This window comes from Sphingomonas sp. (assembly GCF_045810705.1).
Taxonomy (GTDB): Bacteria; Pseudomonadota; Alphaproteobacteria; order Sphingomonadales; family Sphingomonadaceae; genus Sphingomicrobium.
On the sequence record NZ_JBJMVI010000017.1, the window covers coordinates 1 to 53034 of the forward strand.

A 53034-nucleotide genomic window follows, 5' to 3' on the forward strand; every position below is an offset into this window, starting at 1 on the left:
AGAGCGCGCCGGTGGCGTCGAGGATGCGATCGGCCAGCGTCGACTTTCCGTGGTCGATGTGGGCGATGATGGAAAAATTGCGGATGCGGCTCTGAGTCATCTGGGTCGCTATAAACAAAGAGGGCGCCGCCGGCACCCTGCCGTTCAGCGCCCTCCTCGTTGTCGACGCCGCGCAAGGCGTCGAAGCCCAGACGTTGGCGAATGTTTATCAGTCGATTGAGCACGACCATGAGATCGTCCCGGTGATCAACAAGATCGACCTCCCCGCCGCGGACCCCGAGGGCGTCCGCCAGGAGATCGAGGAGATCATCGGCCTCGACGCCTCCGAAGCCGTCCTCGCCAGCGCCAAGACCGGCATCGGCATCACCGAAGTTTTGGACGCGATCGTCGCCAAAATCCCGCCGCCCAAGGGCGACGCCGCGGCTCCGCTCAAGGCGATGCTGGTCGACAGCTGGTACGACCCCTATCTCGGCGTCGTCATCCTCGTCCGGGTGATCGACGGCACCGTCCGCAAGGGCCAGCAGGTCAAGTTCATGAACACCGGCACGATCCATCTGATCGACCGGGTCGGCGCCTTCCGCCCCAAGATCGAGCAGCTCGATGCCTTGAGCGCCGGCGAGATCGGCTTCATCACCGCCCAGATCAAGGAGGTCGCCCAGGCCTCGGTCGGCGACACCATCACCGACGCCAAGCGCCCCGCGGCCGAGGCGCTCCCCGGCTTCAAGCTGGTCCAGCCGGTGGTCTTCTGCGGCCTGTTCCCGGTCGACGCCAACGACTTCGAGAAGCTCCGCGATTCGCTCTACAAGCTGCGCCTCAACGACGCGTCCTTCAGCTTCGAGATGGAGACCAGCGCGGCATTGGGCTTCGGCTTCCGCTGCGGCTTCTTGGGCCTCCTCCACCTCGAGATCATCCAGGAGCGCCTCACGAGGGAGTACGACCTCGACCTCATCACCACAGCGCCCAGCGTCATCTATGAGATCAAGCTCCGCGACGGCTCCATTCAGGCGATCCACAACCCCGCCGACTGGCCCGACCCGAGCATCATCGAGGCGGTCGAGGAGCCGTGGATCGATTGCACCATCTACGTCCCCGACTCCTATCTCGGCGCGGTGCTCAAGCTGTGCCAGGACCGCCGCGGCGTCCAGCGCGACCTGACCTACGTCGGCACCGGCAGCCATGCCCGCGCGATGCTCCGCTACGAGCTGCCGCTGAACGAGGTGGTGTTCGACTTTTACGACCGCCTGAAATCGATCAGCCGCGGCTACGCCAGCTTCGACTATCACCAGATCGGCCACCGCGACGGCGACCTCGTCAAGATGAGCATCCTCGTCAACAACGAGCCGGTCGACGCGCTCTCGATGATCGTCCACCGCGCCAATGCCGAGGCGCGCGGCCGCGGCATGTGCGAGCGCCTGAAGGACCTCATCCCCCGCCATCTGTTCAAGATCCCGATCCAGGCCGCGATCGGCGGCAAGATCATCGCGCGAGAGACCATCGCCGCGCTCAGGAAGGACGTCACCGCCAAATGCTACGGCGGCGACGCCACCCGCAAACGCAAGCTCCTCGAGAAGCAGAAGGAAGGCAAAAAACGCATGCGCGAATACGGCAGCGTCTCGATCCCGCAGGAAGCCTTCATCGCGGCGTTGAGAATGGGCGACGAAAGCTAGCGCTTCCGTCCGCCCATCTGTCCCCCCGCGCATGGGTTCCCACCAAAGTACTACTTTGATGGGGCCCAGATCGGGGCCCAATCTTTCTTCGTCATCCCGGACCTGATCCGGGAACCCGCTTCCTAACCCCTCATTCCCGCGCAACGCCCCCTTCCTCAACCCGCGGCGGTTACGCTACTAGCCGCGACCCGGAGATTTCACCCATGACCTACAACAGCTCGTTCCAGGACCGCGCCGGCCAGGCCGCCAAGGCCAAGCAGAAGGCGCTCGACCAGCTCCGCGCCAGGCCCCCGCTCGACGAGAAGCTCGCCGCCGAGCGCAAGGCCGCCGCGCAAGCGCGCGACGCCGCCAAGGCGGAAAAGGCCGCCGCGAAAAAGGCCGAACGGACCGCCGCCGCCCAAGCAACTGCGGCCGACGCCGCCGCTTTGGCCGCCGCCGCCGCCCCCAAGAGCGAAGCCGAGCTTAAGGCGGCGAGGGATGCGCGCTACGCGGCACGTAAGAAGCGGAGGTAAGGCCGTACCCCTGCGCAAGCAGGGGCCCAGTCCCTTTCGTCATTCCCGCGAAGGCGGGAATCCAGCTGCTTCCGGCCGGCCTGCGGTGTCGCGGACAGGATCGACGTCACGCCGGATTCATTCCGCGTGGGATCAATAGCCGATGACTAGGTTGATTTTATCCGGCGTCGATGATTTTCGGCAAACGAGATTGTGGAACTCCACCTCGTCTGCATCTGCCGGTGCGCCAACTTCGCTCAGGAAGTCGTCCCAATAATCCGAGCCTATCAGGACGCACTGCAATGAGTCGCCCCGATACGAGTTAATCGCTTCTGCGACCCAGGCCGTCACACTGTTCATGGCGCGTATCCCCTATGGGAACCGAGCGGGGAGAGCATAGCATATTACGAAGGACTGACCCTACAGCAAAGGCCGATTCAATTGGCTGTGTCCGGCTCGCTCCGCTCGCAGGTAGTCTTTCATGGGTTTGGTGAGATAGCTCTTCGTCTTGAGCTGCCCGTCGGACAAATTCCGCGTCTCAACCGCAACCCGTGCGGCAACGTCGACCAAATCAGACGCAAGCTTCGCCTGCTGGCTTCCAAACAGCCCGTCACCTCGCCACTCAATGACGAGCTGATCATTTGTTTTGTGTAAGGCTATTTCGTTCGAAAAACGCTTGTACCATCTTGAACCCAATTCAACACAGTAAGGCCCGTCTTTTTGCCTCAGATAGACGAAATCGGTCGCGCGATGGCCGATCTCCGAGACCGCTCGCCAGTCGGTCAGATACATTGCCTTGTGAAGCTTGAACAAAGAGCAAGAGCCGAATTCGCCTAGCAAGAAACGAACTACGTCCCAGCCAACCGAATTCGGTTTGCCGATATCGGGGATGGCCCGGCGCTTGCGCCCCAAACGTCGATAGGTTTCACCAACGAAGTAATAATCGGCAGTCTGTGCAGCGAAGTTCCGGTGGACCATCGCTCGCGCGCCGGGATGATAAAGTGGAATTATTAGTCGACCATTCCATGCGTGGGCTGAGCGCACGCTTCCCGACAACGTAAGCTCATGTGGATCGATCTGCCGAGTGGCCTCCAAGGCCGCGGCACCGAGCGTAACCACGATTGCCGGATCAATGGTTTCAATCTGCCTCTGCAAATTGCTCGAGCAATTTCGGATTGATCGCTTCGACGGCGGGGCATTGTTGCCCCGCTCATCGCGCGGATTGCAGAGGATTGCATTTGTTATGAAGAGGTCGCGTCGCGACAAACCCGCCAAGTCAATAAGATGCTCGAAGTTGTCGCCCGCTTTGTCGCCGTGGAAAGGAACGCTTGTACGATCAGCGCCAAGGCGGCCTGGCGCCTCTCCAATAAACATAATTTTCGCTTCTGCCGGTCCGTTTGCCCACGACAGGACTCGCGTGCAGCCGTCCATCTCCGAACAGAGGCGGCACGACTGAACATCGGCGACTAGCGCCTCAAAAGCCGTATAGGCCTGCAACTCCATTGGCATAATTGCGCAACTTCCCCTTCCCGCCTTGCGCAATCGGCACGAGCGAAATGACCGTGACTCGACCGACATTGCGGCCGGTTTCCTGTGCGACAAACCTAGCCAGCCGCTGGAGTCCGATCATGTTCCCCAGAGCCTTACTGAGATAATCGTGCGAGCGATAGAGTCCCGTGACCCCAATTTTGTCACCGTCGAACACGCGAAATTGGACGTACTGCAAACACGGGGCACCGCGTGTCCTGAGGGTGTCGCTCGGAATGTCGCTATGCGCGTACAAGGCTGAGGCAACATTCTGATTCCACGAATTTATTTTCGTGATGATGCTGAGAAGCCGATTCTCTTTGAACTTCTCGTACTCACCCGCCTTCGGCGCTCGATGGCCTGTCAGTCGTTCGAAGTAGGTATCCTTCCAGCCCGAGTAGTGAATGTCTTGCTGACGCCCGCGGCCGAGGAACTCCCATCCTCGCGTAATCTTTGCCAAGGTATTTCCCGGAGCCGTAATCATGGGTGCCGGACAAAGAACATTCGCAACTGAACTTGGGCGCTCGGTCTGGACGGCCTTCGCCTGGTCATCCAACGCGCGAAGACGTTGCGGGGTCTCTATCCATTCGTTGGACGCGACGACGGCAATATGATCATTTGCAAACCCAGGCGCCGAAAAGGCTCGCGCGGCTCGGACCCACGCATCGATAATATTCAGTCCTTCGATTGCGAGCCCAATCATTTGCTGGCGCGATACGCCATTCGTCTCTTGGCGAGGTCACAGATGACTGTTCCGCCGCCGTTCTTCACAAGGTTATCAAATGTCCGAAACCCCATGGAGATGGCGTCTCGCCAATCTGAGATACTGCGTGAACTTACTTCGACGCCCCGCGTAACAGTCTTGAGCGCCTGAAGAATCGTGAACGGGATGTTGGCTCGATCAGTGAAAAGCGAAACACCTTCTGCTGTTTGCTCCGACTGATTGAACACAATCGCCGAGATCCCTTCCTCCAGGAAAACGGCGCGGGCACCGTCCTCAACTCGGTCGATATTGGCGTTCGACTTTCGCTTGCGCTTCAACATCCTTCGCATCGACGGGGACCACCCTAACCTGGTCATGTAGGCCAGATGGAATACATCGTGAAATCTGTAACCATCCTCGATGTGCGAATTATCGTCGAGGACGTTTCCAATTTGCGCGCCATCGATGCTGACAGTCGCAAGACTACCGTGGTCGTCGAATCGCACGGTTAATGCTGATGGGAAGCGTTCGCCCCTAGGGTAACCCTCGTCATAAACTCGCGCATCACCAGTGAAAAGAAATTCAGTCTTTGAGAGGTTTGCCTGAGCGATCTCCGAAAGCTTCAAATCGTATCGATGGGCAATTTCAGAAAGGTACCACAATACGTCCCCAATCTCGCGCTTAATCTCCTCGTGCACGAGCTCTTTGGCGGGATTGTCTCGCTTCACTTTCTTGATCGCCGAAGCAACGCTTCCCGCTTCGCCAAACAGGCCAAGCGTATATATCTCAATGTCCTCGGATCGGGCGGTCTTATGCGCCCGCTTTTGGTATTCGTCTAAATCCACGAAATCCCCTTACCCGAGCAGTCGGAGGCTACGCACTTTCAGCAGCTTGCGTCAAATTTCGCCGGAACCGATCATGTTGGCTGTCGAATCGGTTTGGGGGGATACATCATGAGGCTTGTTGGCTGGGCCCTAATTACACTCGGAGCGGTATTGGTGCTCTGGTCGTGCGTGATCACGACATCCGTGCACACTGACGCAACTTACTTGGCAGAAACTGGATATCGGGCGGCGAGCGACGTCTACAATCTTGGCTTGCTTCAACGGCAAATAATGATGCTCCAAAGCGGTTTGGCTCTTTTCATCTCCGGAACCGTTGCTGCCTGTCTCGGCGATCTCAGAGCAGGAATGCGGCGCGCCGGCACCGTGAAGTTCATTGGGGTCTTTGAAGCCGAGGCGCCAGCGGATGTTCCTGAGGAGGCCGTCACGAAGTAAATTCGTGACGTTGGTCCTGTCGCTCAGCGCGGCCGATGCCGCTCGACCGCAGGCCAGCCGATCACTTCGCATCTCTTCGACGTAAGCTCGCCTCTGCTGCTCAGCGCGCTCGCTTACGCTCGGTGCTTCGTTCGACAATAACCTCCCGCTCCCACACCCTCGGCTCTCGCGGCAATGCGCCATTGGGTATCCACGCCCGCTCGCGCGGTTCGCAGACCGCCTCATAAAACTCGCGGCTGTTGAGCGAGAAGCTGCGCATGTTCGGTGCGGCCGTCGCCTCAGTCATGATCATCCAATTCCTCTTCCTCGCCGCCACCTTCGCCACGCCAACATACAAGCGCCATCCCCCGCTCCGCGCGCCACGCGTTCACCTCGGCCAAAAGCTCGGCCTTCTTGTCCGGCCCGTGGGTGAACTCGCCGAGCCAGCCGGCCTCGGCGGTCAGCAGCATGTCGGTCTCCCGCGCGCGGGGCTTGCGCCACGGCTCGTCGGCCTGGGGCCGCATCGCCTGCGCCTTCTCCCAGTCGACCGGCAGCTCGGTCAGGATCTCGAACGCCGCGCGCTTGCCCGCGCACCCGCTGATGTCGCGAAGGTACAGCCGCCGCGCCCGCAGCAGCTTCACCGAAATGCCGTCGCGCGCCTCCTCGGCGCGGCGGGCATACGAATCCTCGTCCTCCCACTCGCCATGTTCGTTCAGCACCTGCCCGGGCAGCCCGCCCGGCGGCGCGGCGGGATTCTTGCGCCGATAATCGATCGGCGGCAGCCTGCTGCCCGGGACCACCAGGGGCTCCGCCGGCGCCTGCGCCGCCAGCCGCCGCCGCGCCAGCGCGATCGCCTTGTCGCACGCGTCGCGAAAGCCTTCCGCCTCCTTGTGCTTGCCGAGCCGGGTATGGCCGGTGCGGTCCTTGCCCATCTCGTCGCACGCCTGCTGGATCGACCCGTGGATCGCCAGCCTGGCGACGAATTCGCGCTGCAGCGCGGGCGTCCACGATCCCTCGACGATCCGCGCCCGCGGCACGGCCGGGAAGTCGAGCAAGGCCTTGATCTCGTCGTCCAGGGACTCAAGGTCGAAGGGCGCGGCGTCGTCCGCCGGCTGTTGGGAATCGCTCATCGGTGAGTGTGGAGCAAATGAAATCCAAATAGGACAGCACTAAATTCCGCCCCGGAACGGGGAGGGGGACCAGCGCAGCTGGTGGAGGGGTCGGTCACGCGAGTGAATCGCGTGACGTCGGACGGGTTCGCTCGGCTGAGGGCTCGCGCCCCGCCGGCCGCCTCGTTCCGTCTCTCGACACAAGCTCGGCTTTGCTGCGCAAAGCCTCCCTTGTGCTCGGCGGAACTCGTTTTCGTTACACACGTAAATCAATCGTGCCGCATGAACCGCAAGTCACTCGACTCTTCGCCGCTTTGACGGGATCATGAGCCGATGACCGGCAAAGGGGGAAAGGCGAAGCGCAGCTCGTCCGGTGGACGAGCGAGCACGCCTTTGACCACGTCCGGCGCGCAGGCCGTGAGCGGCACGCCGGCCGCGCCCCAAACGCCCCAAACCCCGCGCACGCCCGCCGGCTTCGAGCCGCTGGTCACCCAGCTCGGCGGCGGCAACCTCGACTTTTCCGCGATGCTGGCGATCGCCGACATCCTGCCGGTGATGGTCGCCTACATCGACACCTCGCTCACCTACCGCTTCGTCAACAAGCCGCTCGCCGACTGGCTCGGGCTGCCGCGCCGGGACATTCTCGGGCGGACCATCCGCGAGGTCATCGGCGACAAGGCGTTCGCGGGCCGCGAGCCTTTGCTAAGGGCCGCGCTCGGCGGCGAGCGGACCTCCTACGCGAGCGAGATCGAGCATGCGACCCGCGGCCATGTCGCGGTGCAGAGCGACTATGTCCCGTGGGCCGACCCCGGCGGCGCGGTGCGCGGGATCATCATCCTGTTCGAGGACGTGACCGAGCAGCGCGCCGCCGAGCGCGCGCTGCGCGAGAGCGAGGAGCGCTTCCGGCGAATCGCCAATTCCGCGCCCGCGCTGATGTGGGTCACCCGCCTCGACCGCGTGCGCGACTTCGTCAACGACGCTTATGCAGAGTTCGTGTGCGGGCCGGGCTGCGACACCGACGAGGCGCGCACGCTCGACTGGCGCGGCCGCATCCATCCCGACGACGTCGACCGGATCATCGCCGAGAGCATCGCCGGGGAAGCCTCGCTCCAGCCGTTCACGCTCGAGGGCCGCTACCAGCGCCACGACGGCGAATATCGCTGGCTGCGCAGCGTCTCGCAGCCGCGGTTCGGGCCGGACGGCGAGCTGATCGGGTTCATCGGCGTCGGCTCCGACATCACGCTCGCCAAGCATGCCGAGCTCGAGCTTCGCCGCCAGGTCGAGGAGCGGACCGCGCAGCTCGCCGCGTCCGAGGCGCAGTTCCGCGCGGTGTTCGAGGCGGCGCTCGAGGTGATGGTCCTGCTCGAGCCCGACGGCACCATCCTCGCGGTCAACAACCGGCGCGAATTGTGGCGCCACGCCGATCCGTCCGAAGCGATTGGCGCCAAGATCTGGGATGCGCCGACGATGCGCGCCTACCCGCAGCATGCGGGGCTGATGAAGAAGGGCATCGCCGCGGCCGCCCGGGGCAGGACGTTCACGGCCGAGGTCAAGATGGAGCGCGAGGGGGCCCCGACCGCTTACCTCGACGTCTCGGTGCAGCCGATCCGGGCGCCGGACGGGGCGATCGTCTATCTGCTGTTCGAGGCGCGCGACATCACCGAATTGAAGGCCGCGCAGGAGCAGCTTCGCCAGAGCCAGAAGATGGAGGCGCTGGGGCAGCTGACGGGCGGCATCGCGCACGACTTCAACAATTTGCTGACTGTCGTCGTCGGCGGCCTCGACATCATCGCCAAGCGCGCCCCCGACCCCAAACTCAAGCGGTATGCGGAGAACGCGCTCGCTGCCGCCGAACGCGGGGCGCGGCTGACCGGACAGCTGCTGGCGTTCAGCCGGGTCCAGCGGCTCGAGGTCCAGCCGACTTATGTCGCGCCGCTGATCGAGAACATGCGGCCGCTACTGCGCAACGTGCTCGGCCCGGGCATCACCAAGAATTTCGACCTCGATCAAGCGATGATCCCGGTGATGGCCGACCCGACCCAGCTTGAGGTCGCCGTGCTCAACCTCGCCATCAACGCCCGCGACGCGATGCCCGAGGGCGGCGAGCTGACCTTCTCGTCCAAGCCGGTGCGCGTCCGCGGCGGCGAGCCGGACCTCGACCCCGGCGATTATATCGAGCTCACCATCGCCGACACCGGCGTCGGCATGCCGCCCGAAGTGCTCGAGCGCGCGTTCGAGCCGTTCTTCACCACCAAGGAGGTCGGCAAGGGCACCGGCCTCGGGCTGTCGATGGTCTATGGCATGGCGCGCCAGTCGGGCGGCGCCGCGCGGATCGAAAGCACGCCGGGCAAGGGCACCGCGGTGAAGCTGCTGTTCCGCAAGGCGGACGAGGCGGTGAGCGAGGCCGCGCCGGGGATCGAGGAGCCCCACGTGGCCGCTGCCGGGCCCGCCCCCGCCTCGATCCTGGTAATCGACGACGATCCCGACGTCCGCGGCTTCATCGTCGAGGCCCTCGAAGAGCAGGGTTACAATGTCCGCGAAGCCGCCGACGGCCGCGAGGGCATCGCCGAGGTCGAGCGCGAGACCCCAGATCTCATCGTCCTCGATTTCATCATGCCCGGCCTGTCGGGCGCCGAGGTCGCCCGCCGCGTCCGCGACCGTCACCCCGACCAGCCGATCCTGTTCGTCTCCGGCTACAGCGAAACCGACGCGGTCAAGCGCATTGCGCCCGACGCGCCGGTGCTCGCCAAACCGTTCCGCGCCGAGGCGCTGCATAAAGCGGTGCGCGGGGCGCTGACGCCGACCGGGTGAAAAGCGCGGCGCGCGCCCTCCGTCCAAAATAGTTTGTTTGACCGACTCGCAACAACGGTAGCAGAGCGAGGGCGGTCGCCTGTTGTTGCGCACCGGCATTCTCCCACGGCCCAGCATCGCGTCGTTCCAGCCGCGTCACTCGCCGCTCTCGCCGGCAACAGGGAGAATGAAATGTCCCAACTTCATCCGCATCTCGGCCGTCGTCATTTCCTGGCGTCCGCAGCGCTGGGCACGATCGCGACATTGGTACCGATGAGCGGCGCTCACGCGTCGGCCACCGTGCCGCCGGGGCCGGCGCCCACGCTCAGTCCGGCTCAGCCGACCAGCACGCCCGCAACCCCGGCCGTTGCCGAAAGCTGGGTGATCGCGGCGGCTGCAAGCGTAGATCCAAGCGGCGACAGCGCGATCCGGCCGTTCCACTATCGCGCAACGGACCAGGAACTCGCCGATCTCAAGAGGCGTATCCGCGACACCCGATGGCCCGACCGCGAAACGGTCAATGACAACAGCCAGGGCGTGCAGCTCGCCACCACGCGGAAACTCGCTGATTACTGGCTGCAGCATCACGACTGGCGCCGCGCAGAGGCGAACCTGTTTTCCTATCCGAACTTCATCACCAACATCGACGGGCTCGACATTCACTTCATCCACGTGAAGTCGAAGCATCCGAATGCGCTGCCGGTGATCGTCACTCACGGCTGGCCGGGATCGATCATCGAGCAGCTAAAGATCATCGGTCCGTTGACCGATCCGACGGCACATGGCGGGACGGCAGCTGACGCGTTCGACGTCGTGATCCCGTCGCTCCCCGGATACGGCTTCTCGGGGAAACCGACTGCACCGGGATGGGTCGTACCCCGCATCGCCCAGGCGTGGGACGTGCTGATGAAGCGGCTCGGCTACACGCACTATGTCGCGCAGGGCGGCGATTGGGGCAATGCGATCAGCGAGGTCATGGCGCTGCAGCAGCCGCCCGGACTTCTCGCCATCCACACGAACATGTCGGCGACATTGCCGGAAGCAATCCGCCGCGCTCTTCCCGCCGGTCCGCCGCCGGCCAATCTCTCGTCCGACGAGCAACGTGCGTGGAACCAGCTCACCGACTTCTACGTCCATGGGCTTGGCTATGCGATCGAGATGAACCAACGCCCGCAGACGCTCTACGGGCTGGCGGACTCGCCGATCGGGCTTGCGGCGTGGATGCTCGACCACGACATCCAAAGCTATGACCTCATCGCGCGCGTATTCGACGGCGCGAGCGAGGGGCTGACGCGCGACGACATCCTCGACAACGTCACGCTCTACTGGCTGACCAACACCGCGGTGTCCTCGGCTCGCCTGTATTGGGAGATGCGCAACAGCAAGGCGGGGTTCTTCGACCCGCGCGGAGTGCCGCTTCCGACCGGCGTCAGCGCCTTCCGGTACGAGATCTACCAGGCGCCGGAAAGCTGGGCGCGAGCCGCCTACCCGCACCTCGTTTTCTACCGGGCCCATGACAAGGGCACGCACTTCGCGGCGTGGGAACAGCCGCAGCTACTTGCCGAAGACCTGCGCGAGACTTTCCGGTCGGTGCGGAGACCCTAGCACCCCGGGCGCGCTTAACGGACCGGCTTGCGGAACTTGAGCGCGAACTGGTTGGTGTGGAAGCGGATCCTGGGGTCGAACACCGGGATGTTCATCGGGTCCTTGGGATTGCGCAGCGCATTGCTTTCGCCGGCGAGGCGGAAGCCGGCCGCGGCCGCTTCGCGGATGACCGTGGCGCGCTCGATGCGGTGCATGGTTTCGGTATCGCTGGTGCCGTGACCGGCCGCGGCTGCATGGTCGATGACGATGAACAGCCCGCCCGGCTTCAAGATGCGGAACGCGGATCGGGCCAGCACCGGTGAGCCGGGGCTGCCCATGAACTTGTCGTTGTAGTCGTGGTAATTGTCGGACGTCCAAACCACGTCGAGCGGTTCGGGCGCGGTCAGCGCCGGACCCGGCTGAATCTGCACGGTCACGTTGCCGTACGCCTTGGCGATCTGCTGCAGTTGCTGGACGTTGCCGGCGGCTTCGCGCGCATAGGCCTGGGGCCAGACCGCGTACACGCGGCCCTTCGGCCCGACCATTTTCGAGAAGATGCGCGTCCAATAGCCGTCGCCCGGTATGAGATCGAGAACGCGTTGCCCCGGCTTGAGGTCGGCGAGCGCGACCAGCTCCGCCGGACGCCTGCGGGCATCGGCCCCGCGCTGAGCGCTGCGCGCCGGATCGGCAAGCGCGCGGGCGAGGGACGAATTGGGCGCGGCCTGGGCGGCAGGCCAAAGCGCGGCGAACGCGAGACTTGCGGCAAGGATTGTCAGCGTTTTCATGCGGCCTCCTTCAATCAGCCGCAGCCATGCCCGATGCGCGGCGGCGGATCGATTCAACAAAGCATAAAGAAGTTGTCGCAGGCGTTTTGCGAGGCGTCCGACCGATTGAACGTCCGGCGGCCGCGCGCGTTTTCCGTCCATGATCCGGCCGCTCGCCGCATTCGCGCTTATCGCCGCTTCGCCCGTCTCGGCGCAATCGCGGCCGGCGAGCCTGCAGCCGACGCCCGCCGCCCAGCAGATCCTGGAGCGCGACTGGGTGCTGATGAACTGGGCGCTCAAATTTTATGACGCGGACCACGACATCCTGCTCGAGCCGGGAGAAGCGAAGGTGGCAGCAGAGGCGTTCCGGCGAATGGCCGATGCCGACAGCGACGGGCGCGTGACGCCGCAGGAATATCGCGCGGCGCGCGCGTTCATCCTCGCTCGCTATTGATTTCGCGCTGGCCGCAGAAAGCATCCATTCATTTCGCACTTCGCAAGGCGCCGACATGATGAAAACGAACATCGACCGGCGCGCGCTTCTCGGAGCCGGGGCGGGGGCGGCGATCATTGCGGGTACGGCGCTGCTGCGCTCGCCTTCGATCGCGGCGACCCGCGGATTCGCGGTGTCTCATTCGCCCGACGAGTGGAAGCGCCTGCTCGGCCCGCAGCGCTACGCCGTGCTGCGCGAAGCGAGCACCGAACGGCCGTTCACCAGCCCGCTGCTCAATGAGCATCGCCGGGGGACGTTCGTCTGTGCCGCCTGCGCATCGCCGTTGTTCAGCTCGGCGACCAAGTTCGACAGCGGCACCGGCTGGCCGAGCTTCTGGCGGGCGCTGCCTCGGGCGGTAGTCACGCGCTCGGACCGCAGCCTGCTGATCGAGCGCACCGAGGTGCTGTGCGCGCGTTGCGGGGGACATCTCGGCCACCTGTTCGACGATGGGCCCAAGCCGACCGGGCTGCGCTATTGCATGAACGGTCTGGCGCTGAAGTTCGCGCCGGCCTGACCGCTATTGCCCGGTCATTTCTGCCACGCCGGACCGCGATATTCCATGTAGCGCGCGGTTTTCACCGCGATGTCGTGGTCGAAGTAGAGCTCGGTGATGTGCAGCGCGAGCTCGATCCCCGAGGTCTCGCCGCCGGCGGTGTAGATCATCGGCGCGCTGTGGACGTAGCTGCGGTCGCGCAGCCAGCCGATCTTCGGGTAGGTTTTCGCAAAGCCGTCGATGTAATCGTGGTGGCTGGTGGCGGGCAGGCCGTCGAGGATTCCGGCGTCGGCGAACTTGGCGGCACCGGTGCACACCGACAGCATGAGCTTGCCGCGGGCTGTCATGCCGCGGATGAAGTTGAGGTAGGGCTCCGACCGGCCGGTCTGCGCTCCGACCACGACGATGTCCGGATCGGGCGCGTCGGCGAAGGTGTAGTCGGGCACGATGGTCAGCGTGCCGGCCTTGATCGGCTGGCGAGTCTCCGACACGGTATAGGTCTGGAATCCGGTCGTCCCGGGCGATTGCACCTGGTCGAACACCTGCATCGGTCCGGCGATGTCGATCAGGGTTGCGCGGTCGGAGACGACGAACGCGACTTTCATGATCCCCGACGACGGGAGCGCAAGCTGCTTCTCGGGGGCTTCGGCGCCCGCCGCTGCGGCACGTCCTGAGCAGGCGCATGCGGAGCAGGCCATCGCCACGAGTGCCAGGATCTTGAGTAGGTGCATGGCTCGCTCTCCCTTGTCGAGACGGTTTGCTAGCACCGGCCGCATTCGTCACATAGGACCATGATCCGACATATTCGGACATTGGAAGAAGCGTCATGACGGAGCAAAAGCTGCGCAACGTCGTCATCATCGGCTTCGAGGGCAACACCGCGCTCGACCTGGTCGGCGCTGCCGATACCTTTCACGCCGCGAGCTATCTGGCTGATCCGCGCCCGTATCGGACGATCATCGCGTCGGTGGACGGCCGCGGCTTTCGGTCGAATCTCGGACTTCAGGTCATTCCCGAATGCGCACTCGATGAGATTGACGCGATCGACACTTTGATTCTTCCCGGCGGAGCGGGACTGCGCAATCCGGACGTGGGCGAGCCGATCGCCGAATGGATCCGCGCCAATCATGGACGCATCCGCCGCGTCACGTCGGTGTGCACCGGATTGTTCGGGCTTGCCGCGACCGGGCTTCTCGACGGCCGGCGAGCGGCGACGCATTGGCGCTTCGCGGCGCAGCTAGCGTCGCTGCATCCGCAAATTGAAATCGATCCGGATGCGATTTTCGTGAGGGACGGCAAGTTCATCACCTCGGCCGGCGTGACCGCCGGGATCGACCTTGCCCTGGCGCTGATCGAGGAGGATCTCGGTCCCGCAGCGGCGTTGGCGGTAGCGCGCGAGCTCGTGGTTTTCGTCAAACGGCCGGGAGGCCAGCGCCAATTTTCCGACATCCTGCGCTTCGAGGCGGCGAATGCGCCGCGGCTGCGGGATTTCGGCCATTACATCCAGACCCACCTCGACGCGGACCTCGGGGTGGAGGAGCTTGCCGCGAGGGCCAATTTGTCGGTCAGGCATTTCACCCGGCTGTTCCGCCAGACGCTGGGCGTGCCGCCCGGCGAGTTCGTCGAGCAGATGCGGCTTGGCGAAGCGGTTCGCCGCCTGACCGGCACCGATGCCGCGGTCGATCGCGTCGCTTATTCGATCGGTTTCAGGAGCGCGGACGCGTTTGCCCGCGCGTTTCGGCGGCAGTTTGGAGTGACGCCGTCGGACTATCGCGATCGGTTCTCATCGGTAGCGTGACCGCAGCGCACTGAGGCGCGGCGCGCACAGCGGCCTTATTCGACGGCCGCGGCCTTTTCGTCGAGCAGCTTGGCGCGCATGCGTTCGGTCCGTTCGGCGCGATCGGCCATTTCGGTCCACGCCGCCTCGGCGCGGAGGCAGCGCTCGCGCACGTTGGGGAGAATTGCCGACTCCGCCTCGGCCCGCGCCACAGCGGCGCGGTCGAGGCAGAGTTGGCGGTTGGTTCTGCTGTTCAGCAAGGCGGGAGGATTATTCGGCGCTGTCGGCGCTGTCCGCGCTCTCGGCAGTCTCCGCACTCTCGGCGCTGTCACTCGCGGGGGCGGCGTCATCGGCCGAGCGAAGGTTGACGGCGCTCATCTTGCCGCGGCGGTCCTGCTCCAGCTCGTAGCCGATGCGCTGGTTCTCGCGCAGGCTGCGCATTCCGGCGCGCTCGACGGCGGTGATGTGGACGAATGCGTCATTGCCGCCCTCGTCCGGTTGGATGAAGCCGTAGCCTTTTGATTCGTTGAAAAATTTAACGGTGCCGATGGGCATGATCTCAGTTCCTTCAGTGCAATGGGCCGCCACTCGGCCCATCGTCGCTAGGAGAGGCGATGCGAAGGAATGAAGAGCCGCAAAGCGCTTTAGACCGTCCGATTGCGACTAGTAGCGCGGATGACATAGGCGTTTAGGCGCCCGAATGTAAGCCCGCGGCATCGGACAGGCGCCATCGGGTGCGACGACCATCCGTTGATCGAATAGCCGCGCAATCTGTGCGAGAGGCGTTGCGCGGCGGCTTTCGCGGGCTATGACTCGCCCTTCGCCGCCGCCAAATTTACCGGAGAATTCAAGTCGATGCACAATTTCAGCAGGATCGCATTGCTCGCCGCCGCAACCGCCCTGACGCCGCCGGTGCTCGCGGCGCCGGCACAGTCGGTGCCGATCCCGACGCTGGTGAAGCAGGTGTCGATCCCGCACGCCACGTTCAGGCTGAAGAACGGGCTGACGGTGGTCGTGCATGAGGATCACAAGACGCCGATCGTCTCGGTCGTCGTGTGGTACAATGTCGGATCGAAGGATGAGCCGCCGCGCAAGGAAGGCTTCGCGCACCTTTACGAGCATTTGATGTTCAATGGCTCGGAGAACCTGCCGGGGGACTATTTCACCTATCTCCAGCAGATCGGCGCGACCGATTACAACGGGACCACATCCTACGACCGGACCAATTATTTCGAGACCGTTCCCGCCGGCGCGCTCGAGCGCGCGCTGTTCATGGAGAGCGACCGGATGGGCCATCTGCTCGGCGCCGTGACCCAGGGCGTCATGGACAACCAGCGGGCCGTGGTCGAAAATGAGAAACGTCAGGGAGACAGCCGCCCCGGCGGGCTCCTCCAGTACCAGCTGTTCGGCGGCCTTTTCCCGCCCGGACACCCCTATCACCATACAACTATCGGATCGGTCCAGGATCTGGACGCGGCACGGCTCGCCGACGTCAAGGCGTGGTTCCGCGCGCGCTATGGTCCCGACAATGCGGTGCTGGTGATCGCCGGCGACGTCACCGCTGCCCAGGCGAAGCCGCTGGTCGAGAAATATTTCGGCGACATCCCGCGCGGGCCAGTCAACAGTCCGGCGATGGCCGGCGTGCCGACGCTCGCCAAGCCCAAGTCGATCGCGATGCACGACCATGTCGCGACGACCATCATCCAGAAATACTGGGCGGTGCCGGGCCTTCTCGACAGGCGCCTTGCCGCGCTCGACATCGGCGGCTCGGTGCTCGGCGGACTTGCGAGCTCGCGGCTCGACAAAATCATGGTGCGCGAAGAAGGCCTCGCGGTCGCGGTCAGCGCAAGCCTGTCGCCGCTTCAGCGCGCCGGAATCTTCAGCGTCAGCGCCTATGTGAAGCCCGGAGTCGACCCGGCCAAAGTGTCCAGACGGCTGGACGAGATCCTCGCCGATTATATCGCCAAGGGCCCGAGCCGGGACGAAGTCGAGCGCGCGGTCATGAGCGAGGTCTCGGGGCGGATCCGCGGCCTCGAGCAGGTCGGCGGCTTCTCGGGCAAGGGCCAGACCCTGGCGGAAGGCCAGACGCTCGCGCACGACAGTGATTATTACAAGAAGACGTTGGCGACTTACGCGGCAATCACCCCGGCGGCAGTGCGCACACAAATGCAGCAATGGCTTCGGCGGCCCGCTTTGACGATCACCATGTCACCCGGCGAGCGCGAGGCTTACGTCGAGCCCAAGGCGGTCGAGCCTCCTAAACAAGGCGCATCGAAGAGCGAAGGCGCAGCCAAGGGCAACCGGCCGATTCCGCCAATCGGCCAACTCGCCGCGCTCGACTTCCCGGAGATCACCCACACCAAGCTGTCGAATGGAATTCCGCTCGAGTTCGTTCAGCGCCGCTCGGTCCCCGTCACCCAGGTCGCAATGGCCTTCGATGCGGGAAGCGCCACGGACAGCAATACGACCCACGGCCTGGCCGCGATGGCCATGAGCCTGCTCGATGAAGGCACGTCAAAGCTCAGTTCGCAGGAGGTTGCGGAGACCGAGGAGAGGCTTGGAGCGGACGTCAGCAGCAGCAATGGGTCGGACCAGTCCTTCGTCGAGCTCAATGCGCTGTCCCCGAACCTCGCGCCGTCGCTCGACCTGATGAGCAGCGTGACGAGGGACGCGGCGTTCCGGCCGGCGGATATCGAGCGCATCCGCGCCCAGACGCTGACCGCGATCGCGCAAACCCAGAAGGATCCGACGCGCGTCGCCCGGCGCCTGCTTCCGATCGTGCTTTACGGGCCGAACCATCCCTACGGCGGCCCCGGCGGAGGCGATCCCAAGGCCATCGCGAAGTTCAGCCGCGCCGACCTCGTCGCGTTCGAACAGCGCTGGTTGCGGCCCGACAATGTCAGGATCTACGTCGTGTCCGACCGCCCGATCAGCGAGGTTCAGCCCCTGCTCGAGGAACGATTCGGCAATTGGACCGCACCGGGCGGGCCAAGGCCCCTCAAAGCGTTCACGCCGCCGCCACCGCGGCCGTCCTCGCCGAAGATCCTGCTCATCAACCTTCCCGGCTCACCGCAGTCGAGCATCGTCGGCGGGCAGCTGCTGCCGCTCGATCCCAAGGGTGACCTGGTGCCCTTCGACACCGCCAATGACGTGCTCGGCGGGACCTTCCTGTCGCGACTCAACATGGACATCCGTGAGGAGAAGGGCTGGTCCTACGGAGTGAGCGGCGACGAGCAGGTCATGCTCCATGCGGTGCCGTACGTCGTCTCGGCCCCGGTCCAGGCCGATCGAACGGGCGATTCGCTGCTCGAGCTCAACAAGCAGCTGACCGACTTCCTGAGCACGAGGGGCGTTACGCGGGAGGAGATGACCCGCACGGTCGCCAGCCGCATCAACGCGCTTCCGGGCGAACTCGAGACATCGGGATCGGTGCTGGGCTCGATTATGGAAATGGACCTGCTGAACCGCCCCGACAATTATTATGAGACGCTTCCGCCCGAGTATCGGTCGCTGACGACGGCGAAGCTCGACCAGGCGGCGCGCGCGGCGCTCGACCCGAAGGGGTTCACGTGGATCGTCGTCGGCGATGCCGCGAAGGTGCGTCCGCAGCTCGAGAAGCTTGGCATGCCGATCGAGGTCGTGGAGGCGCCGTGAGCCGAAGCTCGCGGCACCTCACGCTGCGCGGTTGCCCGACCTAGCGATCGAACTCCAGCACATCGGTTGGGGCGCCCTTGAACCTCAACATTTTCCGCTTCAGCGTCAGGTGTTTTCCGTCCGCCGACACGGTTGCCGTGGATTGTACCGTCAGCTTGCCGTGGAGCCGTGAGTTGGCCTTCACTTCGCGATCGCCAACCGCGGTGAGGGAAATGCTGTCCGCATTCGGGTTGCCGACCATCGGATAGGATTTGCCATTCCAGGCAGCCGAATAGCTAAAATTCAGCTCCTTTCCCGCGGGATTCTTCGAGCCGGACTTCATCGTCACCTTGCCGCCGGAAATGTCGTACGTGCGCGTCTCGCTCTGCTCCTTGCCAGGAGATTGGAACTTCGATGTCGCCGCATTGAGATGCCAGGTGCCGTTCCACAGCTTGGCGTTCGGCCCGGCTGCGCTCGCAGCTTGCGGAACAGCCATCGCTGCTGTTGCAAAGATCATTGCGGATTTGATTCGACCGTTCATGGCTTACCCCCTTCAGGATCACAGGCCGCCGCTACTCGAAGCAGGGCGGGGAGCGCGCTATGCGCTCATTTAGAACAGCAATATTGCGCTTTCTTTTGCTGGCGCGCGCCCGCCTACCGCCGAATCCGTGTCACATGGCCCATCTTGCGGCCGGGGCGGGCCTCGTCCTTGCCGTAGAGGTGGACGTGAGCGCCGCGTTCAGCGACGAGCTCGGGCCAGCGCTCGACCTCGGCGCCGATCAGATTGTCCATGATCGCGCGGCCGCGCATCAAGCCGGTGACGCCGGGCGGCAGGTCGCAGATCGCGCGGATGTGCTGTTCGAACTGCGAGGTGACCGCGCCTTCGATCGTCCAGTGGCCGCTGTTGTGGACGCGCGGCGCGATCTCGTTGACCAGCGGCCCGCCGGGGCTGGCGAAATATTCGACCGTGAGCACGCCGACGTGGCCGAGCGCTTCGGCGATGGCGAGCGCCGCCTCGCGCGCGTCCGCGATCTGCGCGGCGGCGACATCGGTGCACGGCACCGTCGAGCGGCGAAGGATGCCGTCGCGATGCTCGTTCTGCGGCGAATCCCAAAAGACGTGGCGGCCGTCGGCCCAGCGCGCGAGGATGACCGAAAATTCGGCGACGAAATCGACGCCGGTTTCCGCCACCGCGGGCTCTTCGCCGATCGCGGCCCAGGCGGTCTCGGCATCGCCCTCGGCGCCGATCCAGGCCTGGCCCTTGCCGTCATAGCCGTAGCGCCGCGTCTTGAGCACGATCGGCGTGCCGAGTTCAGCGGTTGCGGCGTGCACGTCGTCCAGCGACGCGACCGCCCGCCATGGCGCGACCCGCGCGCCGCACCGCTCGATGAACTCCTTCTCGGTCGCCCGGTCCTGCGCGATCGCGAGCGAACGGGCGCCGGGCCGCAGCTTTTCGCCTAGCCTCGCCAGCGGCTCCACGGGCAGATTCTCGAATTCGTAAGTGGCGACGTCGACGGCATCGCGGAACTTGTCCAGCGCGGCGAGGTCGTCGAACGGCGCGCTCGTCAAATAGGCTGCGACATCGGCCGCCGGCGGATGTCCGCCGGGATCGAAGATGTGGCATTTATAGCCGAGTTGCGCCGCGGCAATCGCCAGCATCCGGCCGAGCTGGCCGCCGCCGATGATCCCGATGGTCGAGCTGGGTCCGATCATTCGGGCGCTTCGGCCACCGATCCCGTTTGCGCTGCGCGCCAGGCGCGCAGCCGTTCCCCAAGCGCTTCGTCGTGGCTGGCGAGAATGGCGGCTGCGAGCAGGCCGGCGTTGATCGCCCCGGGCTTGCCGATCGCGAGGGTGCCGACCGGCACTCCGGCCGGCATCTGGACGATCGACAGCAGGCTATCCATGCCCTTGAGCGCCTGGGTTTCGACGGGGACGCCGAGCACCGGAAGCTCGGTCATCGACGCGGCCATGCCCGGGAGATGCGCCGCGCCGCCCGCGCCGGCGATCACCAGCTTGAGGCCGCGGCGCTTCGCCGAATGGGCATATTCGTAGAGCCGCTTGGGCGTGCGGTGCGCGGAGACGATCCGGGTCTCGTGGGGAACGCCGAGCTGGTCGAGGATTTCGGCCGCGTGGCGCATGGTTTCCCAGTCGGAGCTGCTGCCCATGATGATGCCGACGAGCGGCTCCGTCATTGTCCCGCCTTGGATCAGTTGTAGGAACCGGCTCGTTTAGGGGGGCGACTCGGGCTAGGCAATCGGAGCTTTCGGGCATCACCGGACGTTGAATCGAACGACTGGGAAGATCCCGCATTTTCAAGGCTGTAGAATCAAGCTATGGGTAGCGTACAGACGAGAGCAAAGGCTCGGGGCAATGTCTGATGAAGTAACCGACGTCGTCGACGTCGAAGATCGTGAGCGGCTGATCCAGGAGATCAGCTTGCTGAGGGGCAAGGTTGCGCGCCTTCAGGAGCGCGTGGAGCAGCTCGACCAGCTGGCGCACCAGGATTCGCTGATCTGCCTTCCCAACCGCCGCGGCTTCATGCGCGAGCTCGAACGGCTGATCGCGCGGGTAGACCGCTACGGGATCAACGCCGCGATGCTGTTCGTCGACCTCGACGGGCTGAAGATGATCAACGACACGTTCGGCCACCGCGCCGGCGACGAGGCGCTGATCCAAGTCGCGAACCTGCTGGCCAAAGGTGTCCGCCACAGCGACGTGGTGGCGCGGATCGGCGGCGACGAGTTCGGCATCCTGCTCGAGGCATCGGACGAAAATGACGCGCACGAGACGGCGACCCGGCTGGTCGACCAGATCTGCGGCTGTGAATTCACCCATGACGGCGACGCGATGCCGCTGAGCGTCGCGATCGGCGTCGGGATGATCGATGCGCTCGACACCGCCGAGGTGGTGATGGAGCGCGCCGACGAGGCGATGTACCGGCGCAAGGCCGCGGCCTGATCTAGGCTTCGCCCAAATCAAATCGCCGAACGACCGACAGATCGTCGGCCAGCTCATAGACGATCGGCTTGCCGGTCGGGATTTCGAGGCCGACGATCTCATCGTCGCCGATGTTCGACAGATATTTGATGATCCCGCGAAGCGAATTGCCGTGCGCCGCGACGAGCACGCGCTGGCCGGCCTGGAGCGCGGGCGCGATCTCCCGCTCATAATAAGGCACGGCCCGCGCGATCGTGTCCTTGAGGCTTTCGGTCTCCGGCACCTCGACCCCCGCATATCGGCGGTCAGTGCTGACGTCCCACGGGCTGTCGCGATCGAGCGGCGGGGGCGGGATGTCGTAGGATCGCCGCCAGATCTTGACCTGCTCGGCGCCGACCTTCTCGGTCATCTCTTGCTTGTTGAGCCCGGTAAGCCCGCCATAATGGCGCTCGTTCAGCCGCCAGTCCTTGGTCACCGGCAGCCACAGGCGATCCATCTCGTGCAGCGCGAGGTGAAGCGTGCGGATGGCGCGGGTGAGGACGCTGGTGAAGCAGCAGTCGAAGTCGATGCCCTTGCCGCGCATCAGCCGGCCGGCGGCGCGCGCCTCCTCGACGCCGGCCGGCGACAGGTCGACGTCCCACCAGCCGGTGAAGCGATTCTCGAGGTTCCACTGCGACTGGCCGTGCCGCAGCAGCACGAGCGTCGGCATCAGGCGCTGACTTTCTCGCGCTTTGCCCGCGCACGCTCGGCCTGCGCCGCCTTGAGATCGGGCAGCAGCGCGTGGAGCGCGTCGAGGCAGGCGTAGGCGAGATGCTTCGAGCGTTGCGGCGACCAGCCATAGACCTCGTCGGGGAGGTCGAAATTGTCCTTGAACGGCATTTCGAGAGTCATCGATACGCAGCCGTAGCGCTCCGCAAGCTGGGTGGTGGACATCGACATATTGGCATGTCCCGGCGGCGGGATCTCATAGCCCTGGCTGCGCTGGAAGTCGGGCGAGACCTTCTCGAGCGTCTCGCTGAACAGGTTGAACAGCCGCAGCTGGCCGTCGCTCAGCGACGGAATCCCCTCGAAGCCGGCGAGGAAATTGGCGGGGATCGCTTCGTCGCCGTGGACGTCCATGGCGAAATCGGGCGGCACTTCGTCCATCGCGTTGCGCACGGACAGGACTTCGGGACTCTTCTCGGCCGAGGGGGCGTGCCATTCGCGGTTGAGATTGACGCCGGCGGCGTTGGTTCTGAGGTGGCCGCGGCGCGAACCGTCGGGGTTCATGTTCGGAACGACATGAAAGGTGCAGTCGCGGCGCAGGACGCGCGTGACCGGATCGTCCTCGTCGGTCAGCTTCTCGAGCGCGCCTTCCATCCACCACTCGGCCATGCTCTCGCCCGGGTGCTGGCGGGCGTAGAGCCAGACGTTGATGCCGCCCTCGCCGATCGTCAGGCAGTCGATATCCTGCCCGTCGAGGCTTTTCCCGAGCGAGCGGTACGCGACGCCCGGCAGCGCGGTGGTCTGGGTGACGAGGTCGTGGTGCCGCTCCATAGAATAAGGCGCGAAATAAGCGATCCACACCAAGTCCTGCGGCGGGGTCAGCTTCATTGTCAGCACGCCGCCCGAGTAGCTGGTGTCGGACAGGCGGATCCAGTCTTCGCGGTCGAGGCTCATCACCGCTTTGTAGTCGGGCCAGCCGTGGGGGTAAGCGGAGGCCGCGCAATTGGTGATGCGCAGGGTCAGCGCGCGCCCGGCGCCGCCGGCGACGCGGAAGTAGAACCATTGGTAGAAATCGCTCAGGTGATCGGTGACGATCTCGAGGTCAGCGGAGTCGCCGTCCTGACGGATAACGCGGATGTTGCCGGCGTCGAAGGAGCTCGAAATCGTCAGGGCCATGGGCTTACTCATCACTGATGCTGGAAGTTGGCCGGGCTGATAGTGCGCAGGCGCGGATCAGGCAAACGTGAGGACCGTCAGTCAGCGAGATGTGTGCTGATTGGACTGGCTCTCAACGGCAGCGAGAATCCATAACATCGCGCAGATATCGATCGATACAAACCCTCCAGCGACCAGTGCAGGAATCCAGCCCGAGGTCCAAGGGATCATCAAGATCGTAATCGCATGAAAGGCGGTAAATGCAGTCATAGTGATCCAGAACCATAGCTGTCGATAGGCCCTGCGTTTGACGAATATGACGAAGCTAAGCGCAACCAGAGCATCAAGCGTCGGCAACGAGGTATTCAGCGTTCCAAAATGATCAAACAACCAAAATACGGGGAAAGACAGCACCCCGACGGCAACTAGCGCCCACCACCGAGGGCGCACCGTCCGTGCGTATTTTATGTCCTGTTTGGCCTCATCACTGACGGACATGCTTAATATCTCTTCTTTGCCAGCTCCGTCGACCGAGCATCTCCCAAAGTCTGGCATATGCTTCGCGCCTTCGCTAGCGCGCGAGACATGACCAAGCCCGCAGTCCTCGTCACCGGCGGCGCCGGTTACATCGGCAGCCACGCGGTCCTCGCGCTCAGGGACGCGGGCTGGCGGGTCGCGGTGGTCGACGATCTGTCGAACGGCAGCCGGTCGGTCGTGCCTGAGGACGTGCCCTTTTATCAGGGCTCGATCGCCGAGACGGTGCTGCTCGATAGCATCCTCGACCAGCAGCAGATCGGCTCGATCATGCATTTCGCGGGATCGATCGTGGTTCCGGAATCGGTCGAGCATCCGCTAAAATATTATGCCAACAACACGCTTGCCTCGCACCGGCTGATCAGCGCCGCGGTCGACGCTGGCGTGAAGCACATCCTCTTTTCCTCGACAGCCGCGGTGTACGGCGCGCCCGAACGGGTGCCGATCGTCGAGGACGATCCCAAGCTTCCGATCAACCCCTATGGCGCATCGAAGTTGATGACCGAGCGGATGCTCGAGGACGCGTCGGCGGCGCACCCCTTCAACTATGGCGCGCTGCGCTATTTCAACGTTGCCGGCGCCGACCCCGAAGGGCGCACCGGCCAGATCGGAAAAGGCTCCACCCATCTCATCAAGATCGCCTGCGAGGCCGCGATCGGGAAACGCGACCATGTCGCCATCTACGGCAAGGATTATCCGACGCCCGACGGGACCTGCATCCGCGATTACGTCCACGTCAGCGATCTGGCAGCTGCGCATGTCGCGGCGCTCGAGTGGCTGACCCGGCATCCGGAGCAGAATTTCGCGCTCAATTGCGGCTACGGCACGGGGCTGTCGGTCCTCGAGGTGCTGGATGCCGTCGACCGCGCCAATGGGACGCCGCTGCGCCGCACGGTCGAGGGCCGCCGCGCCGGCGACCCGCCAGCACTCGTCGCCGGAAACGAGCGGCTGATGGAGACTCTCGACTGGCGCCCGGCTTACGCCGACATCGACCGGATCGTCGGCGATGCGCTGGCGTGGGAGAAGACGCTGGTGGAGTCCGCGGCTCAAGCTCCTCTTTAGGGTCCGCTTAGCCTATTCTTTACCGTGACAAGCCTATGCCCGGCGCATGCGTGGATTGGTCGCTCTCGTCTTCGCAATCGGCTTCTTCGCCACGCTCCTCGCGCAAGTCGCGTCGCATTCTTCGGGCCGAGCCGCTTCGCAGCCGCCGCGCGTCGAGGTCCCCAAGAGCGGCGAGGCCGATCAATTGGCCGAATCCAAGACCAGGAACGCGCCCCAGTTCAGCAGCGCCGACGGGAGCGTCGCGTTGGACCGCGCCGCTGACGGCCATTTCTATGCTGAAGTCCGGATCAACGGAAATCCTATCCACATGCTGGTCGATACCGGGGCAACAGAGATTGCCCTGTCGCGTGACGATGCGCGTAGCGCCGGCCTCGCCACCTCGATCGCAATGCCCGGCGTGGTCGGTGAGGGCGCGGACGGCGCCGTGCACGGCGAGTTCGCACGCCTCGACAGGGTCGAGCTCGGGCCGCTCAGCGCCGAAGGCCTCGATGCCGTGGTCCTCAGCAGCGGAAGCCAGTCGCTGCTCGGCCAGAGCTTCCTCAGCAAGTTCGCCAGCGTGCAGATCGAGGGCGACCGGATGATCCTGCGCTGAGCCTGCTGCCCGGCCCGCTCAGCTTTGGCGGATGAGCACGGCCGTTGGACGGCCAAGATGCCCGGCCAGCGCGTTGACGCAGCTCATGTGATCCGCTCGCTGCTTGGCCATCGCCTGGAGGTTGGGACCGGCCCGAAGCGCGTAGCCGCTGGTCGCGAGGCGCGCCGCCAATTGCGAAAGCTGCGCCTCCTCGGCGCTTGTCTCAATGGGTTCAAGGCCAACGATGAGCGCCAATTCTCGGGCCATCCCGGCACCCTCCTCCCGCAGCAGGACCGCCGGGCCGTAGAGCCGGTCGTCATCGATCAGATGTTCGGCGATCAACGCAAGGTCGAGCACCGCCCCGAGCGCCGCCGGCCAGCCGGCGCCCGTCGAAACCGATTTGAAGTAGATCAGCGAAGGATGACTGCTGTGGCTCTGGCGCACCGTGGCGCACCAGTCGCGCGCTTCGCGCAGGATGTCGGCGATGGCATCCCGATTGCGGATCGCGGCGAAGCGCTCGAGCAGGGTCAGTGCCGACGGCGGCTCGCCCGCCGAAGTGTTGAGCTTGATGATGCCGATGTCGCGGCGTGAGATGCTGCTCTGGACCTCGAGCAGATAGGTCACCGCCATGGTCATGACGGCGAGGCCGCAGAAGCCCGCGGCGAGGATGATCCAGCGGCCGAGGCCTTGAGGGGTGTTGGCGCTAAGACCGACGGTGACGAGCGCGCTTCCCGCCTCGTAGACCGCGCTGCCAAAGCCGCGCAGGGGCGGCGAGAACTCCCTGCGAGCGCCATAGGCCATGAGTCCGAACGCCAGCGCCAGGCACATCATCCAGATGACGAAGGAGCTGACCAGCACCAGCGGCGCGAAGGTGCTCGAAATGCCGCGCTTGCGCCCGCGGACGAGCTTGTAGGCGATGAGCAGCAGGCTTCCGACCCTGCGCGTGACCTGTAGCGAGGCGCGGCTGCCGCCGGGAACGACCACCGTGTCGAACACGTCGCGCAGCGTCAGCCAGGCGAGCGCAATGCCGGCGAGCGAGAGGACGAGGTCGAGCGCCATGGCGGCAGAACGGCGCAGCGGCTGTTAAGTGTCCGGGCGCCCCAACGCCTTGACTTGCGAAGGGCCATTCCCTAGGTGAGCCGCCGGTTCTTTCGAGCCAACTCCGACAACCGAACAACAGACACGAGCAGGCGCCCGGCCATGAAGATTCGCAACAGCTTGAAGTCGCTCAAGACGCGCCACCGGGACTGCCGGGTCATCCGCCGCCGCGGCCGGACCTACGTCATCAACAAGACGAACCGCCGGTTCAAGGCGCGCCAGGGCTAAGCACGCGCTCCGCTTGCGCTTTGGCGCCGGCGTCACGACATATTATTCGACGGGCACGGCCGGGCGTTCCGGAGCGGAAACGAAGATCAGCTTCGGTTCACGTCGATGCCGCCAGATGATGGCTGTGAGGAGTTGTCGGACAATGACTACGGTCAGCAAGATCCTGGTGCTTGGCAGCGCCGTCGCACTTGCGGCCGGCGGGTTCGCCGGCGTGGCTTATGCGCAAGGCCAGCCGCAGACGCCCAAGAACTGGAGCTACACGCTCGACAAGAACGGCCAGCGCGTGCCGAAGGGCAATCGGATCACGAATCCCGATGGCAGCTGGCGCGAGGAAGTCCGCCAGGGCAATTGCGTGACCGTCAAGGAGCGCTCGGCGAGCGGCGAGTATAAAGAAACCCGCCAGTGCAACCCGCAAAACCCGGGTTGAGCCTCACTTAAAATTGGTAAAGCTGCCTTTCGGGCGCTGCTTGATCACGCAGGCGGGAAGACCGCTCGCGGGGACGTCCTTGCAGTCGCGGACCTGGGCGCCGCCGTCGGGACCGGCGAAGATCGCCCAGTCTCGCGGGGTGCCCTTGTCATATTCACAATGCGCCATCCACATATCGAGATTCTTCCAGGTGCCGACGAAGCCGGCATCGGTGATCCGCTTGCAGGTGTAGCCGGCGTCGTAGATCGCTCGCTTGAGCCCGATCGCGAGGTTGAACGCATCGAGCTGGTGCAGCTGGTTCTGTTCGTTCGATCGGACCTGGATGGGTCGCCTGGCCTGCTGAGGCTCGCCCTTGTTGCACGCCGCGAGCCCCGCGAGGGCGATCAGTGTGACAGTGCGGCGCATATGCTCCTCCTTCAGTCTTGATAATCGATGGTGACGCGCGCGGCCGCGGTCTTCGCCCTATCGACCGCATCCTCAACGCTTTCGCCGCGTGCAAGGGCCACGCCCATGCGCCGGTTCTTCAGCGTCTTGGGCTTGGCGAAAATGCGCAGATCGACCGCGTGGCCGGGTGCGCCGAGCGCGAGCGCTTCAGCGACCCCGCCATAGGAGAAGGCGTGGCTCTCGCGGTCGGCGAGGATCACCGCCGAGGCGGACGGGCCGGCGAACTCGATCGACGGGATGGGCAAGCCGAGAATCGCGCGCAGGTGGAGCTCGAATTGGTTGGGAAACTGGCTGATCAGCGTGATCATGCCGGTGTCGTGAGGGCGCGGCGACAGCTCCGAAAAGATCGCCTGATCGCCCCGGACGAAGAATTCGACGCCGAAAATCCCGTGGCCGCCGAGCGCGTCGACGATCTTGCGCGCCTGGGAGCGGGCCGATTGAAGCGCCTCGCGCGGGATTGCCGCCGGCTGCCAGCTCTCGCGATAATCGCCGGACTCCTGGCGGTGCCCAACCGGCGCGCAGAACAGGACGCCGTCCCTGGTCGCGACGGTGAGCAAGGTGATCTCGCTGTCGAAGTCGATATGTTCTTCGACGATCACGCGCGGGCGGTCGCCGCGCATGTTGGCGACGGCATGATCCCAGGCCTGTCCGACCTCATCGGAATCCCTGGCCGTGCTCTGGCCCTTGCCGGAGCTCGACATCACCGGCTTTACCACGCACGGCAGGCCGACCTCGGTGGCAGCGGCGATTGCTTCGTCGCGGCTTTCGGCGAAGCGATATTTGGACGTGGCCAGGCCAAGCGCCTTCGCGGCGAAGTCGCGGATGCCGTCGCGGTTCATGGTCAGCTGGACCGCCTTTGCCGAGGGCGCGACGCGCCAGCCTTCGCCCTCGAGTACGGCGAGCGTCGCGGTGTCGATCGCCTCGATCTCGGGCACGATGACGTCGGGCTTGTGCTTTTCGACCGCCGCTCTCAGCGCCTTGCCATCGAGCATCGGAAACACCTCGAATGCGTCGGCGACCTGCATTGCGGGAGCATTTTCATAGCGGTCGCAGGCAATGACCCGGCAGCCCAACCGCTTCGCGGCGATCGCGAACTCGCGGCCGAGCTCGCCCGAGCCGAGCAGCATCAACGTGGCCAGATACATTGCCGGGGCCTTACTGTGTTCCTGCGAGGGCAGGAACCCAGCACTGGACCGCTGCCTGCGCAGGGGTACAACAGCGCAATGAAGAGCATTCTACTCCTCCTGTCCGGCGCCTCGCTCGCTGCCGCGGTGCCGCCTGCCAAGCTACTCACGCCCAACGACATCGTCGCGCAGGCGCGGCCATCGGCGTGGAAGCCGATTCCCGACGACGATTTGCTGGTCATCGACCTTGCGAACGGCGGCCGGGTGGTCGTGCAGCTGGCCCCCGCGTTCGCGCCAGTCCACGTCGCGAATATCAAGGCGCTCGCCCGCGCCGGCTATTGGAACGGCGCGAGCGTCTATCGCCTGCAGGACAATTATGTTGCCCAATGGGGCCTCAACGACAGCGACAAGCCGTGGCCGGCGGGCGTCACGCCCAAGCCGCCGGCGGAATATACCCGGCCTTTGAAGGGGCTCTCGATCACGCCGCTAGGGAGCCCCGACCCTTATGCCCCCGGCGCCGGCTTCGCCGACGGCTGGGCGGTCGCGTACAGCGCCAAAGCCGGTTGGGCTGACCTCGCTCATTGCTATGGAAGCGTCGGAGTCGGACGCGACCTCGCGCCGGACACCGGGACGGGCGGCGAGCTTTACGCGGTCATCGGCCACGCGCCGCGCCAGCTCGACCGCAACATCGCGCTGGTCGGGCGGGTGGTCGAGGGCATCGACCGCTTGAGCTCGCTGCCGCGCGGGACCGAGGCGCTCGGTTTCTACAAGGACAAGGCACAATATGCGCCCATTGCCGGCATTCGGCTGGCGAGCGACATGGCGGTGCGCGGGCGCCCTTCCTACGAAGCCATGGACACCCGCAGCCCGACGTTCGCACGCTATCTCAAAGTGCGCGCGAACCGGCGCGACGATTTCTACCAGCAGCCCGCCGGCGGCGTCGACCTGTGCAACGTGCAGGTGCCGGTGCGGAAGCGCAATCCGCTCCCCTGAGACTCGGCTAGGCCGCCCAGGCGTGGGCGTCGCGGTTCTTGTGCTGGATGGTGATCGGGCCGTTGTGCGAGCGCATGCTCGCCTCGGCCAGCGGCAGCGCGGTCGCGCAAAAGGCGCACTCGGCCGACACCCGCCCGATGATCCACTGGGTCCGGCCGCAGCCCGGACAGTGGTTGACCTCATGCTCGCGATAAACGGCATGATAGCCCCGCTCGTACGGCTTCCAGCCCTCGGTGGTGATCGGCATGGCGACCCTTCCTTTCGGTAAAGTCCAACGACCGATGGGTGAACGGGTTGCAGAAGCTGCGCGAGATTTAATGGGTGTGCCCGGGTGCTAACGGCGAGCCGAGCCCCCGCGAGGGCCAGCCGAAAGGTCAGGCGCGGAAGACCTCGAGCGAAACCGGCTCCGCGAACTCGGCCCCGAGCTTGCCACCTTCGACCCATTTGACCACGGCATTGGCCCGTTCGCGTCCGCCGGGCAGGATCAGCCAGACCCGCGCCCCGACCTCGAAATGACCGTCGGCGACGGCCATGAAGCCGCGTTCCGACACGTTGAGCACGGTGGCCTCCACACCGCTCGCGCCCAGCGCCCGCATGGTCGCTCCAAGCTCGACCCGGGCGCGGCCGGCGCGGCGGCGATCGCCAGGACCCTCCTCGGTGATGCGCGCCTTGAACGTCGCGAAGTTCATCTCCACGCGCGGCTACTACATCGCCGCGGCGAAGGACAAGCCGATCCGCCCGTCGCGAACCCATCTGACCTGCGCCGAGACCACGCCGCGTTCGAGAAGCTGCAGAGGCAGTCGTTCACCGATGTTGGGAATGTGCGGGAAGAGGACCATCGCGCCCGACGGCGACAGGTTGACGAGCTGGACGACATGCTTGCGGCCGCGAAATTCGAGGACCGCGGTGTTCGAGACCGCCGGGCTTCGAGCCTCGGCGCGCTCCTCGATGCTGCGCTGCTCGCTCCTCGGGATCATCGCTCCATTAAGAAAGTAACCCGACGCCACTTCGCCCTCCGACTTCCGCCAGACCAGCTTAGCCATGCTCGCTTAAGGATTGGTTTGCGATGAGTGCTGTCGTCAGTCGTGCCGCTCGCCCGCGAACCGGCTGGCGGTCGGCGGGCGAGCCATGTATGAACTTGATCATCAGCGGGGTTATCGTTTGAAATGAAGAGGTTGGTGAGCCGATGAAGCGGCATTTGATGAGCTGGATGACGGCGCTTGGTGGCCTTGCGGCCGCCCCGGCGCTGGCGCAGATTCACCCGCTGGGGGTGCCCGCGGCACGGCCTGTCGCAAACCAGCCTCGTGCAACGGTGCCGATTTCGCGCCCGCCGGCGACGGCGAAGACAGGACCTTCGGCGAAGGCGGGGCCCGACGCGCTTGCTCCAACCAATCCGGATTTCAAGGCCGACCAGCCCGCGGCCCAGCCGGCGCCGATCCCGGTCGTGCTCCCGCCCGCGATGTGGGACGTCGTCAACGCCGAGGATCTGCTGCGCACCATCGGGGGGGTCGACAAGGAAGGGCTCAACCCGGCGGACTATGATCCGACGGGGCTGCAGGCGGCGGTCCAGTCGGGCAACGTCGCCGCCTTCTCCGCCGCCGCGACCGAGCGATTCAACAAGCTTTCGTCGGACTTCGCGCTCGGCCATGTGAAGAAGCCGGGTCGGGTCGACTGGTGGGTCGCGGACAACGACCTCAACGCCCAAAAGCAGGACGCGTTGTTGCGCACGGCGCTCGCGTCACACTCGATCGCGCAAGCGCTTGAGGGACTGCTGCCGACGCACCCGCAATATGCGGCGCTGAAGGTGGCGCTCGCGGACACGCCGCCGGGCGACGAGGCGAAGCGCGCCCGGATCCGGCTCAACCTCGACCGATGGCGCTGGCTGCCGCGCGACCTCGGCGACAAATATATCATCGTCAACGTGCCCGGCTTCCACGCGACGCTGGTCGAGAATGGCATCAATCGCTGGAAGCAGCGGGCGATCGCCGGCAAGCTGTCGACGCCGACGCCGCAGCTCAATGCGCTGGCCACCGGCGTCATCCTCAACCCGTGGTGGGAAGTGCCCAAGAGCATCGAGCACGAGGCGGCGGGCAAGAGGGGCTTCGTTCCGGTCAAGGGGCCGGACGGTGCGATCCAGCGCTGGCGGCAGCCGCCCGGACCGACCAACGCGCTCGGGCAGATCAAGTTCGTGATGCCCAATTCGAAGGCGATCTACCTTCACGACACCAACGCGCGCAGCCGCTTCAACGATTCGACGCGGGCGCTCAGCCACGGCTGCGTCCGGACCGAGCATATTCTCGACCTCGCGACCGAGCTCCTCGGCGACGACGGTGGCGAATGGAGCCCGGACCGGATCGAGGCGGCGCTCGACAGCAAGAAGACGGTCCAGGCGAGCTTCGTGAAGCCCGTGCCCGTCTATATCGTCTATTTCAGCTCGGCCGCGCTCAACGACGGGCGCATCGTCGACTATAAGGATCTCTACGGCCGCGACGCCAAGGCGATGGCCGCGCTGATGATGAAGGACGGCGGCGCGAGCCTCGCACTCCCCAAGCCGAAGGATGACGAGGTGGCGGCGCGCTAGCGGACGCGGGGGACCCGCGCCTAGTTCGCCCCGGGCGCGCGGTCCAGGATGACCGGCGAGGTGAAGGCGAGCCCGACCAGCCCGTCTTCGACCCATTTGACCATCGCGGGCACCAGGATGCCAGCGTCGAATCGCACGAAGACGTTGGCGCCGGGGCTGAGGTCCGGGACGCCGCCGCCCATCACGCCGCCTTCGGAAATGTTATGCAGCGCGAAGCTTTTCGGCGAACCATCGACGAGAAGCTGCAGCTTGCGATTCTTGGCAGCCATGCGCGGGAAGCGGCGCTGATCGGAGACCTTCTTGCGGCCGGCGCCGGTTTGCGGCGCGGCGTCCTGGGCGGCGGTCTCCGCCAGCGGGACGGCGGTGCCGCAGAAGCCGCATTCGGCGCTGACCCGGCCGACGTACCATTGGGAACGGCCGCAGCCGGGGCAGTGGTTGGACTGGTTGGCGCGATAGACGATGTGGTGGCCGCGCTGGGCAAGCGTCGCCGCAAAGGAGGCCGAGGCCCGTTCGAAAACGAGGACGTCCGACACTGATTGCGCTCCCTCTTCGCTGGTTCAGCGCAGGAGGGTAGGCCGCAGTGATTGCCGAGTGGTTACCGCTTAAGCGAGTTTGTCCGCGTAGATCATGCGGCCCCCGGCGAGCTTACGCATCACCTGGTACTGGCTGTCGCGCGACATCGCGAAGCAGCCTTCCGAGCGGCCGAGCATTCCGTGGAGCGGGACCATGTCGTCTTCCGCGTACCAGGCATTGTGGATGACGATGGCGCGAGCCTCGGCATTGTTGTTCGACCAATCGAGGCCACGGACCTTCATCGAAAGACCGTATTTGCCATCGTAATAGTCGCCGGTGACAAAGGTCCCGTTCGAGGTCGCGTACGAACCGAAATCGTTGGAGAAGCGCTCGAGATAGCCCGAATGCGCCGGGTCCGAGCCGCGGCCGTGGGCGACGCGGTGGCTCTCGACCTGGCCGCTGGCAAGGTCGACGAGGTGAAACCGCGGCTCACTCGAGGGCTTCGAAAAATCGACGATGCCGATCGTGTCGCGGGCATAGACCTGATGCTGGTTGAGCGCGGCCTTGGCCCGGGCGAACAGCTGCGGATCGATGCCGGCCGGAGCCGAGGGCGTCAGGACTTGCGCCTGCTGCAGCGGTTGCGTTGGAAGCGGATCGCCGTTGCGGTCAAGGTTCAGCCCGAACGACCCGACGACGCTCGAGCTTGCCGCAGTGGAGAGGATCGCCCCGGCAGCCCCATACGCACCTAGACGCAACATTTCCCGGCGATTCAACGACACCCCGTACCCTCCCGAATGAAGTGGACTGTCTATCATTCAAAGGGTTAACCGCCGATAACCCAAGTGTTCAGGTTCCCGAGTTCATCGTGCGACACCAACGGTTCGCCGCAGCGTTCAATGATTCAGCAGGAAAATCGCATCGGCGGGGCGCTTTTCTCCGCTTGGCCTTAGGCGACATTCGTCGCCGCCAACTTCAGCGCCAGCCCTGCAATGCGCTGCCTTAAGCCGGCGTGGTGATCGACAATGGAGCTGGCAACCGCGCGGGCCTCGTACGCTTCCAGCACCCCCTGCAATCGGTCATGTTCATCGCGAATCTGATCTTTGGTCATCCCGCCTCCGTGCTTTGCGCTAGGCATATCACGTGGCGGGCGGCGGCGCGCTGTCAATCGCGGCAAGTTTGAGACTGAGACGCTACCACGGATTGGCAACGCCTTGCCCCCTTTGGCGGGCGCTGCTAAGGCCCCGGCGCCGCCGAGGAATAGCCTCTGGAGGCCGATAGCTATTGCCACCAAGGGCCATAGCTTTTCTCAGAAGGGATTGTGACGGGATTTTATGCAGATCATCGTTCGCGACAATAATGTCGAGCAAGCGCTGCGCGCGCTCAAGAAAAAGCTGCAGCGCGAGGGCGTCTACCGCGAGATGAAGCTGCGCCGCCACTATGAGAAGCCGAGCGAGAAGCGCGCCCGCGAGCGTGCCGCCGCGATCCGCCGCGCCCGCAAGCTCGAGCGCAAGCGCGCCGAGCGTGAAGGCGTCCGGTAAACCTTAAGCGCCAAGCACCCCCGTGTCCGTCGCCGAAGCCGCCCATCGTCCCGCCGGGAGCGGGCGCACGGCCGCGCTGTGGCTTGCTTTCGTGCTGATCATCGCGGCGGGGATCGGGCTCGCCTGGATCGGCGCCGGCGCGCTCCGCCCGATCATCACCGAAAGCGGCCTGCAGTTCCGCACCGTCAAGGCCGGATCCGGCGAGCCAATCACGAGGGCCGACGCGGCGCTGCTAGATTATATCCTGACCACCGACGATGGGACGGTGATCGACAGCAGCGAGAGCCACAATGGCCCGCAGCCCTTCACCATGGACCAGGTCTATCCCGGGTTCGCCGAGGCGATGAGCAAGATGCAGGACGGCGGCGAATATCGCTTCACCATGCCGCAGCGGCTCGCGTTCGGAACCAACCCTCCGCCGCCCGGCTTTCCCAAGAACAGCGGGCTTACGTTCGACGTGCGGGTGCGGAAGATCGCCCGCGGCGGCGCGGCGATGATGCAGCAGATGCAGGCACAGCCGCAGCAGGCGCCGCAGCAGTAACGCCCCCGCCCGAGACGATCTCCGGCGCTTCATTCTCCTCATCGGCCTGCTGCTTGCTGAGATCGATCAGCACCACCTTCAGGGTGGCGAGGATCGGGTCGGCGAACAGCACGCCGAGGATCCCGAACAGCGCGGCCATCAGCAGCTGCATCGCCAGCAGCACCGCCGGCGCGATGTCGACCGTCCGCCGCGCGACGTAGGGCACGACCACATAAGCGTCGATATTGTGCACCAGGAAATAAACGATGATGCACCAGATCCCCTGACCGGAGCTGGCGCTGAACCCGACCGCGATCATGACCAGGCCCGAGGTGATCGCGCCGATGTTGGGGATGAAGGCGAGGACGCCGGTGATGAGCCCGAGCAGCCCGGCCATGGGCACGCCGCCCAAAGTCAGCATGAACCAGGTGAAGACGCCCTCGAAGACCATCGCGATCAGGCGCCCGAAGAGCAGGCGCCTCAGCGTGAAGCCGACGTGCTCGGCGATGCGGTAGAAGCCGCCGCGGGCGCGCAACGGCAGCATCCACGCGATGCCGCGGTCGTAAAGCCGCGGCTCCGACGCAAGGAAAATGCCGATGACGATCATCGCGATGACGCTTGCGACCGCGCCGATGACGCTGCCGACGGCGCTGGTCAGCCGGCCGACGCCGCCCAAAAGCTGGCTGCCGAGATCATTGGGCTGGCCCTGGGGCATCAGGCCGAGCGACTTGGCGAAGGCGATCAGGCGGTCGACCTGGGCGGTGACGACTTCGCGCAAAGCTTCGAACTGGGCGCCGATCGTGGTTCCCGCGAACCACACCACCCATCCGAGGAAGCCGAAGCCGAGCAGCAGCACGATCAGCAGCCGCCAGCCGCGCGCGATCGGCAGATAGCGGCCAAGCAGCCGAACGCCGCCATCGAGGAACACGGCGAAGATCATGCCTCCGATGATCAGCAGCAGCGGCTGGCCGAGGACGATCACGCCAGCGATGGCGAGGGCCATGCCGAACCACACCGCCGCCTTCGCCAGCTCGCGGCGGACGAACGGGTCGCGGAACTCCGCCGGACCTGGCCGCTCGACGTGCGGCTCAACAGTCGGCGGCTTGGCCATCAGCTATTCCTGAGCGACCTTCCGGCGCGGCCGGCGCGCAGCGCCTTGACCCAGCTGATCGGGTTCCACCACACGCTCGAGCCGTCGAGCGAGAAGGTGATGAACTCGGCGCGGCCGCCGATATTCTCCCACGGCACCGGACCGCCGAGGCCGCCCTGCCATTCGGGGACGCGGCTGTCGGCCGAATCGTCGCGGTTGTCGCCCATCAGCCACAGGTGCCCCGGCGGCACGACGACCGGTCCGAAATTGTCCTCGGGCGAGCGGCCGAGCTCGACGGTCTCGTAGGTGCGTCCGCCGGGCAGCGTTTCGCGCACCACCGGCACCCGGCAGGACATCTTTCCGTCGGCGCCGCGCACCCGATAGTCGTAAAGCGCCGGATCCGTCGGCGAGCCGCACGGCGAATTGATGTCGATCGGCACCGTCTCGGGCGGCAGCGGCTGGCGCTTCACCGGCTGGCCGTTGATGTACAGCGTGCCGTCGACCATCCGCAGATTATCGCCGGGAAGCCCGATCACGCGCTTGATGTAGTCGGTACGGGTGCCGGGAGGGGTGACGATGACGATATCGCCGCGTTCGGGCAGGCGGCCGAACAACCGGCCGTTCATCGGCCCGATGATGTGGAAGCTGGGGGATACCCACGACCAGCCATAGGGATATTTGGTGACCACCAGCCGGTCGCCGGTGAGCAGGCCCGGCATCATCGATTCCGATGGGATGTAGAACGGCTTGGCGATGAAGCTGTGAAAGGCGAGGACCGCGAGCAGCACCCACAGCAGGCCCTTGATCTCGCGCCATAAAGCGGAGCCCTTGTCTTCCTTTTTTTCGGCGGGAGCCGGCTGATCGGCGGTCGGCTCGGGTACGGTCTCGGTCAACAATTAAGGCTCCAGCTTGCGGGCGGTCAGAATGACGAAGGCCTGCGCCCAGGGGTGATCGTCGGTCATGGTCAGGTGTATGTCGATGGCGTGGCCTTCCGGCGCAAGGGCGTCAAGGCGCGCCCTGGCTCCGCCGGTCAGGCTTAAAGTCGGCGCGCCTGACGGCAGATTAACGACGCCGATGTCCTTCATGTGGACGCCGCGCTTGAAGCCGGTGCCGACCGCCTTCGAGAACGCCTCCTTGGCGGCGAAGCGCTTGGCGAGGGTTCCGGCGACGGTGTGCGGGCGCGACGCGGCTTTGCCGCGTTCGGTCTCCGTGAAGACGCGGTTGAGGAACTTGTCGCCCCAGCGGTCGAGCGAGTTCCGGATCCGCTCGATGTTGCACAGGTCCGAGCCGATGCCGACGATCATCGCGCTTCGTCCATCAGCTCGCGCATCCGGCGGACGCTGGTGTCGAGGCCGGTGAAGATCGCTTCGCCGATCAGGAAATGGCCGATGTTGAGCTCGGCAATTTGCGGGATGGCGGCGACCGGGATCACATTGTCGAACGTCAGGCCATGGCCGGCGTGCGGCTCGATACCGTTCTTGACCGCGAGCGCGGCGCAATCCCCGATCCTCTTGAGCTCGGTCGATCGATCATCACCTTCCGCATGGGCATAGCGCCCGGTGTGGAACTCGACGACTGGCGCTCCGAGGCGCACGGCCGCCGCGACCTGCTCCTCGGTCGGCTCGATGAACAGGCTGACGCGAATCCCCGCGGCGCCGAGCTTGTCGACATAATAAGCCAGCTGATTGTGCTGACCGGCGGCGTCGAGGCCGCCTTCGGTGGTGCGCTCCTCGCGCTTTTCGGGGACGATGCAGGCGGCGTGCGGTTGGTGGCGGAGCGCGATGTCGAGCATCTCCTCGGTCGCCGCCATCTCGAGGTTCAGGGGCAGGTCGATCTCGGCCATCAGCCGGTCGATGTCGCGGTCGGTGATGTGGCGTCGGTCTTCGCGCAAGTGCGCGGTGATGCCGTCGGCGCCGGCCTCGGCGGCGATGTGGGCCGCCCGGACAGGATCGGGATGGTCGCCGCCGCGCGCGTTCCGGATGGTCGCGACGTGATCGATGTTGACGCCGAGGCGGAGCCGGTTGCTCAAGCTGCCGCCCGGCTCCCCGGCTTGACCGCGGGAATGGCGGCAAGCTCCGGCGGCACCGCATCCGCCTTATAGGTAGGCACGTCGATGCGGAGCAGCGGGAAGAACGGGACGCCGAGGTCCGCCTTGCCCGACGAGCGGTCGACCAGCGCCGCCTCGGCGACAACCTCGCCGCCGGCGCGGCGCACCGCGTCGATCGCTTCGCGGGACGACAGGCCGGTCGTCACGACGTCCTCGACCATCAGCACCTTGGTGCCGGGATCGAGGCGGAAGCCGCGGCGCAGCTCGAACACACCTTCGGGCCGCTCGAGGAACATCGCCGGCTTGGCCAGCGCGCGACCCATTTCGTGGCCGATGATCACGCCGCCCATCGCGGGGGAGACGACCGCTTCGACCCGACTGCGAACGTCCGCCAGGACCTTCGCGGCGAGGGCCTGCGCCAGCCGCTCCGCCCGCGCCGGGTCCATCAGCACGCGCGCGCACTGCAGGTAGCGCGGGCTCCTGAGGCCCGAGGAGAGGATGAAATGCCCCTCGAGCAGCGCGCCCGCGGCGCGGAACTCATCGAGAATGTCATCGTCGCTGATCATCGCCGAGCGGCATTAAGGCCCATGGCCACCCCCATCAACTCCCCGCCCGAAGTCCCGCTTGAGGCTCGGAAATGCCGCGCCTATAGAGCCTCGCAAACCAGGCGCCCCCGCGCTCAAGGTTCCACCATTGTCAGGGGTTTCGATGCGACGGATTGGATGGGCGATCGCCTTGGCCGCGGCCGGGCTCACACCGGCGGCAGCCCAGTCCCCCGCAGGCGCGCCCAAGCATAATGCTTCCGCCGCCGCGACCACCGCAACGCCGCCTGCGGGCACCGCGCAGAACCCGGGCAAGCCGGATGCGCCGACGGCCCCCACCGTGGTTCCCGGGACAGTCGGCCACATGCTCCCGACGGCCGGCGTCGGCGAACCCGGCGACGGACGCATGGGAATCCAGGACCAGGTGACTCCCATCGGCCGCGAGGCCGTCGCATTCCACAACAACTGGCTGTTGACCCTGTGCGCAATCATCAGCGTGATCGTGCTCGCGCTGCTGCTGTTCGCGATGGTCCGCTTTCGTCGCAGCGCCCATCCGGTGCCCTCGCGCAACTCGCACAATACGTTGATCGAGGTGGTGTGGACGCTGCTGCCGGTGCTCGTCCTGGTCGCGATCGCGATCCCCTCGATTCGCCTGCTGCGGCACCAGTACAGCCCGCCGCCCGCCGCCGTGACGGTCAAGGTGACCGGGCACCAATGGTATTGGTCGTACGAGCTGCCGGATTACGGCGTGAGCTTCGACAGCTACATGCTGAAGGAGGCGAAGGACCCGACGCGCCAGGCCAACCAGCGCGCGCGGACCGACGCCGATGGTCCGCCGCTGCTCGCGGTCGACGAGCGGCTGGTCCTGCCGCAGGGGAAAGTGGTCAAGTTCATCATCACCGCCGACGACGTGATCCACAGCTTTGCGGTGCCGGCGTTCTGGATCAAGCAGGACGCCAACCCGGGCCAGCTGCACGAGACCTGGGCCAAGGTTGACCGGCCGGGGGTCTATTTCGGCCAATGCTCCGAGCTGTGCGGCGCGCGGCACGGCTTCATGCCGATTGCCGTCGAAGTGACTTCCCCTGCGCAATTCGCGGCGTGGGTCGCGCAGAAGGGCGGGCATATGCCTGGCGCAACGCAGACTGCGGCCGCGGCCGAGCCTGCCGCTGCCGATACGAGCACGAACGCCATGGCGTCCGCGCCAGCGACGGCGGGGACAGCCATCACGCCGACTCCGGCCCCGAACAATGCCAATGTCGCCAACCGCGCGACCCAAGCCAAGTAACGGATCAGCACACCCATGAGCACGACCGCCGACTCGCTCCATCTCCAGCCGCACGAAGCGCATGACGCGCATCACGATGCGGACCACAAGCCGGGGTTCTTCGTCCGCTGGTTCATGTCGACCAACCACAAGGACATCGGCACGCTCTATTTGATCTTCGCCATCGTTGCCGGAGTCATCGGCGGCGGGATTTCGGGGATCATGCGGTGGGAGCTGATGGAGCCCGGCATCCAGGTGCTCAACCGCGCCTGGCCGATCGGGTCGGGCACGGCGAACTTCGACGAATGGACGCACCACTGGAACGTGCTGATCACCGCGCACGGCCTGATCATGGTCTTCTTCATGGTCATGCCGGCAATGATCGGCGGCTTCGGCAACTGGTTCGTGCCGCTGATGATCGGCGCGCCCGACATGGCGTTCCCGCGGATGAACAACATCAGCTTCTGGCTGCTGATCCCGGCCTTTTCATTGTTACTTGGCTCGACCTTCGTGTCCGGCGGAACCGGGCTCGGCGCTGGAACCGGATGGACAATTTACGCGCCGCTATCGACCTCGGGCTCATCGGGGCCGGCGGTCGACATGGCGATCTTTTCGCTGCACCTGGCCGGCGCGAGCTCGATCCTCGGCGCGATCAACTTCATCACCACCATCTTCAATATGCGCGCGCCGGGCATGACCCTGCACAAGATGCCGTTGTTCGTGTGGTCGATCCTGGTCACCGCCTTCCTGCTGCTGCTGGCGCTCCCGGTGCTCGCCGGCGCGATCACCATGCTGCTCACCGACCGCAACTTCGGCACCGCCTTCTTCGACGCGTCGGGCGGGGGCAATGTCGTGCTGTTCCAGCACCTGTTCTGGTTCTTCGGCCACCCGGAGGTCTACATCATGATCCTGCCGGCTTTCGGCATGGTCAGCCAGATCGTCGCGACCTTCAGCCGCAAGCCGGTGTTCGGTTATCTCGGCATGGCCTACGCGATGGTCTCGATCGGGGTGATCGGCTTCGTCGTCTGGGCGCACCACATGTTCACCACCGGCATGAGCGTCGATGAGAAGATGTACTTCACCGCCGCGACGATGATCATCGCCGTCCCCACGGGCGTGAAGATCTTCAGCTGGATCGCGACCATGTGGGGCGGCTCGATCAGCTTCGAAACGCCGATGCTGTGGGCGATCGGCTTCATCTTTCTATTCACGGTCGGCGGAGTGACCGGCGTCGTCCTCGCCAACGGCGGCGTCGATAATTACATGCACGACACCTATTATGTGGTCGCGCATTTCCACTACGTGCTCAGCCTCGGCGCGGTGTTCGGGATCTTTGGCGGCTTCTATTACTGGTTCCCGAAGATGAGCGGAAAAATGTACAATGAGACGCTCGGCAAGCTGCACTTCTTCATCATGTTCATCGGCGTGAACCTGGTCTTTTTCCCGCAGCATTTCCTCGGGCTCGACGGAATGCCTCGGCGCATTCCCGACTATACGCCGGCCTTCGCTTACTGGAACAAGATCTCGACGATCGGCTACATGATCACCATCACGGGCGTGGCCATCTTCTTCGTCAACATCCTGTGGTCGCTCGCGGCCGGCAAGAAGGCGCCGGCGAATCCGTGGGGCGAAGGCGCGACGACGCTCGAATGGACATTGCCGAGCCCGCCGCCGTTCCACCAATATTCGACGCTGCCGCGGATCGACTAGCGGGCGTTGGGCGGACGCCGCCTCCTGCGCCGCGGCCCGGGTCAGCGCCGTGCCGGCGGACATTTTGTTAAACCGGTGTTATGCGGTACGCCTCCGGGGTAACGGAGAAGACGTCATGCCTCAGTTTGTAATCGAGCGGGAAATGCCGGGCGCGGGGTCGCTCAGCCCGGAGGACCTCAAGAACGCTTCGCAGACATCCTGCTCAGTGCTGCGCGACCTCGGTCCGCAAATCCAGTGGGTGCACAGCTATGTCACCGACAACAAGATCTACTGCGTCTATCGCGCGCCAAACGAGGAGATGATCCGCGAGCACGCGCAGCGCGGCGGGTTTCCGGCCAACAAGATTTCCCAGGTGCGTTCGACGATCGACCCGACCACCGCCGAGTAGCGTCGGCGGATGTCGCATGTCTTCATCTCTTATGCGCGGAGCGACGAGCCGCTGGCGAAACTCGTTGCGGACGAGTTGCGCAGCGCCGGCTTCGAAGTATGGCGCGACGACGAGCTGCCGGCGCACCGCCCCTATGCGGAAGTCATCGAGGAACGGATCAACGGCGCCGGAGCGGTTGTCGTTCTGTGGTCCGCAGAAGCGGCCAAATCGCACTGGGTCCGGGCAGAAGCCGACACCGCACGCACCGCGCTGACGCTAATCCAGGCGAGCCTCGACGGGACGATGCCGCCGATGCCGTTCGGCCAGATCCAATGCGCCGACCTCAAGGCATGGGACGGGCAACGGACCGCGTCCGGGTGGCGGAAACTGCTCGCCAGCGTCACCGAGCTTGCCGGGGCGCCAGCGGTGGAAAGCAAGCGGGTCGCATCGGGCGGCGTTTCCATCTGCGTGCTTCCGTTCCAGAACATGAGCGGGGATCCGGAGCAGGAATATTTCAGCGACGGGATCAGCGAGGACATCACGACCGACCTGTCGAAGATCTCCGCGCTGGAGGTGATCGCGCGGAACACCGCGTTCACGTTCAAGGGCCGGTCGGTCAACGTGTGCGAGGCCGCGAAGGCGCTCGGCGTTAGCCATGTGCTCGAAGGCAGCGTGCGCAAAGTCGGCGACCGGGTGCGGATCAACGCTCAGCTGATCGATGGCGCATCGGGAGGCCATTTGTGGGCCGACCGCTACGACCGCGACCTCACCGACATTTTCACCATCCAGGACGAGATTTCCAAGGCGATCGTCGCCGCGCTCAAGCTCAAGCTTATGCCGGCAGAGAAGAAGGCCATCGAGCAGCGCCGGACCACCAGCGCCGAGGCCTACAACCTTTACCTGCTCGCGCGGCAATATTGGGTGACCGGCAATCACGGCGATGTCCGGCGCGAAGAACGCGTCATGCGCATCTGCAGCCGAGCCGTGGAGATCGATCCCTACTATGCAGACGCCTGGGCGCTGCTCGCGATGGTCCAGTCCAGCCTCCGGTATGGTTATGGGCACGACGTGGATGACGGCTTCGCCGCAGCACACACAGCACTCGCGATCGATCCGGCCATTGCCGAGGCGCATTTGCCCATGGTCCGGCGGTTGCAAGAGAGGCAACAGCACGACGCGGCCGCCGCCGCCATGGAGGCAGCCATCCGTCTCGGTCCAGATTCTTGGGAGGTGAATAAGGAAGCTGGGCTTTTCTACCTTTTCCGGGGCGACGTCGCGACTGCGACGCGCCACTATGAAAAAGCGGCGGAGCTCATGGAGACCGACTTCCATGCGTGGGGGATGCTTTCGACCTGCTACCGTGCCGTTGGAGACATGAAGAAGCTTCGCGAGGCGGCCCGAATGATGGTGTCCGAAAGCCAGAAAGCGGTTCAGCAGGATCCCAGCAATGGCGCGGCGTTGGGAATGCTTGCTGGCGGTTATGCAATAGCGGGCGACGAGGAACGGACACGGGACTGGATAACGCGCGCGCTGCTCATCGATCCCGACAATCTCAACATGCGATATAATTTCGCCTGCTTTCTCGCGGTCCATCTGGGTGACAAAGAGGGCGCGTTAAGCATGCTCCAGAGCATTTTGCGGCGGCCAGACGCCATTCGGCAGCTCAAATACGCCGAAACGGATCCGGACCTCGACAGCATTCATGATGATCCGCGCTTTGAACGGCTTATGTCGGATGCGCGAAAGACCCTGAAGACCAAGGAAGACGCGCCGGCTACTTCACCCGCTCAATCTTGATGATCTGAATCTTCGGATCGAGCATCTGGCCTTTCATCACGCCCTCGCCCTTGGTGGCGGACACCGGAGCGCTCCAGATTTTCTTCACCACGTCCATGCCCTCGGTCACGTGACCGAACGCGGCGAAACCGGTGGCATCGCCACCGGGTCCGTTCGCGTCGAGGCTGGGCATGTCCGACAACAGGATGAAGAAGTCGGAGCGGGCGGTGCCCGCACCGGCATTGGCCATCGAGATCGCTCCGGCCACATTGTGCAGACCCGTCTGCGCCGTCGATTCGTGCGCAATCGGGGGAAACAGTTTGCGCACGTCCGTCCTGACCCCGCCCTGGATCAGGCCGCCGTCGCCGCCTTTGCCGTCCGGCATGTGCATTGCCCGGTAGAAGTTCTGGCCGTCGAAGCGGTGTGTATCGATGTAATGGAGGAAGTTCGCGGTGGTGACCGGCGCGTGTCCGCGGTCGAGGGCGACGACGATCCGGCCGAGGCTGGTGTCGATGGCGACTGGAACGAGGTCCTCGGCCGGCGCCTGGGCAGCCATGGTCGGGATGGCGGCGAGAGCGCTGAGCAGCAGGGCGATTCGGGTGAGCATCAGGCTCATCTACAGGGGCTGGCCGTCCGGCGGGAGAGGGGTTTTCGGCGTGAGGGCAAGTCCTTATAGGCGGCGCCAATGCCTGCCATCGAAATGACCAACCCAGCCGCGCTGCCGGCCGACTGGCGCGATTTCGTCGCGCTGACCAAGCCGCGCGTGATGAGCCTCGTGGTGTTCTCCGGGCTGTGCGGGCTTCTGGTCGCGCCGGTACAGCTACCGCCGGTGCTGGGCTTCACCGCGATCCTCTGCATCGCGCTGGCGGCCGGCGCGTGCGGGGCGCTCAACCAATGGTACGAAGTGGAGATCGACGCGAAGATGCGGCGGACGGCCAAGCGGCCGCTGCCGGCGGGACGCATGGAGCGCCAGTCGGCGCTTCACTTCGGTGTCGGCCTCGGCGGTTTCTCGGTGCTGCTGATCGGCCTTGCAACCAACTGGCTCGCCGCCGCGCTGCTCGCGGTCTCGATCCTGTTCTACGTGGTCGTCTACACCGTTTGGCTGAAGCCCCGCACCGCGCAGAACATCGTCATCGGCGGCGCGGCGGGCGCCTTCCCGCCGCTCATCGGCTGGGTCGCGGCGACCGGCCATGTCGCGGCTCTCCCGCTGCTGCTGTTCGCGATAATCTTCTTGTGGACCCCACCCCACTTCTGGGCCCTGTCGCTGTTCGTCCGCTCGGATTATGCCGCCGCCGGGATCCCGATGCTGCCGGTCGTCGCCGGGGTCCAGAACACGCGCCGCCAGATCTTCCTCTACAGCCTGCCGATGGCGGCAGCGGCGATTGCGCCCTGGCTCCTCGGTCTCGCCGGCCCGGTTTACGGCGTCAGCGCCGGGATGCTGAGCTTCGTCTTCGTGGTGCTGGCCGCGCGCGTGCTGCGCAATCCCGCGACCGATCCCGGCGGCATGGACGCCGAAAAGCATCTGTTCGCTTATTCGGTCTTTTACCTCTTCGCTTTGTTCGCGGTGCTGGTCGCCGACCGTTGGCTGCCGTGGTGAACGCCGACCAGGACGTCATCCGCAAGCGCCAGCGCGATCGCGCCCGGATCGTGGCCTTGCTGCTCGGCGGCTTCGTCGTCCTGCTGTTCTTCATCACCATCGCCAAGACGGGAATGAACTGGTGAACACGATCGTGGCCCGGAGGAACAATCGCACGGCGCTGATCATGGCATTGATCGTCGCGGCCATGATCGGCCTCGCCTTCGCTTCGCCGCCGATCTACCGCACCTTCTGCTCGCTGACCGGCTTCGGCGGGACGCCGTTGCGGGCCGAGAAGGCGCCGGGCGCGGTCGCGGGCGCGGTCGGCGTGCGGTTCGACGCCAACGTGCATCCCGGCCTCCCGTGGCGCTTCGAGCCGGAGCAGACGACGATCCAGGTGAAGCCGGGCGCGCAAACGAAGATATTCTACCGCGCCCAGAATCTCAGCGCTCGCGCGTGGACGGGCCAGGCCGCGTATAACGTCTCGCCCGACCAGGTGGGCAAATATTTCAAGAAGATCCAGTGCTTCTGCTTTACCGAGCAGACCCTGAAGGCGGGCGAGACGGTCGACATGCCGGTGGTGTTCTTCGTCGATCCCAAGATCAAGCAGGACCCCGACACCCGCGACGTGGACGAGATCACGCTCAGCTACACATTTTACCCGGTGGAAACCCAAACCGCGGCCCGCTAGAGGCCGGGTGAAGATACAGAGGGAAGCTGCAAGCGATGGCCGCGAAGAACCACGATTACCATCTGGTCGAACCCGATCCGTGGCCGATCATCGGCGCCGCTTGCGCCGGCCTGCTGTTCAGCGGCCTCGTCATGTGGTGGCACGACAACCCCTACGGCAAGTTCGTGTTCGCGCTCGGCGTCGCGGGCGTCCTGGTGACGATGTACAATTGGTGGTCCAACACGATCCGCGAGGCGCACGGCGGCGATCATACGCCGGTGGTGCAGCTGCACCTGCGCTACGGCATGATCCTGTTCATCGCGTCCGAGGTGATGTTCTTCCTCGCCTGGTTCTGGGCATTTTTCGACAGCGCGATCTTCCCGCCTGCGGCCGTCGGCGGGGTGTGGCCGCCCAAGGGCGTCTCGGTGCTCGACCCGTGGGGCTTCCCGCTGCTCAACACCTTGATCCTCTTGTGCTCGGGCACGACCGTCACCTGGGCGCACCACAGCCTGATCCACGGGGACCGCCACGGCCTCAAGCTCGGCCTGTGGTGCACGATCCTGCTCGGCGTAACCTTCACCAGCGTCCAGGCGTATGAATATGCCCACGCGCCGTTCGCCTTCAAAGGCAGCATCTACGGCTCGACCTTCTTCATGGCGACCGGCTTCCACGGCTTTCACGTGATCGTCGGCACCATCTTCCTCACCGTCTGCCTGATCCGGGCGTACAGAGGCGACTTCACGCCAAGGCAGCATTTCGGCTTCGAGGCGGCCGCTTGGTACTGGCATTTCGTCGACGTCGTGTGGCTGTTCCTGTTCACGTCGATCTACGTCTGGGGCGGCTGGGGCGCGCCGCACGCGGGGTGACGCCGGACGCGACCGGGGTGCCCTCCGCGCTGCGGTCAGCGCTTGCCGGGAACTGCCCGAGGTGCGGGGCGCATACGCTCTTTTCAGGCTGGGTGCGCTTTGCCTCCAGGTGCCGCGGCTGCGATCTTGATTTCGACAGCTTCAACGTCGGCGACGGGCCGGCCGCCTTCCTGATCTTCATCGTCGGGACGATCACCGTCGTCGGCGCCCTGTGGCTCGACGCAGCGCTGACTCCGCCGTGGTGGGTGCACCTGATCTGGGTTCCATTTGCGGCCGCGCTGACGATCGGCGGCCTCCGCCTGTCCAAGGCCTGGCTCCTCGCGCAGGAATACAAGCACCGCGCACGCGAGGGGCGGATCGCGAAATGACCAAGCGAAGTTTGATTGTGCCCACAATCCTGGTGGTCGCCGCGATTGCACTGCTGATCAAGCTCGGCGTTTGGCAATTGCATCGAGCCAGGCAGAATGAGGCGCTGCTGGCGACCTATAGATCGGCCGCTCACCTGCCGCCAATCACTTTTCCGACAGCGCCGATGCGTACCGAGCAATTGCCCATCTATCGCTACGCAGCCGGTAACTGCCTGCGGACAGTCCACTTCCGGACGGCTGCCGGTGAAAATCGTTCTGAGGAACCCGGCTATCTAATCATCGCCGATTGCGCGACGGGAGCCGAGGGGCCCGGGATGAGCGTTGAGGTCGGTTGGTCGAAAAACCCTAATGCACGCACAGGCTGGACGGGCGGACTGGTGAGCGGTGTGATCGTTCCAGATGACAAGAGCCGGATTCGCCTCGTGTCGGCGTCTCCTGCGGCAGGACTGGAAGCGAGTGCGGTTCCCGAGCCGACCGTGAAGGTCTCGCCGACCCGCAATCGGGGATATGCGGCGACCTGGTTTGGGTTGGCAATCGCGGCCCTGCTTATTTACGGCCTGGCCGTGCGCAAGCGCCTGAGTACAGCCAAATGAGCGGCGAGCAGCATATCCTGGCCAATGGCCTGACGGTCGCGGTCGACCCGCTGCCGGGCGCGGAGTCGGTCGCGCTTGGCCTCTACGCCGCCGTCGGCTCGCGCTCCGAGCCGGAGCGGCTCAGCGGCCTCGCGCACCTGGTCGAGCATATGGTGTTCAAAGGCGCGGGCGGGCGCGACACGCGCGCGCTCGCCGAAGTGATCGAGGATGTCGGCGGCTCGCTCAACGCCTGGACGGCGCGCGACCAGACGGTGTTCCACGGCCGCGCGCTGGGGCGGGACCTGCCGCTGGTTGCCGAACTCATCGCCGACCTGGTGCGGTCGCCGCATTTGGACGAGGCGCATTTGGCGCGCGAGAAGCAGGTGATCCTGTCCGAGCTCGGGGAGGCGACCGACTCGCCCGACGATCTGGTCCACGACCATCTGTTCGAAGCGGCGTTCGACGGGCAGGCGATCGGCCGCTCGGTGCTCGGGCGCGAGGACAGCATTCGCGCGGTCGAGCCGAAGGATTGCCGCGACTGGCTCGCTGGCCAGTTCGTCCCGTCGCGGTTGGTACTGGCCGCGAGTGGCAAGGTTGCGGCCGATGCCGTGCTGCAGCTCGCCGAGCGGCTGTTCGGGGACATACCGGCGTCCGAGCCACCGGCCATCGAGCCGGCGCGCTTCACCGGCGGGCTGCGCAACGACAGCCGCAGCTTCGAGCAGGCCCATTGGTGCCTCGCCTTCCCCGGCGTTCGCGCCGCTGACCCGCGGAATCCCGCGCTGGCTTTATTCGTCCAGGCCCTGGGCGGCGGTACGTCGTCGCGGCTGTTCCAGGAGCTGCGCGAGGAGCGCGGTCTGGCCTATTCGATCTACGCCTGGAACCAGCCGTTCGCCGACACCGGGCTGGTCGCTATCGGCTGCGCCGCCGAACGGGCGCGGGCGGCGGAGTCGGTGCAGCTCTCGCGCGATGTGCTAGCGGCAACGGCGGACGCGTTGAGCGAAGCCGAGCTGAACCGCGCGCGTGCGCAAATGGAGGCCGGCCTGCTGATGACGCTCGAGACCGCGCAGGGCCGCGCCGATCACATCGCGCGCTCGATCGAGGTGTTCGGCCGGATCCTGACGCTCGACGAGCTGCTCGGCCAGATCCGCGGCGTGACCGTCGCCGGCGCGCGTGCGGCTGGGCAGGCGCTGCTCGACGGACCGATCGCAGTCGCCTCGGTCGGGGCGAAGCTCGCGCTGGCCGCGTGAGCGATCTCACGACGATCATTGCCGAGCCGTGGGCCGACTGGGGCCTGATCGACTGCGGCAACGGGCAAAAGCTGGAGCGCTATGGGCCCGTGACCGTCGTGCGGCCCGAGCCGCAGGCGATGTGGGCGCCGGCACGCCGCGACTGGGACCCGGATGCGACCTTCGTCCCCGGCAGCGACGAGGAGGGCGGCGGCCGCTGGGTGCAGCATCGGCCGGTGCCGCCTCACTGGGACCTGGGCCGCGATGGAGTTCGCTTCCACGCCTCGCTGACGCCTTTTCGGCACCTCGGCTTCTTCCCTGACATGGCGCCGCAATGGGACTGGATGCGCGAGCGCGCGGCCGACGCGGACGTGCTGAACCTGTTCGGCTACACCGGCGTCGGCACGTTGCTGCTGAGCGAAGCTGGGTCGCGCCTCGTCCACGTCGACGCGTCGAGGAAATCGGTCGAGCAAGGCAAGGACAATGCTTCGCTCTCCGGCATGAGCGACAAGCCTATCCGCTGGATCGTCGACGATGCGGCCAAATTCACGGCGCGCGAGGTGCGGCGGGGACGGCGCTATGACGGGATCCTGCTCGATCCGCCGAAGTTCGGGCGCGGACCCACGGGTGAGGTGTGGCGGCTCGAGGAGCATCTCGCGCCCTTGCTGGCGGATTGCCGGAAGCTGCTGGACGAGAAGGGCCGCTTGCTGGTGCTGACCGTCTATGCGGTGCGCATGTCGGCGCTCGCCATCGGCGAGCTGGTGAGGCAGGTGGTTGGCGACCTGGGCGGCCGCGTCGAGATGGGCGAAATGGCGGTACGCGAGGAAGCGCGGGGATTGCTTTTGCCGACGGCGATCTTCGCGCGGTGGTCGAAAGACTAAGTCCTCGAAGCGCGGATCGACGCACCGGCGACGAACGGCGCGCCCGCCGTCAGCAGCAGGGACATCGCCGCTTCGAGCGGCAACGCATTGGCGATTGCAAAGATCAGCAGGGGGACCGCAAGCGGCAGCAACAGCAGCCCCGCAAGAGAGCCCGCGCGTGGCAGGCCGGCGGTGACCGCTGCGACGGCAACTGCGAGCGCGGCGAGCGCCGGTGTACCGATCGCCAGCGCGATCTCGGTCCGGGCCAGCGATGCTCCGTCCATCGCGAGGAGGGCAGACGCGGGAATGGCGGCAACCAGCAACAGCGGCGCGAAGGTCAGCCAGTGCGCGGCGATCTTCGCGAAGGCGACGCTCTCTTCCGCAAGGCCGTGGAGCGCGAGCTGGTCGAGGACTCCGTCCGCGCGGTCGGGTTCGATCAGCCGCTCGATGGGCAACAGCGCCGCCGTTAATGCGGCGATCCACAATGCGCCGGGACCGATCCGCGACAGCAGCCGTGCATCGGGGCCGATCGCGAACGGGAGAAGCGCCGCGACCAGCAGGAAGAAGGCGATCGGCAGCCAGGCCGCGCCGGTGAACCCACGCCGAACGTCGCGGACGATCAGCGCGCCGATCATGCGGTGAGCTTCAGCCGCGGCCACTCGCCCGCGAGCGGCTGATGCGACGCGGCGAGCACCGCGCCGCCGCGCGCGCGATGCCGTTCGACCAACAGCGCCAGCTTCTGCGCACCGTCGGCGTCCAGGCCGTTGAGCGGCTCGTCGAGCAACCACAGCGTCGCGCCGGATGCGGCGACGCGCGCGATCGTCGCCCGCTTGAGCTGTCCGGACGACAGCAGTCGCACCGGGACGTCCGCGAGGAACGCGATCCCGAGCGCATCCATGGCCCGTTCCGGCGATCCGCCCCAGAAGCGAAGCGCGCGGCTGAGCGGCAGCTCGCGGTCGAGCGCGACAGCGTCGTCGGCAAGCGCCAGCGGCGAGCGCTCGACGCGCCCGCATTCCTGCCGGAGCAGCCCGGCGGCGAGGCGCAGGAGGCTCGACTTGCCGCTGCCGTTGGGGCCGGCGACCTGGAGCGCCTCGCCCGGTCCAAGCACCAGGTCGAGGCCATCGAACAGCAAGCGCCCGCCGCGGCGCAGCGCAACGCCCTGGAAGCGCAGGAGCGGCTTCACTCCGCACCGTCCTCGAGCGCGTGCATGTCGTCGTCGGAGAAGCCGAAATGGTGCCCGACTTCGTGGATCACGATGTGGCTAACGAGCTGCTCGAGGCTGACGCGGGTCGAGCGCCATTCGGCGAGGATCGGGCGCGAGAAGAGCGTGATGCGCTCGGGCAGCATGCCCGACTGGCCGACGCTTTGGCGGTTGAGCGAGACGCCCTCATAGAGGCCGCTGAGCTGCATCGGATGGCTCAGGCCGACCCGGCGCGCGGTCTCCCCATTGGCCAAGGGTTCGACCAGCAGAACCACGTCCTTCAGGCTCTCGGCAAAGGGCGAGGGCAACCGCTCGAGCGTGCGCCGCGCGATCTCGTCGATCTCCGCTTCCGACGGCGTTCGGCCGGACAGGCGCTCCGCGGGGGTCATGGGCACGGGACTAGGGGCCGCCGTTACGGGCGGCAACCTTGCCCAGCGCTGCGTCGGCCCTTAGATGGCCGCGTTCCAGGGAAAATGCGGAGCGGTGGCCGAGTGGTCGAAGGCGCTCGCCTGGAAAGTGAGTATACGGCAAAACCGTATCGAGGGTTCGAATCCCTCCCGCTCCGCCACCAGCCAGCGAGTCAGTCTCCAACGGTCCGATTTTCCCGGCTCGATTCCGGTGTGTGGGCTAGCGCCGGATGTCGCGCTCGCCGGCCTGAAATGCATCAATGTCGCGCTGCGAGAATAAAGCGGCATCGCCCGGCAACGAATGTTTCAGCACTGCCAAGGCGACGCCGGTGCGAACTGCAACATCGCCATCCCCGCCTCTCAGCAGCGCGTGGAGAACACCCGCGACAAATGCATCGCCGCTGCCGACGCGATCGACAATTCCTTCAATGCGGACCTTACCCGCTTCGGCAAAATGGTGCCGGCTGTCGATGCGCGCGCCAAAATCGTGGACGTCGCTGCTCACGATGTGCCGCTCGGTCGAGGCGATCATCGTCAGTCGCGGGAACTCCTCGAATGCGGCGGAAGCGGCCGCACCCATATCCGGTTCAGGAAAGTCGCGGCCAAGCATGAGGCCGAGATCGCGTTGATTGCCAAACAGGATGTCGACGCTCGTCATGACCTGGCGCAGGTACGCCTTCGGGTCTCCGTCCCAGCGCGCCCACAGCTTGCCCCGCCAGTTGCCGTCGAACGAAACGCGGATTCCCCGTGCCGCAGCAGCCGAGGCCGCGGCGATGGCGGCGTCGGCCGGTTCGCAACCGAGCGCGAGCGTGATCCCGGTGAGGTGCAGATGGCCGACCCCTTCGAGCAGCTCGTCCCAGTTCCACTGCGCCGTGGGCGCAGTGGCGAAAGCTGAGCCTTCGCGGTCGTAGAGCACGTCCGTCGCTCTCGCCCCTGCACCGAGCGTCACGAAATAGAGCCCCATTCTCTGCCCACCGAGCGCGACTGCGGTCGTGTCAATGCCATGGCTGCGCAGGGTGGCCACCGCCCAGCGTCCGAGATCGTTATCCGGCACCTGGCTCACGAAGGCGACCTCATGTCCGAGTCTTGCGAGCGCGGTCGCTACATTGGCTTCGGCGCCCGCGAGCCAAACCGTCAACGCCGGTCTTTGCAGCAACAGCTCGGGCGGCGGCGGAGACAACCGCACAAGCAGTTCGCCAAATGCCAGAAACTTACCGTCGACCATGGTTCAGTTTGCCTCAGCTATGGGTGAGCATTGCTTCGATTGCGCCGCGGGCGCCAAGGGTTTCAAGCTGCCGCAGATGATAGGACACGAGTTTGACGAGCGCAGGGTTGGTCCGCGCTTCAGGCGGGAATATCTGCTCAAGGCCGAGCAAAGCCGCGGCATCACCGGCAACAGGCGAGATCAATTCCGCCAACGGGTCATCGACGGTAAACGCACGTCCGAGATCGTTGACACCCTGTTGCCAGCGCATCCACGCCGCCAGTGCAAGGCCAAGCGCGGTCGCCTCCGCCCCGGTGGCGAGCCGCTCGAGCAACGGCGCCACGATCCGCTGCGGAATTTTCTGCGAACCGTCGATCGCGATCTGCGCGAGGCGATGCTCGAGCGCAGGATTGCCGAACCGCTCGAGCAGGCGGTTGCAATAGTGCGTGAGATCCAACCTCGGCGCGCGCGTCACGGTCGGCGCGGACTCGTCCCACAGCGACCGAAGAAAGGGTTCGCCGAACGGCGCGCGGACAAAATCATCGACAGTCGTGAGCCCGGCGAGGCCGCC

64 protein-coding genes, 1 tRNA gene and 2 pseudogenes (1 of these 67 only partly in view) are annotated in these 53034 nt (G+C 65.5%); 31 read left to right on the top strand and 36 right to left on the bottom strand.

The window, feature by feature from the left end; translation table 11 throughout:
• The coding region (locus ACJ8FR_RS07995; protein WP_407828296.1) for a GTP-binding protein at window positions 1-100 on the bottom strand (100 nt) is incomplete at its 3' end.
• 49 nt (window positions 101-149) lie between these two features.
• Here ACJ8FR_RS07995 and lepA point away from each other — a divergent pair.
• A pseudogene (lepA, locus tag ACJ8FR_RS08000) lies at window positions 150-1667 on the top strand (translation elongation factor 4); the annotation flags it as partial.
• A 203-nt stretch (window positions 1668-1870) separates the two neighbouring features.
• A complete protein-coding gene (locus ACJ8FR_RS08005; RefSeq protein WP_407828104.1) occupies window positions 1871-2179 on the top strand; it encodes a DUF6481 family protein in 309 nt (102 codons plus the stop codon).
• 132 nt (window positions 2180-2311) lie between these two features.
• On the opposite strand, the gene ACJ8FR_RS08010 is transcribed toward ACJ8FR_RS08005, so the two are convergent.
• From ACJ8FR_RS08010 to ACJ8FR_RS08025, 4 genes are read right to left on the bottom strand one after another with little or no spacing between them, the layout of a single operon-like run.
• Window positions 2312-2518: a hypothetical protein gene (locus ACJ8FR_RS08010; RefSeq protein ID WP_407828105.1), complete on the bottom strand. Its 207-nt coding sequence runs from the start codon at window positions 2516-2518 to the stop codon at window positions 2312-2314.
• A 60-nt stretch (window positions 2519-2578) separates the two neighbouring features.
• Complete coding sequence (locus ACJ8FR_RS08015) at window positions 2579-3589, bottom strand: uracil-DNA glycosylase (protein ID WP_407828106.1); 1011 nt, start codon at window positions 3587-3589, stop codon at window positions 2579-2581.
• Window positions 3590-3632: 43 nt separating this feature from the next.
• On the bottom strand, window positions 3633-4388 hold the full coding sequence (locus tag ACJ8FR_RS08020) for a hypothetical protein (protein WP_407828107.1): 756 nt from the start codon (window positions 4386-4388) through the stop codon (window positions 3633-3635).
• Window positions 4385-5233 carry a MazG nucleotide pyrophosphohydrolase domain-containing protein gene (locus ACJ8FR_RS08025; RefSeq protein WP_407828108.1) on the bottom strand — a complete coding sequence of 283 codons (849 nt, stop codon included), beginning with the start codon at window positions 5231-5233 and terminating at the stop codon, window positions 4385-4387. The genes ACJ8FR_RS08020 and ACJ8FR_RS08025 overlap by 4 nt, the downstream gene beginning before the upstream one ends.
• A gap of 168 nt (window positions 5234-5401) precedes the next feature.
• Between ACJ8FR_RS08025 and ACJ8FR_RS08030 the strand changes: the two genes are divergently transcribed.
• The gene (locus tag ACJ8FR_RS08030) at window positions 5402-5665 is read left to right on the top strand and encodes a hypothetical protein (RefSeq protein WP_407828109.1); all 264 of its coding nucleotides are present in this window, start codon (window positions 5402-5404) and stop codon (window positions 5663-5665) included.
• Between the two features lie 278 nt (window positions 5666-5943).
• Here ACJ8FR_RS08030 and ACJ8FR_RS08035 read toward each other — a convergent pair whose 3' ends face one another.
• A complete protein-coding gene (locus tag ACJ8FR_RS08035; protein ID WP_407828110.1) occupies window positions 5944-6774 on the bottom strand; it encodes a hypothetical protein in 831 nt (276 codons plus the stop codon).
• A 312-nt stretch (window positions 6775-7086) separates the two neighbouring features.
• Between ACJ8FR_RS08035 and ACJ8FR_RS08040 the strand changes: the two genes are divergently transcribed.
• Both ACJ8FR_RS08040 and ACJ8FR_RS08045 read left to right on the top strand, forming a co-directional pair.
• On the top strand, window positions 7087-9564 hold the full coding sequence (locus ACJ8FR_RS08040; protein ID WP_407828111.1) for a PAS domain-containing protein: 2478 nt from the start codon (window positions 7087-7089) through the stop codon (window positions 9562-9564).
• Window positions 9565-9735: 171 nt separating this feature from the next.
• Entirely contained in the window at window positions 9736-11148 is a 1413-nt protein-coding gene (locus tag ACJ8FR_RS08045) for an epoxide hydrolase family protein (protein ID WP_407828112.1), read from the top strand.
• A gap of 14 nt (window positions 11149-11162) precedes the next feature.
• On the opposite strand, the gene ACJ8FR_RS08050 is transcribed toward ACJ8FR_RS08045, so the two are convergent.
• Complete coding sequence (locus tag ACJ8FR_RS08050) at window positions 11163-11912, bottom strand: class I SAM-dependent methyltransferase (RefSeq protein WP_407828113.1); 750 nt, start codon at window positions 11910-11912, stop codon at window positions 11163-11165.
• A 139-nt stretch (window positions 11913-12051) separates the two neighbouring features.
• Between ACJ8FR_RS08050 and ACJ8FR_RS08055 the strand changes: the two genes are divergently transcribed.
• Window positions 12052-12345 (top strand): hypothetical protein, encoded by a 294-nt coding sequence (locus ACJ8FR_RS08055; RefSeq protein WP_407828114.1) that lies wholly within the window; start codon window positions 12052-12054, stop codon window positions 12343-12345.
• 58 nt (window positions 12346-12403) lie between these two features.
• Window positions 12404-12898: a peptide-methionine (R)-S-oxide reductase MsrB gene (msrB, locus tag ACJ8FR_RS08060; RefSeq protein WP_407828297.1), complete on the top strand. Its 495-nt coding sequence runs from the start codon at window positions 12404-12406 to the stop codon at window positions 12896-12898.
• Between the two features lie 14 nt (window positions 12899-12912).
• On the opposite strand, the gene ACJ8FR_RS08065 is transcribed toward msrB, so the two are convergent.
• The gene (locus tag ACJ8FR_RS08065) at window positions 12913-13608 is read right to left on the bottom strand and encodes a DJ-1/PfpI family protein (RefSeq protein ID WP_407828115.1); all 696 of its coding nucleotides are present in this window, start codon (window positions 13606-13608) and stop codon (window positions 12913-12915) included.
• A 95-nt stretch (window positions 13609-13703) separates the two neighbouring features.
• On the opposite strand from ACJ8FR_RS08065, the gene ACJ8FR_RS08070 reads away from it, so the two are divergent.
• Window positions 13704-14675, top strand: a complete 972-nt coding sequence (locus tag ACJ8FR_RS08070; RefSeq protein WP_407828116.1) for a GlxA family transcriptional regulator — start codon at window positions 13704-13706, stop codon at window positions 14673-14675.
• A 35-nt stretch (window positions 14676-14710) separates the two neighbouring features.
• On the opposite strand, the gene ACJ8FR_RS08075 is transcribed toward ACJ8FR_RS08070, so the two are convergent.
• Together ACJ8FR_RS08075 and ACJ8FR_RS08080 are read right to left on the bottom strand one after the other, a co-directional pair.
• Window positions 14711-14914: a hypothetical protein gene (locus tag ACJ8FR_RS08075; RefSeq protein ID WP_407828117.1), complete on the bottom strand. Its 204-nt coding sequence runs from the start codon at window positions 14912-14914 to the stop codon at window positions 14711-14713.
• Between the two features lie 91 nt (window positions 14915-15005).
• Window positions 15006-15209: pseudogene (locus ACJ8FR_RS08080) on the bottom strand (cold-shock protein); the annotation flags it as partial.
• 300 nt (window positions 15210-15509) lie between these two features.
• Between ACJ8FR_RS08080 and ACJ8FR_RS08085 the strand changes: the two are divergent.
• A complete protein-coding gene (locus ACJ8FR_RS08085; RefSeq protein WP_407828118.1) occupies window positions 15510-18308 on the top strand; it encodes a M16 family metallopeptidase in 2799 nt (932 codons plus the stop codon).
• A 40-nt stretch (window positions 18309-18348) separates the two neighbouring features.
• Here ACJ8FR_RS08085 and ACJ8FR_RS08090 read toward each other — a convergent pair whose 3' ends face one another.
• From ACJ8FR_RS08090 to purE, 3 genes are all read right to left on the bottom strand, one after another.
• Window positions 18349-18828: a hypothetical protein gene (locus tag ACJ8FR_RS08090; protein ID WP_407828119.1), complete on the bottom strand. Its 480-nt coding sequence runs from the start codon at window positions 18826-18828 to the stop codon at window positions 18349-18351.
• Window positions 18829-18941: 113 nt separating this feature from the next.
• Window positions 18942-20000, bottom strand: a complete 1059-nt coding sequence (locus tag ACJ8FR_RS08095) for a 5-(carboxyamino)imidazole ribonucleotide synthase (RefSeq protein ID WP_407828120.1) — start codon at window positions 19998-20000, stop codon at window positions 18942-18944.
• Window positions 19997-20479, bottom strand: a complete 483-nt coding sequence (gene purE, locus ACJ8FR_RS08100; RefSeq protein WP_407828121.1) for a 5-(carboxyamino)imidazole ribonucleotide mutase — start codon at window positions 20477-20479, stop codon at window positions 19997-19999. Before purE ends, ACJ8FR_RS08095 begins: the two co-directional genes overlap by 4 nt.
• Window positions 20480-20657: 178 nt before the next feature.
• Between purE and ACJ8FR_RS08105 the strand changes: the two genes are divergently transcribed.
• Window positions 20658-21245, top strand: coding sequence for a GGDEF domain-containing protein (locus tag ACJ8FR_RS08105; RefSeq protein WP_407828122.1), 588 nt, complete (start codon window positions 20658-20660; stop codon window positions 21243-21245).
• 1 nt (window position 21246) lies between these two features.
• Here ACJ8FR_RS08105 and gpmA read toward each other — a convergent pair whose 3' ends face one another.
• The 3 genes from gpmA to ACJ8FR_RS08120 all read right to left on the bottom strand — a co-directional run bounded on the left by gpmA (window position 21247) and on the right by ACJ8FR_RS08120 (window position 23639).
• On the bottom strand, window positions 21247-21933 hold the full coding sequence (gpmA, locus tag ACJ8FR_RS08110; RefSeq protein WP_407828123.1) for a 2,3-diphosphoglycerate-dependent phosphoglycerate mutase: 687 nt from the start codon (window positions 21931-21933) through the stop codon (window positions 21247-21249).
• Window positions 21933-23105, bottom strand: coding sequence for a M14-type cytosolic carboxypeptidase (locus ACJ8FR_RS08115; protein WP_407828124.1), 1173 nt, complete (start codon window positions 23103-23105; stop codon window positions 21933-21935). Before ACJ8FR_RS08115 ends, gpmA begins: the two co-directional genes overlap by 1 nt.
• An 81-nt stretch (window positions 23106-23186) precedes the next feature.
• Window positions 23187-23639, bottom strand: a complete 453-nt coding sequence (locus ACJ8FR_RS08120; protein WP_407828125.1) for a hypothetical protein — start codon at window positions 23637-23639, stop codon at window positions 23187-23189.
• Between the two features lie 30 nt (window positions 23640-23669).
• On the opposite strand from ACJ8FR_RS08120, the gene galE reads away from it, so the two are divergent.
• A complete protein-coding gene (gene galE / locus ACJ8FR_RS08125; protein ID WP_407828126.1) occupies window positions 23670-24680 on the top strand; it encodes a UDP-glucose 4-epimerase GalE in 1011 nt (336 codons plus the stop codon).
• Window positions 24681-24726: 46 nt separating this feature from the next.
• Entirely contained in the window at window positions 24727-25272 is a 546-nt protein-coding gene (locus tag ACJ8FR_RS08130; RefSeq protein ID WP_407828127.1) for a TIGR02281 family clan AA aspartic protease, read from the top strand.
• Window positions 25273-25290: 18 nt separating this feature from the next.
• Here ACJ8FR_RS08130 and ACJ8FR_RS08135 read toward each other — a convergent pair whose 3' ends face one another.
• Window positions 25291-26310: a hypothetical protein gene (locus tag ACJ8FR_RS08135; RefSeq protein ID WP_407828128.1), complete on the bottom strand. Its 1020-nt coding sequence runs from the start codon at window positions 26308-26310 to the stop codon at window positions 25291-25293.
• A 141-nt stretch (window positions 26311-26451) separates the two neighbouring features.
• Between ACJ8FR_RS08135 and ykgO the strand changes: the two genes are divergently transcribed.
• Both ykgO and ACJ8FR_RS08145 read left to right on the top strand, forming a co-directional pair.
• Window positions 26452-26577: a type B 50S ribosomal protein L36 gene (gene ykgO / locus ACJ8FR_RS08140; protein WP_407828129.1), complete on the top strand. Its 126-nt coding sequence runs from the start codon at window positions 26452-26454 to the stop codon at window positions 26575-26577.
• 142 nt (window positions 26578-26719) lie between these two features.
• Window positions 26720-27004, top strand: coding sequence for a hypothetical protein (locus ACJ8FR_RS08145; protein ID WP_407828130.1), 285 nt, complete (start codon window positions 26720-26722; stop codon window positions 27002-27004).
• Window positions 27005-27007: 3 nt separating this feature from the next.
• Here the strand turns inward: ACJ8FR_RS08145 and ACJ8FR_RS08150 are convergent, their stop codons facing one another.
• Window positions 27008-27409, bottom strand: a complete 402-nt coding sequence (locus tag ACJ8FR_RS08150; RefSeq protein ID WP_407828131.1) for a hypothetical protein — start codon at window positions 27407-27409, stop codon at window positions 27008-27010.
• An 11-nt stretch (window positions 27410-27420) separates the two neighbouring features.
• Window positions 27421-28593 (bottom strand): formate-dependent phosphoribosylglycinamide formyltransferase, encoded by a 1173-nt coding sequence (gene purT, locus ACJ8FR_RS08155; RefSeq protein ID WP_407828132.1) that lies wholly within the window; start codon window positions 28591-28593, stop codon window positions 27421-27423.
• A gap of 78 nt (window positions 28594-28671) precedes the next feature.
• Here purT and ACJ8FR_RS08160 point away from each other — a divergent pair, with 78 nt between their 5' ends.
• On the top strand, window positions 28672-29565 hold the full coding sequence (locus ACJ8FR_RS08160; protein ID WP_407828133.1) for a peptidylprolyl isomerase: 894 nt from the start codon (window positions 28672-28674) through the stop codon (window positions 29563-29565).
• Window positions 29566-29572: 7 nt separating this feature from the next.
• Here ACJ8FR_RS08160 and ACJ8FR_RS08165 read toward each other — a convergent pair whose 3' ends face one another.
• From ACJ8FR_RS08165 to ACJ8FR_RS08175, 3 genes are all read right to left on the bottom strand, one after another.
• The gene (locus ACJ8FR_RS08165) at window positions 29573-29812 is read right to left on the bottom strand and encodes a hypothetical protein (RefSeq protein ID WP_407828134.1); all 240 of its coding nucleotides are present in this window, start codon (window positions 29810-29812) and stop codon (window positions 29573-29575) included.
• A gap of 127 nt (window positions 29813-29939) precedes the next feature.
• A complete protein-coding gene (locus ACJ8FR_RS08170; protein WP_407828135.1) occupies window positions 29940-30254 on the bottom strand; it encodes a PilZ domain-containing protein in 315 nt (104 codons plus the stop codon).
• Between the two features lie 15 nt (window positions 30255-30269).
• The gene (locus ACJ8FR_RS08175) at window positions 30270-30608 is read right to left on the bottom strand and encodes a PilZ domain-containing protein (protein ID WP_407828136.1); all 339 of its coding nucleotides are present in this window, start codon (window positions 30606-30608) and stop codon (window positions 30270-30272) included.
• Window positions 30609-30751: 143 nt separating this feature from the next.
• Between ACJ8FR_RS08175 and ACJ8FR_RS08180 the strand changes: the two genes are divergently transcribed.
• Window positions 30752-32146, top strand: coding sequence for a L,D-transpeptidase family protein (locus tag ACJ8FR_RS08180; RefSeq protein WP_407828137.1), 1395 nt, complete (start codon window positions 30752-30754; stop codon window positions 32144-32146).
• 20 nt (window positions 32147-32166) lie between these two features.
• On the opposite strand, the gene ACJ8FR_RS08185 is transcribed toward ACJ8FR_RS08180, so the two are convergent.
• The 3 genes from ACJ8FR_RS08185 to ACJ8FR_RS08195 all read right to left on the bottom strand — a co-directional run bounded on the left by ACJ8FR_RS08185 (window position 32167) and on the right by ACJ8FR_RS08195 (window position 33767).
• Window positions 32167-32679 (bottom strand): PilZ domain-containing protein, encoded by a 513-nt coding sequence (locus tag ACJ8FR_RS08185; RefSeq protein ID WP_407828138.1) that lies wholly within the window; start codon window positions 32677-32679, stop codon window positions 32167-32169.
• Between the two features lie 69 nt (window positions 32680-32748).
• Window positions 32749-33417, bottom strand: coding sequence for a murein L,D-transpeptidase catalytic domain family protein (locus ACJ8FR_RS08190; protein ID WP_407828139.1), 669 nt, complete (start codon window positions 33415-33417; stop codon window positions 32749-32751).
• A 188-nt stretch (window positions 33418-33605) separates the two neighbouring features.
• A complete protein-coding gene (locus tag ACJ8FR_RS08195) occupies window positions 33606-33767 on the bottom strand; it encodes a hypothetical protein (protein ID WP_407828140.1) in 162 nt (53 codons plus the stop codon).
• 223 nt (window positions 33768-33990) lie between these two features.
• Between ACJ8FR_RS08195 and rpsU the strand changes: the two genes are divergently transcribed.
• Both rpsU and ACJ8FR_RS08205 read left to right on the top strand, forming a co-directional pair.
• The gene (gene rpsU, locus ACJ8FR_RS08200; RefSeq protein ID WP_407828141.1) at window positions 33991-34197 is read left to right on the top strand and encodes a 30S ribosomal protein S21; all 207 of its coding nucleotides are present in this window, start codon (window positions 33991-33993) and stop codon (window positions 34195-34197) included.
• A 22-nt stretch (window positions 34198-34219) separates the two neighbouring features.
• Window positions 34220-34738, top strand: a complete 519-nt coding sequence (locus ACJ8FR_RS08205) for an FKBP-type peptidyl-prolyl cis-trans isomerase (RefSeq protein WP_407828142.1) — start codon at window positions 34220-34222, stop codon at window positions 34736-34738.
• Here the strand turns inward: ACJ8FR_RS08205 and ACJ8FR_RS08210 are convergent.
• Genes ACJ8FR_RS08210 through pyrE form a run of 5 tightly spaced genes read right to left on the bottom strand, consistent with a single transcriptional unit; the run spans window position 34644 to window position 38417 of the window.
• Window positions 34644-35828, bottom strand: coding sequence for an AI-2E family transporter (locus ACJ8FR_RS08210; protein ID WP_407828143.1), 1185 nt, complete (start codon window positions 35826-35828; stop codon window positions 34644-34646). The genes ACJ8FR_RS08205 and ACJ8FR_RS08210 overlap by 95 nt on opposite strands.
• On the bottom strand, window positions 35828-36700 hold the full coding sequence (lepB, locus tag ACJ8FR_RS08215; protein WP_407828144.1) for a signal peptidase I: 873 nt from the start codon (window positions 36698-36700) through the stop codon (window positions 35828-35830). The genes ACJ8FR_RS08210 and lepB overlap by 1 nt, the downstream gene beginning before the upstream one ends.
• A gap of 3 nt (window positions 36701-36703) precedes the next feature.
• Complete coding sequence (acpS, locus tag ACJ8FR_RS08220) at window positions 36704-37111, bottom strand: holo-ACP synthase (protein WP_407828145.1); 408 nt, start codon at window positions 37109-37111, stop codon at window positions 36704-36706.
• A complete protein-coding gene (locus ACJ8FR_RS08225; RefSeq protein WP_407828146.1) occupies window positions 37108-37836 on the bottom strand; it encodes a pyridoxine 5'-phosphate synthase in 729 nt (242 codons plus the stop codon). Before ACJ8FR_RS08225 ends, acpS begins: the two co-directional genes overlap by 4 nt.
• Window positions 37833-38417, bottom strand: a complete 585-nt coding sequence (pyrE, locus tag ACJ8FR_RS08230; RefSeq protein WP_407828298.1) for an orotate phosphoribosyltransferase — start codon at window positions 38415-38417, stop codon at window positions 37833-37835. Before pyrE ends, ACJ8FR_RS08225 begins: the two co-directional genes overlap by 4 nt.
• A 145-nt stretch (window positions 38418-38562) precedes the next feature.
• Here pyrE and coxB point away from each other — a divergent pair, with 145 nt between their 5' ends.
• The 4 genes from coxB to ACJ8FR_RS08250 all read left to right on the top strand — a co-directional run bounded on the left by coxB (window position 38563) and on the right by ACJ8FR_RS08250 (window position 43534).
• Window positions 38563-39681 carry a cytochrome c oxidase subunit II gene (coxB, locus tag ACJ8FR_RS08235; RefSeq protein WP_407828147.1) on the top strand — a complete coding sequence of 373 codons (1119 nt, stop codon included), beginning with the start codon at window positions 38563-38565 and terminating at the stop codon, window positions 39679-39681.
• A 15-nt stretch (window positions 39682-39696) separates the two neighbouring features.
• Window positions 39697-41370: a cytochrome c oxidase subunit I gene (gene ctaD / locus ACJ8FR_RS08240; protein ID WP_407828148.1), complete on the top strand. Its 1674-nt coding sequence runs from the start codon at window positions 39697-39699 to the stop codon at window positions 41368-41370.
• 115 nt (window positions 41371-41485) lie between these two features.
• A complete protein-coding gene (locus ACJ8FR_RS08245; protein WP_407828149.1) occupies window positions 41486-41758 on the top strand; it encodes a DUF4242 domain-containing protein in 273 nt (90 codons plus the stop codon).
• A gap of 9 nt (window positions 41759-41767) precedes the next feature.
• Complete coding sequence (locus ACJ8FR_RS08250; protein ID WP_407828150.1) at window positions 41768-43534, top strand: TIR domain-containing protein; 1767 nt, start codon at window positions 41768-41770, stop codon at window positions 43532-43534.
• Here ACJ8FR_RS08250 and ACJ8FR_RS08255 read toward each other — a convergent pair.
• A complete protein-coding gene (locus ACJ8FR_RS08255; protein WP_407828151.1) occupies window positions 43512-44129 on the bottom strand; it encodes a peptidylprolyl isomerase in 618 nt (205 codons plus the stop codon). The genes ACJ8FR_RS08250 and ACJ8FR_RS08255 overlap by 23 nt on opposite strands.
• Before the next feature lie 69 nt (window positions 44130-44198).
• Here ACJ8FR_RS08255 and ACJ8FR_RS08260 point away from each other — a divergent pair, with 69 nt between their 5' ends.
• The 8 genes from ACJ8FR_RS08260 to ACJ8FR_RS08295 all read left to right on the top strand — a co-directional run bounded on the left by ACJ8FR_RS08260 (window position 44199) and on the right by ACJ8FR_RS08295 (window position 49672).
• Complete coding sequence (locus ACJ8FR_RS08260; protein WP_407828152.1) at window positions 44199-45110, top strand: heme o synthase; 912 nt, start codon at window positions 44199-44201, stop codon at window positions 45108-45110.
• A complete protein-coding gene (locus ACJ8FR_RS08265; RefSeq protein WP_407828153.1) occupies window positions 45107-45235 on the top strand; it encodes a hypothetical protein in 129 nt (42 codons plus the stop codon). The genes ACJ8FR_RS08260 and ACJ8FR_RS08265 overlap by 4 nt, the downstream gene beginning before the upstream one ends.
• Window positions 45229-45780, top strand: coding sequence for a cytochrome c oxidase assembly protein (locus ACJ8FR_RS08270; RefSeq protein ID WP_407828299.1), 552 nt, complete (start codon window positions 45229-45231; stop codon window positions 45778-45780). The genes ACJ8FR_RS08265 and ACJ8FR_RS08270 overlap by 7 nt, the downstream gene beginning before the upstream one ends.
• 35 nt (window positions 45781-45815) lie before the next feature.
• The gene (locus ACJ8FR_RS08275) at window positions 45816-46625 is read left to right on the top strand and encodes a cytochrome c oxidase subunit 3 (RefSeq protein ID WP_407828154.1); all 810 of its coding nucleotides are present in this window, start codon (window positions 45816-45818) and stop codon (window positions 46623-46625) included.
• A gap of 92 nt (window positions 46626-46717) precedes the next feature.
• Complete coding sequence (locus ACJ8FR_RS08280) at window positions 46718-46993, top strand: DUF983 domain-containing protein (protein ID WP_407828155.1); 276 nt, start codon at window positions 46718-46720, stop codon at window positions 46991-46993.
• A complete protein-coding gene (locus tag ACJ8FR_RS08285; RefSeq protein ID WP_407828156.1) occupies window positions 46990-47586 on the top strand; it encodes an SURF1 family cytochrome oxidase biogenesis protein in 597 nt (198 codons plus the stop codon). Before ACJ8FR_RS08280 ends, ACJ8FR_RS08285 begins: the two co-directional genes overlap by 4 nt.
• Window positions 47583-48812, top strand: a complete 1230-nt coding sequence (locus ACJ8FR_RS08290) for a M16 family metallopeptidase (RefSeq protein ID WP_407828157.1) — start codon at window positions 47583-47585, stop codon at window positions 48810-48812. Before ACJ8FR_RS08285 ends, ACJ8FR_RS08290 begins: the two co-directional genes overlap by 4 nt.
• On the top strand, window positions 48809-49672 hold the full coding sequence (locus ACJ8FR_RS08295; protein WP_407828158.1) for a class I SAM-dependent methyltransferase: 864 nt from the start codon (window positions 48809-48811) through the stop codon (window positions 49670-49672). Before ACJ8FR_RS08290 ends, ACJ8FR_RS08295 begins: the two co-directional genes overlap by 4 nt.
• On the opposite strand, the gene ACJ8FR_RS08300 is transcribed toward ACJ8FR_RS08295, so the two are convergent.
• From ACJ8FR_RS08300 to ACJ8FR_RS08310, 3 genes are read right to left on the bottom strand one after another with little or no spacing between them, the layout of a single operon-like run.
• A complete protein-coding gene (locus ACJ8FR_RS08300; protein ID WP_407828159.1) occupies window positions 49669-50286 on the bottom strand; it encodes a heme exporter protein CcmB in 618 nt (205 codons plus the stop codon). The two genes, ACJ8FR_RS08295 and ACJ8FR_RS08300, sit on opposite strands and share 4 nt — an antisense overlap.
• A complete protein-coding gene (locus tag ACJ8FR_RS08305) occupies window positions 50283-50834 on the bottom strand; it encodes an ATP-binding cassette domain-containing protein (RefSeq protein WP_407828160.1) in 552 nt (183 codons plus the stop codon). The genes ACJ8FR_RS08300 and ACJ8FR_RS08305 overlap by 4 nt, the downstream gene beginning before the upstream one ends.
• Window positions 50831-51241, bottom strand: coding sequence for a metallopeptidase family protein (locus ACJ8FR_RS08310; protein ID WP_407828161.1), 411 nt, complete (start codon window positions 51239-51241; stop codon window positions 50831-50833). Before ACJ8FR_RS08310 ends, ACJ8FR_RS08305 begins: the two co-directional genes overlap by 4 nt.
• Window positions 51242-51329: 88 nt before the next feature.
• Here ACJ8FR_RS08310 and ACJ8FR_RS08315 point away from each other — a divergent pair.
• Window positions 51330-51420 (top strand) — tRNA-Ser (locus ACJ8FR_RS08315).
• Between the two features lie 59 nt (window positions 51421-51479).
• Here ACJ8FR_RS08315 and ACJ8FR_RS08320 read toward each other — a convergent pair.
• Window positions 51480-52484: a sugar kinase gene (locus tag ACJ8FR_RS08320; protein WP_407828162.1), complete on the bottom strand. Its 1005-nt coding sequence runs from the start codon at window positions 52482-52484 to the stop codon at window positions 51480-51482.
• A gap of 13 nt (window positions 52485-52497) precedes the next feature.
• Window positions 52498-53034, bottom strand: the end of a protein-coding gene (locus ACJ8FR_RS08325) for a mannitol dehydrogenase family protein (RefSeq protein WP_407828163.1). It continues 855 nt past the right edge of the window; the window shows 537 of its 1392 coding nt (coding positions 856-1392); the start codon falls outside the window, past its right edge; its stop codon occupies window positions 52498-52500.

Excerpts from the sequence above, each read along its gene's own strand:
- ACJ8FR_RS08005 (WP_407828104.1), top strand. The coding sequence starts at position 1,871 with ATGACCTACAACAGCTCGTTCCAGGACCGCGCCGGCCAGGCCGCCAAG.
- ACJ8FR_RS08010 (WP_407828105.1), bottom strand. The coding sequence starts at position 2,518 with ATGAACAGTGTGACGGCCTGGGTCGCAGAAGCGATTAACTCGTATCGG.
- ACJ8FR_RS08015 (WP_407828106.1), bottom strand. The coding sequence starts at position 3,589 with ATGGACGGCTGCACGCGAGTCCTGTCGTGGGCAAACGGACCGGCAGAA.
- ACJ8FR_RS08020 (WP_407828107.1), bottom strand. The coding sequence starts at position 4,388 with ATGATTGGGCTCGCAATCGAAGGACTGAATATTATCGATGCGTGGGTC.
- ACJ8FR_RS08035 (WP_407828110.1), bottom strand. The coding sequence starts at position 6,774 with ATGAGCGATTCCCAACAGCCGGCGGACGACGCCGCGCCCTTCGACCTT.
- ACJ8FR_RS08040 (WP_407828111.1), top strand. The coding sequence starts at position 7,087 with ATGACCGGCAAAGGGGGAAAGGCGAAGCGCAGCTCGTCCGGTGGACGA.
- ACJ8FR_RS08045 (WP_407828112.1), top strand. The coding sequence starts at position 9,736 with ATGTCCCAACTTCATCCGCATCTCGGCCGTCGTCATTTCCTGGCGTCC.
- ACJ8FR_RS08050 (WP_407828113.1), bottom strand. The coding sequence starts at position 11,912 with ATGAAAACGCTGACAATCCTTGCCGCAAGTCTCGCGTTCGCCGCGCTT.
- ACJ8FR_RS08055 (WP_407828114.1), top strand. The coding sequence starts at position 12,052 with ATGATCCGGCCGCTCGCCGCATTCGCGCTTATCGCCGCTTCGCCCGTC.
- msrB (WP_407828297.1), top strand. The coding sequence starts at position 12,404 with ATGAAAACGAACATCGACCGGCGCGCGCTTCTCGGAGCCGGGGCGGGG.
- ACJ8FR_RS08065 (WP_407828115.1), bottom strand. The coding sequence starts at position 13,608 with ATGCACCTACTCAAGATCCTGGCACTCGTGGCGATGGCCTGCTCCGCA.
- ACJ8FR_RS08070 (WP_407828116.1), top strand. The coding sequence starts at position 13,704 with ATGACGGAGCAAAAGCTGCGCAACGTCGTCATCATCGGCTTCGAGGGC.
- ACJ8FR_RS08085 (WP_407828118.1), top strand. The coding sequence starts at position 15,510 with ATGCACAATTTCAGCAGGATCGCATTGCTCGCCGCCGCAACCGCCCTG.
- ACJ8FR_RS08090 (WP_407828119.1), bottom strand. The coding sequence starts at position 18,828 with ATGAACGGTCGAATCAAATCCGCAATGATCTTTGCAACAGCAGCGATG.
- ACJ8FR_RS08095 (WP_407828120.1), bottom strand. The coding sequence starts at position 20,000 with ATGATCGGACCCAGCTCGACCATCGGGATCATCGGCGGCGGCCAGCTC.
- purE (WP_407828121.1), bottom strand. The coding sequence starts at position 20,479 with ATGACGGAGCCGCTCGTCGGCATCATCATGGGCAGCAGCTCCGACTGG.
- ACJ8FR_RS08105 (WP_407828122.1), top strand. The coding sequence starts at position 20,658 with ATGTCTGATGAAGTAACCGACGTCGTCGACGTCGAAGATCGTGAGCGG.
- gpmA (WP_407828123.1), bottom strand. The coding sequence starts at position 21,933 with ATGCCGACGCTCGTGCTGCTGCGGCACGGCCAGTCGCAGTGGAACCTC.
- ACJ8FR_RS08115 (WP_407828124.1), bottom strand. The coding sequence starts at position 23,105 with ATGGCCCTGACGATTTCGAGCTCCTTCGACGCCGGCAACATCCGCGTT.
- ACJ8FR_RS08120 (WP_407828125.1), bottom strand. The coding sequence starts at position 23,639 with ATGCCAGACTTTGGGAGATGCTCGGTCGACGGAGCTGGCAAAGAAGAG.
- galE (WP_407828126.1), top strand. The coding sequence starts at position 23,670 with ATGACCAAGCCCGCAGTCCTCGTCACCGGCGGCGCCGGTTACATCGGC.
- ACJ8FR_RS08130 (WP_407828127.1), top strand. The coding sequence starts at position 24,727 with ATGCGTGGATTGGTCGCTCTCGTCTTCGCAATCGGCTTCTTCGCCACG.
- ACJ8FR_RS08135 (WP_407828128.1), bottom strand. The coding sequence starts at position 26,310 with ATGGCGCTCGACCTCGTCCTCTCGCTCGCCGGCATTGCGCTCGCCTGG.
- ykgO (WP_407828129.1), top strand. The coding sequence starts at position 26,452 with ATGAAGATTCGCAACAGCTTGAAGTCGCTCAAGACGCGCCACCGGGAC.
- ACJ8FR_RS08145 (WP_407828130.1), top strand. The coding sequence starts at position 26,720 with ATGACTACGGTCAGCAAGATCCTGGTGCTTGGCAGCGCCGTCGCACTT.
- ACJ8FR_RS08150 (WP_407828131.1), bottom strand. The coding sequence starts at position 27,409 with ATGCGCCGCACTGTCACACTGATCGCCCTCGCGGGGCTCGCGGCGTGC.
- purT (WP_407828132.1), bottom strand. The coding sequence starts at position 28,593 with ATGTATCTGGCCACGTTGATGCTGCTCGGCTCGGGCGAGCTCGGCCGC.
- ACJ8FR_RS08160 (WP_407828133.1), top strand. The coding sequence starts at position 28,672 with ATGAAGAGCATTCTACTCCTCCTGTCCGGCGCCTCGCTCGCTGCCGCG.
- ACJ8FR_RS08165 (WP_407828134.1), bottom strand. The coding sequence starts at position 29,812 with ATGCCGATCACCACCGAGGGCTGGAAGCCGTACGAGCGGGGCTATCAT.
- ACJ8FR_RS08170 (WP_407828135.1), bottom strand. The coding sequence starts at position 30,254 with ATGAACTTCGCGACGTTCAAGGCGCGCATCACCGAGGAGGGTCCTGGC.
- ACJ8FR_RS08175 (WP_407828136.1), bottom strand. The coding sequence starts at position 30,608 with ATGGCTAAGCTGGTCTGGCGGAAGTCGGAGGGCGAAGTGGCGTCGGGT.
- ACJ8FR_RS08180 (WP_407828137.1), top strand. The coding sequence starts at position 30,752 with ATGAAGCGGCATTTGATGAGCTGGATGACGGCGCTTGGTGGCCTTGCG.
- ACJ8FR_RS08190 (WP_407828139.1), bottom strand. The coding sequence starts at position 33,417 with ATGTTGCGTCTAGGTGCGTATGGGGCTGCCGGGGCGATCCTCTCCACT.
- ACJ8FR_RS08195 (WP_407828140.1), bottom strand. The coding sequence starts at position 33,767 with ATGACCAAAGATCAGATTCGCGATGAACATGACCGATTGCAGGGGGTG.
- rpsU (WP_407828141.1), top strand. The coding sequence starts at position 33,991 with ATGCAGATCATCGTTCGCGACAATAATGTCGAGCAAGCGCTGCGCGCG.
- ACJ8FR_RS08210 (WP_407828143.1), bottom strand. The coding sequence starts at position 35,828 with ATGGCCAAGCCGCCGACTGTTGAGCCGCACGTCGAGCGGCCAGGTCCG.
- acpS (WP_407828145.1), bottom strand. The coding sequence starts at position 37,111 with ATGATCGTCGGCATCGGCTCGGACCTGTGCAACATCGAGCGGATCCGG.
- coxB (WP_407828147.1), top strand. The coding sequence starts at position 38,563 with ATGCGACGGATTGGATGGGCGATCGCCTTGGCCGCGGCCGGGCTCACA.
- ctaD (WP_407828148.1), top strand. The coding sequence starts at position 39,697 with ATGAGCACGACCGCCGACTCGCTCCATCTCCAGCCGCACGAAGCGCAT.
- ACJ8FR_RS08245 (WP_407828149.1), top strand. The coding sequence starts at position 41,486 with ATGCCTCAGTTTGTAATCGAGCGGGAAATGCCGGGCGCGGGGTCGCTC.
- ACJ8FR_RS08250 (WP_407828150.1), top strand. The coding sequence starts at position 41,768 with ATGTCGCATGTCTTCATCTCTTATGCGCGGAGCGACGAGCCGCTGGCG.
- ACJ8FR_RS08255 (WP_407828151.1), bottom strand. The coding sequence starts at position 44,129 with ATGAGCCTGATGCTCACCCGAATCGCCCTGCTGCTCAGCGCTCTCGCC.
- ACJ8FR_RS08260 (WP_407828152.1), top strand. The coding sequence starts at position 44,199 with ATGCCTGCCATCGAAATGACCAACCCAGCCGCGCTGCCGGCCGACTGG.
- ACJ8FR_RS08275 (WP_407828154.1), top strand. The coding sequence starts at position 45,816 with ATGGCCGCGAAGAACCACGATTACCATCTGGTCGAACCCGATCCGTGG.
- ACJ8FR_RS08285 (WP_407828156.1), top strand. The coding sequence starts at position 46,990 with ATGACCAAGCGAAGTTTGATTGTGCCCACAATCCTGGTGGTCGCCGCG.
- ACJ8FR_RS08290 (WP_407828157.1), top strand. The coding sequence starts at position 47,583 with ATGAGCGGCGAGCAGCATATCCTGGCCAATGGCCTGACGGTCGCGGTC.
- ACJ8FR_RS08300 (WP_407828159.1), bottom strand. The coding sequence starts at position 50,286 with ATGATCGGCGCGCTGATCGTCCGCGACGTTCGGCGTGGGTTCACCGGC.
- ACJ8FR_RS08310 (WP_407828161.1), bottom strand. The coding sequence starts at position 51,241 with ATGACCCCCGCGGAGCGCCTGTCCGGCCGAACGCCGTCGGAAGCGGAG.
- ACJ8FR_RS08320 (WP_407828162.1), bottom strand. The coding sequence starts at position 52,484 with ATGGTCGACGGTAAGTTTCTGGCATTTGGCGAACTGCTTGTGCGGTTG.